This window comes from Mucilaginibacter lappiensis (genome assembly GCF_050433765.1).
Lineage (GTDB): Bacteria > Bacteroidota > Bacteroidia > Sphingobacteriales > Sphingobacteriaceae > Mucilaginibacter > Mucilaginibacter lappiensis_A.
On record NZ_JBNPWP010000003.1, the window covers coordinates 1 to 57,671 of the forward strand.

48 protein-coding genes (1 of these 48 running past the window's edge) are annotated in these 57,671 nt (G+C 42.2%); 34 read left to right on the plus strand and 14 right to left on the minus strand.

What is annotated here, in order from left to right; all coding sequences use genetic code 11:
* From M2273_RS10335 to M2273_RS10350, 4 genes are all read right to left on the minus strand, one after another.
* A partial coding sequence (locus tag M2273_RS10335; RefSeq protein ID WP_429396368.1) for a hypothetical protein occupies nucleotides 1-953 on the minus strand: 953 nt, incomplete at its 3' end.
* A 72-nt stretch (nucleotides 954-1,025) separates the two neighbouring features.
* Nucleotides 1,026-1,166 (minus strand): hypothetical protein, encoded by a 141-nt coding sequence (locus M2273_RS10340; RefSeq protein WP_429396371.1) that lies wholly within the window; start codon nucleotides 1,164-1,166, stop codon nucleotides 1,026-1,028.
* A gap of 43 nt (nucleotides 1,167-1,209) precedes the next feature.
* Complete coding sequence (locus tag M2273_RS10345) at nucleotides 1,210-1,353, minus strand: hypothetical protein (protein ID WP_429396373.1); 144 nt, start codon at nucleotides 1,351-1,353, stop codon at nucleotides 1,210-1,212.
* A 62-nt stretch (nucleotides 1,354-1,415) separates the two neighbouring features.
* On the minus strand, nucleotides 1,416-1,562 hold the full coding sequence (locus M2273_RS10350) for a hypothetical protein (protein ID WP_429396376.1): 147 nt from the start codon (nucleotides 1,560-1,562) through the stop codon (nucleotides 1,416-1,418).
* Between the two features lie 545 nt (nucleotides 1,563-2,107).
* Between M2273_RS10350 and M2273_RS10355 the strand changes: the two genes are divergently transcribed.
* A complete protein-coding gene (locus M2273_RS10355) occupies nucleotides 2,108-3,547 on the plus strand; it encodes a tetratricopeptide repeat protein (protein ID WP_429396379.1) in 1,440 nt (479 codons plus the stop codon).
* An 18-nt stretch (nucleotides 3,548-3,565) separates the two neighbouring features.
* Here M2273_RS10355 and M2273_RS10360 read toward each other — a convergent pair whose 3' ends face one another.
* The 3 genes from M2273_RS10360 to M2273_RS10370 all read right to left on the minus strand — a co-directional run bounded on the left by M2273_RS10360 (nucleotide 3,566) and on the right by M2273_RS10370 (nucleotide 6,918).
* Nucleotides 3,566-3,868, minus strand: a complete 303-nt coding sequence (locus tag M2273_RS10360; RefSeq protein WP_429396382.1) for a hypothetical protein — start codon at nucleotides 3,866-3,868, stop codon at nucleotides 3,566-3,568.
* Nucleotides 3,869-4,101: 233 nt separating this feature from the next.
* On the minus strand, nucleotides 4,102-4,467 hold the full coding sequence (locus M2273_RS10365; protein ID WP_429396385.1) for a helix-turn-helix domain-containing protein: 366 nt from the start codon (nucleotides 4,465-4,467) through the stop codon (nucleotides 4,102-4,104).
* Nucleotides 4,468-4,626: 159 nt separating this feature from the next.
* Nucleotides 4,627-6,918 (minus strand): ATP-dependent helicase, encoded by a 2,292-nt coding sequence (locus M2273_RS10370; RefSeq protein WP_429396388.1) that lies wholly within the window; start codon nucleotides 6,916-6,918, stop codon nucleotides 4,627-4,629.
* Between the two features lie 292 nt (nucleotides 6,919-7,210).
* On the opposite strand from M2273_RS10370, the gene M2273_RS10375 reads away from it, so the two are divergent.
* Both M2273_RS10375 and M2273_RS10380 read left to right on the plus strand, forming a co-directional pair.
* On the plus strand, nucleotides 7,211-8,215 hold the full coding sequence (locus tag M2273_RS10375) for a DUF2975 domain-containing protein (RefSeq protein WP_429396390.1): 1,005 nt from the start codon (nucleotides 7,211-7,213) through the stop codon (nucleotides 8,213-8,215).
* Between the two features lie 3 nt (nucleotides 8,216-8,218).
* Nucleotides 8,219-8,422, plus strand: coding sequence for a helix-turn-helix domain-containing protein (locus tag M2273_RS10380; RefSeq protein WP_321561494.1), 204 nt, complete (start codon nucleotides 8,219-8,221; stop codon nucleotides 8,420-8,422).
* Between the two features lie 209 nt (nucleotides 8,423-8,631).
* On the opposite strand, the gene fabV is transcribed toward M2273_RS10380, so the two are convergent.
* The 3 genes from fabV to M2273_RS10395 all read right to left on the minus strand — a co-directional run bounded on the left by fabV (nucleotide 8,632) and on the right by M2273_RS10395 (nucleotide 13,450).
* On the minus strand, nucleotides 8,632-9,825 hold the full coding sequence (fabV, locus tag M2273_RS10385; RefSeq protein ID WP_429396393.1) for an enoyl-ACP reductase FabV: 1,194 nt from the start codon (nucleotides 9,823-9,825) through the stop codon (nucleotides 8,632-8,634).
* 82 nt (nucleotides 9,826-9,907) lie between these two features.
* On the minus strand, nucleotides 9,908-11,326 hold the full coding sequence (locus M2273_RS10390; protein WP_429396396.1) for a nucleoside hydrolase-like domain-containing protein: 1,419 nt from the start codon (nucleotides 11,324-11,326) through the stop codon (nucleotides 9,908-9,910).
* Nucleotides 11,327-11,608: 282 nt separating this feature from the next.
* Nucleotides 11,609-13,450, minus strand: coding sequence for a right-handed parallel beta-helix repeat-containing protein (locus M2273_RS10395; RefSeq protein ID WP_429396399.1), 1,842 nt, complete (start codon nucleotides 13,448-13,450; stop codon nucleotides 11,609-11,611).
* 449 nt (nucleotides 13,451-13,899) lie between these two features.
* Here M2273_RS10395 and M2273_RS10400 point away from each other — a divergent pair, with 449 nt between their 5' ends.
* Nucleotides 13,900-14,421 carry an REP-associated tyrosine transposase gene (locus M2273_RS10400; RefSeq protein WP_429396402.1) on the plus strand — a complete coding sequence of 174 codons (522 nt, stop codon included), beginning with the start codon at nucleotides 13,900-13,902 and terminating at the stop codon, nucleotides 14,419-14,421.
* Between the two features lie 254 nt (nucleotides 14,422-14,675).
* Here the strand turns inward: M2273_RS10400 and M2273_RS10405 are convergent, their stop codons facing one another.
* Nucleotides 14,676-16,640, minus strand: coding sequence for a M1 family metallopeptidase (locus tag M2273_RS10405; protein ID WP_429396405.1), 1,965 nt, complete (start codon nucleotides 16,638-16,640; stop codon nucleotides 14,676-14,678).
* Between the two features lie 469 nt (nucleotides 16,641-17,109).
* On the opposite strand from M2273_RS10405, the gene M2273_RS10410 reads away from it, so the two are divergent.
* Nucleotides 17,110-19,128 carry a thioredoxin domain-containing protein gene (locus M2273_RS10410; protein WP_429396408.1) on the plus strand — a complete coding sequence of 673 codons (2,019 nt, stop codon included), beginning with the start codon at nucleotides 17,110-17,112 and terminating at the stop codon, nucleotides 19,126-19,128.
* Nucleotides 19,129-19,152: 24 nt separating this feature from the next.
* Nucleotides 19,153-19,650 (plus strand): FKBP-type peptidyl-prolyl cis-trans isomerase, encoded by a 498-nt coding sequence (locus M2273_RS10415; protein ID WP_429396411.1) that lies wholly within the window; start codon nucleotides 19,153-19,155, stop codon nucleotides 19,648-19,650.
* A gap of 543 nt (nucleotides 19,651-20,193) precedes the next feature.
* Here the strand turns inward: M2273_RS10415 and M2273_RS10420 are convergent.
* The 3 genes from M2273_RS10420 to M2273_RS10430 form a co-directional block, all read right to left on the minus strand.
* The gene (locus M2273_RS10420; protein WP_429396413.1) at nucleotides 20,194-20,421 is read right to left on the minus strand and encodes a hypothetical protein; all 228 of its coding nucleotides are present in this window, start codon (nucleotides 20,419-20,421) and stop codon (nucleotides 20,194-20,196) included.
* Between the two features lie 133 nt (nucleotides 20,422-20,554).
* Nucleotides 20,555-21,244, minus strand: coding sequence for a hypothetical protein (locus tag M2273_RS10425; protein ID WP_429396416.1), 690 nt, complete (start codon nucleotides 21,242-21,244; stop codon nucleotides 20,555-20,557).
* A gap of 65 nt (nucleotides 21,245-21,309) precedes the next feature.
* Nucleotides 21,310-24,111, minus strand: a complete 2,802-nt coding sequence (locus M2273_RS10430) for a TonB-dependent receptor (protein ID WP_429396419.1) — start codon at nucleotides 24,109-24,111, stop codon at nucleotides 21,310-21,312.
* Between the two features lie 127 nt (nucleotides 24,112-24,238).
* Here M2273_RS10430 and M2273_RS10435 point away from each other — a divergent pair, with 127 nt between their 5' ends.
* The 28 genes from M2273_RS10435 to M2273_RS10570 all read left to right on the plus strand — a co-directional run.
* Nucleotides 24,239-24,808, plus strand: coding sequence for an acyl-CoA thioesterase (locus M2273_RS10435; protein WP_429396422.1), 570 nt, complete (start codon nucleotides 24,239-24,241; stop codon nucleotides 24,806-24,808).
* A 551-nt stretch (nucleotides 24,809-25,359) separates the two neighbouring features.
* On the plus strand, nucleotides 25,360-26,439 hold the full coding sequence (locus M2273_RS10440; protein WP_429396425.1) for a fatty acid desaturase: 1,080 nt from the start codon (nucleotides 25,360-25,362) through the stop codon (nucleotides 26,437-26,439).
* A gap of 190 nt (nucleotides 26,440-26,629) precedes the next feature.
* Nucleotides 26,630-28,165, plus strand: coding sequence for a TolB family protein (locus M2273_RS10445; protein WP_429396428.1), 1,536 nt, complete (start codon nucleotides 26,630-26,632; stop codon nucleotides 28,163-28,165).
* Between the two features lie 170 nt (nucleotides 28,166-28,335).
* Nucleotides 28,336-29,250, plus strand: a complete 915-nt coding sequence (locus M2273_RS10450) for a sugar phosphate isomerase/epimerase family protein (protein ID WP_429396431.1) — start codon at nucleotides 28,336-28,338, stop codon at nucleotides 29,248-29,250.
* A 179-nt stretch (nucleotides 29,251-29,429) separates the two neighbouring features.
* On the plus strand, nucleotides 29,430-29,984 hold the full coding sequence (locus tag M2273_RS10455) for a gluconate 2-dehydrogenase subunit 3 family protein (protein ID WP_429396434.1): 555 nt from the start codon (nucleotides 29,430-29,432) through the stop codon (nucleotides 29,982-29,984).
* Nucleotides 29,985-29,989: 5 nt separating this feature from the next.
* Nucleotides 29,990-31,705, plus strand: coding sequence for a GMC oxidoreductase (locus tag M2273_RS10460; RefSeq protein ID WP_429396436.1), 1,716 nt, complete (start codon nucleotides 29,990-29,992; stop codon nucleotides 31,703-31,705).
* A gap of 162 nt (nucleotides 31,706-31,867) precedes the next feature.
* Nucleotides 31,868-33,547 carry a GMC oxidoreductase gene (locus M2273_RS10465; RefSeq protein ID WP_429396439.1) on the plus strand — a complete coding sequence of 560 codons (1,680 nt, stop codon included), beginning with the start codon at nucleotides 31,868-31,870 and terminating at the stop codon, nucleotides 33,545-33,547.
* 28 nt (nucleotides 33,548-33,575) lie between these two features.
* Nucleotides 33,576-35,006: a Gfo/Idh/MocA family protein gene (locus M2273_RS10470; protein WP_429396442.1), complete on the plus strand. Its 1,431-nt coding sequence runs from the start codon at nucleotides 33,576-33,578 to the stop codon at nucleotides 35,004-35,006.
* A gap of 136 nt (nucleotides 35,007-35,142) precedes the next feature.
* Complete coding sequence (locus tag M2273_RS10475; protein WP_429396444.1) at nucleotides 35,143-35,709, plus strand: gluconate 2-dehydrogenase subunit 3 family protein; 567 nt, start codon at nucleotides 35,143-35,145, stop codon at nucleotides 35,707-35,709.
* 125 nt (nucleotides 35,710-35,834) lie between these two features.
* Entirely contained in the window at nucleotides 35,835-36,986 is a 1,152-nt protein-coding gene (locus tag M2273_RS10480) for a Gfo/Idh/MocA family protein (protein ID WP_429396447.1), read from the plus strand.
* 6 nt (nucleotides 36,987-36,992) lie between these two features.
* Entirely contained in the window at nucleotides 36,993-38,045 is a 1,053-nt protein-coding gene (locus M2273_RS10485) for a sugar phosphate isomerase/epimerase family protein (protein ID WP_429396450.1), read from the plus strand.
* Between the two features lie 184 nt (nucleotides 38,046-38,229).
* Nucleotides 38,230-39,537 carry an MFS transporter gene (locus M2273_RS10490; protein ID WP_429396453.1) on the plus strand — a complete coding sequence of 436 codons (1,308 nt, stop codon included), beginning with the start codon at nucleotides 38,230-38,232 and terminating at the stop codon, nucleotides 39,535-39,537.
* Nucleotides 39,538-39,680: 143 nt separating this feature from the next.
* Nucleotides 39,681-40,118 carry a c-type cytochrome gene (locus M2273_RS10495; protein ID WP_429396456.1) on the plus strand — a complete coding sequence of 146 codons (438 nt, stop codon included), beginning with the start codon at nucleotides 39,681-39,683 and terminating at the stop codon, nucleotides 40,116-40,118.
* 29 nt (nucleotides 40,119-40,147) lie between these two features.
* A complete protein-coding gene (locus M2273_RS10500) occupies nucleotides 40,148-41,398 on the plus strand; it encodes a nucleoside permease (RefSeq protein ID WP_429396458.1) in 1,251 nt (416 codons plus the stop codon).
* A gap of 3 nt (nucleotides 41,399-41,401) precedes the next feature.
* On the plus strand, nucleotides 41,402-42,295 hold the full coding sequence (locus tag M2273_RS10505) for a hydroxypyruvate isomerase family protein (protein WP_429396460.1): 894 nt from the start codon (nucleotides 41,402-41,404) through the stop codon (nucleotides 42,293-42,295).
* Between the two features lie 49 nt (nucleotides 42,296-42,344).
* Nucleotides 42,345-43,220, plus strand: coding sequence for a sugar phosphate isomerase/epimerase family protein (locus M2273_RS10510; RefSeq protein ID WP_429396463.1), 876 nt, complete (start codon nucleotides 42,345-42,347; stop codon nucleotides 43,218-43,220).
* 18 nt (nucleotides 43,221-43,238) lie between these two features.
* A complete protein-coding gene (locus tag M2273_RS10515) occupies nucleotides 43,239-44,012 on the plus strand; it encodes a 3-keto-disaccharide hydrolase (RefSeq protein WP_429396466.1) in 774 nt (257 codons plus the stop codon).
* A 173-nt stretch (nucleotides 44,013-44,185) separates the two neighbouring features.
* Nucleotides 44,186-44,980 carry an NIPSNAP family protein gene (locus M2273_RS10520; RefSeq protein WP_429396469.1) on the plus strand — a complete coding sequence of 265 codons (795 nt, stop codon included), beginning with the start codon at nucleotides 44,186-44,188 and terminating at the stop codon, nucleotides 44,978-44,980.
* Nucleotides 44,981-45,134: 154 nt separating this feature from the next.
* Nucleotides 45,135-45,494, plus strand: a complete 360-nt coding sequence (locus M2273_RS10525) for a response regulator transcription factor (protein ID WP_429396472.1) — start codon at nucleotides 45,135-45,137, stop codon at nucleotides 45,492-45,494.
* Between the two features lie 420 nt (nucleotides 45,495-45,914).
* Entirely contained in the window at nucleotides 45,915-47,159 is a 1,245-nt protein-coding gene (locus M2273_RS10530; RefSeq protein WP_429396475.1) for an efflux RND transporter periplasmic adaptor subunit, read from the plus strand.
* Nucleotides 47,160-47,267: 108 nt separating this feature from the next.
* Nucleotides 47,268-48,725, plus strand: coding sequence for a TolC family protein (locus M2273_RS10535; protein WP_429396478.1), 1,458 nt, complete (start codon nucleotides 47,268-47,270; stop codon nucleotides 48,723-48,725).
* A gap of 40 nt (nucleotides 48,726-48,765) precedes the next feature.
* On the plus strand, nucleotides 48,766-49,431 hold the full coding sequence (locus M2273_RS10540) for an ABC transporter ATP-binding protein (RefSeq protein WP_429396481.1): 666 nt from the start codon (nucleotides 48,766-48,768) through the stop codon (nucleotides 49,429-49,431).
* A gap of 22 nt (nucleotides 49,432-49,453) precedes the next feature.
* The gene (locus M2273_RS10545; protein WP_429396483.1) at nucleotides 49,454-50,686 is read left to right on the plus strand and encodes an ABC transporter permease; all 1,233 of its coding nucleotides are present in this window, start codon (nucleotides 49,454-49,456) and stop codon (nucleotides 50,684-50,686) included.
* A 30-nt stretch (nucleotides 50,687-50,716) separates the two neighbouring features.
* Entirely contained in the window at nucleotides 50,717-51,898 is a 1,182-nt protein-coding gene (locus tag M2273_RS10550; RefSeq protein WP_429396486.1) for an ABC transporter permease, read from the plus strand.
* A gap of 21 nt (nucleotides 51,899-51,919) precedes the next feature.
* Nucleotides 51,920-53,293: a sigma-54-dependent transcriptional regulator gene (locus tag M2273_RS10555; RefSeq protein WP_429396489.1), complete on the plus strand. Its 1,374-nt coding sequence runs from the start codon at nucleotides 51,920-51,922 to the stop codon at nucleotides 53,291-53,293.
* Nucleotides 53,277-54,578: a sensor histidine kinase gene (locus tag M2273_RS10560; RefSeq protein WP_429396492.1), complete on the plus strand. Its 1,302-nt coding sequence runs from the start codon at nucleotides 53,277-53,279 to the stop codon at nucleotides 54,576-54,578. The genes M2273_RS10555 and M2273_RS10560 overlap by 17 nt, the downstream gene beginning before the upstream one ends.
* Nucleotides 54,579-55,144: 566 nt before the next feature.
* Nucleotides 55,145-56,815: a hypothetical protein gene (locus M2273_RS10565; protein WP_429396495.1), complete on the plus strand. Its 1,671-nt coding sequence runs from the start codon at nucleotides 55,145-55,147 to the stop codon at nucleotides 56,813-56,815.
* Nucleotides 56,816-57,081: 266 nt separating this feature from the next.
* Nucleotides 57,082-57,671, plus strand: partial view of a hypothetical protein gene (locus M2273_RS10570; RefSeq protein WP_429396498.1) — the start only. It continues 721 nt past the right edge of the window; the window shows 590 of its 1,311 coding nt (coding positions 1-590); the start codon lies at nucleotides 57,082-57,084; its stop codon lies off the right edge, out of view.

Here is a 57,671-nt window from a genome sequence, read left to right on the forward strand (position 1 = left end):
GAACCTAAGTCTCTTTTTGGGCCAGAAGCAAAATCAGCAGAACCTAAATCTCTTTTTGGGCCAGAAGCAAAATCAGCAGAACCTAAATCTCTTTTAGGACCAGAAGCAAAATCAGCAGAACCTAAATCTCTTTTTGGACCAGAAGCAAAGTCAGCAGAACCTAAGTCTCTTTTAGGACCAGAAGCAAAATCGGCAGAACCTAAATCTCTTTTTGGACCAGACGCGAAATCAGCAGAACCTAAATCTCTTTTTGGGCCAGAAGCAAAATCAGCAGAACCTAAATCTCTTTTTGGACCAGAAGCAAAGTCAGCAGAACCTAAATCTCTTTTTGGGCCAGATGCAAAGTCAGCAGAACCTAAATCTCTTTTTGGACCAGAAGCAAAATCAGCAGAACCTAAATCTCTTTTTGGACCAGAAGCAAAGTCAGCAGAACCTAAGTCTCTTTTAGGACCAGACGCGAAATCAGCAGAACCTAAATCTCTTTTAGGACCAGAAGCAAAATCAGCAGAACCTAAGTCTCTTTTTGGACCAGAAGCAAAGTCAGCAGAACCTAAATCTCTTTTTGGACCAGAAGCAAAATCAGCAGAACCTAAGTCTCTTTTAAGACCAGAAGCAAAATCAGCAGAACCTAAATCTCTTTTTGGACCAGACGCGAAATCAGCAGAACCTAAATCTCTTTTGGGACCAGACGCGAAGTCAGCAGAACCTAAATCTCTTTTAGGACCAGAAGCAAAATCAGCAGAACCTAAGTCTCTTTTAGGGCCAGAAGCAAAATCAGCAGAGCCTAAATCTCTTTTTGGGCCAGACACAGCATCAGCAGAACCTAAGTCTCTTTTTGGACCAGAATTAACTGTTGTTTTACCACCTTCTGGAGTTGTTGCATTTGAAATGTTAACTACTGAAGTTAAGAAGGTGCTTAAAGCTAAAGCTGCAATGATTGTTGATCTTTTCATGATAATTTAAAGTTTTTGTGGGGGGAATGAATATTTTTATTTGTTTATGAATGTTTCTGTTTGTTTGCCGGTTTAGTCGGCGCTGCCTAAATCTCTTTTGGGACCAAATGTCATCGGATAAATGGTGGCCATTTCTGGTTTTACATTTTCTTTTTTGCAGGATACAAATCCAGTACTCAGACCGGCAATTGCTATGATGATAATTTTTTTCATGTTCCCTTTTTGGTTTAAGCGTTTTTTAAATCATGATTTAAGATCAGTCGGCACTGCCCAGATCTCTTTTAAATCCGTTTACGAATGAATGTACATCGGCAAATTCAGCGCGTACGTTTGCTTTTTTACATGATGAAACGATGCCGGTGAAAAGGATAGCTAAGGTGATGATGATCAATTTTTTCATGATTTTATATTTTTAATGCCTGTTCAGATTTTATTAAATGTTTTGAGCAAAATTTAAAAAGATCAATCGGCGCTGCCTAAATCTCTTTTAAACCCAGTGGCTATTTTATTAAAGCTCAACTGTTGAGGTTCTGCTGTACTCTTTTTTGATGACGATGATAAAACTCCTGTACTTACTACAAGCAACGTCAATAAAATGGTTCTTTTCATGATGATTAATATTTATATTATTATTATATTCGATTAACTATTGTTCAATAATATTGTAACTAATATTCAATTAGTTTTTAATTGCCAATTTTTAATACCACTGAACCTGATTTTTACACTTTTCTGTACAAAAGTTAATTTATGTGTGCCAAAAGTGTATACTAAATTGTTCGGATTTATGATGACATTATCTCCGGATAATCAGTACTTTTAAACCCAATATTCATGTTCGTTAATATAAAAAATCAACTAAGTTTTAATTATTTGATAGTATAATAGTTTACATATGGTTCAAATAAGTATTTTATGCTACTAAATCGTAGTATAAAGGGCTATTTTTATGTCTTTTAAGTATTATTTTTTTCAAAATAATATCCAATCAAACCACTGTATATCAATTAATTAATGACACAAATATAAATATTTTTTTTATTATTTCTAATAAAAAAAATAAAATAGTTTTAAACAACCTTTTTATCGCTATTATTAGATATATTTCAGTATAATTTATAACTTTCACGATAATTGACCGTAAAAGTGCTCTAATGAGAAAAACCTATACATTTTTATTGTTCTTTCTTGTAACTCTTACCGTATATGCAAAGGATATTAATGAGGTGGCGGCGAAGGATACAAACGAGGTAATAAATTTAAATAGCCAGGCTTATTCAAATAGGTTGACCGATCCTAAACAAACAGTTGAGGACGCGACCAAGGCATTGGCATTGGCTACCAAACTCAGTTATTTAGATGGTATTGCAGAATCTTATCGTATTATAGGCATTGGAAAATATTACCTTGACCAGCCCGAAAAAGCTATTGATAATTACCTTAACTCCCTTGCTTATTTTACTAAAACCAGTAATCTAAAAGGCGAAGCTAAAGTTTATAACAACATTGGGGTTTTATTTAGGGACCATGATTATGACCGCTCACTGGTTTATTTAAACAAATCACTGGTTATAGCAAAAAAAATTGGTGATAATAAACTGATAGCTGCTTCATACCTGAACATCGGTAATACTTATAATCGCAAAAACAACCTGTTTCAGGCCCTTAATTATTATGATAAAAGCTATAAGCTATTTAGCAAGTTGCAGGATTCTGTTAATCTTATTCAATGCTTGTTAAACAGGGGCGTTATATATTATAAATTAAAGGATTATGATAAAGCGCTGGGTTTATTGCTTGAAGCTAATAAAGGAGCAAAATCAAGGGATCTGAATGAATCGGTAGCCAGTATCGATCTTACACTGGCTTCGTTGTACATGGCTAAGCGTAACTTTGATGATGCCGAAAAAATGGTACAAGAGGGCACTGCTTACACCCAGCTTGTTAAAGATCCCAAGCTTGAATATGATTACAAATACACTACGTATGAACTTGAACTAAACAGGAAGAACTTTGAAAGCGCCCTTGCATCTTTAAGAGAAATATATAAGCTTGACAGCGCCACGTACAAAACTAACGTATCTGTACAGATGAACCTGGTAGAAGCTAAACGTAACCAGGAGGAGCAGCTTAAAGAGAATGAGCGTATTGCTGAGCGGCAGGCTTATGACCGCTCCCGGTTTTGGGCTGTATGTACCGTAGCGGGCTTGTTGCTTGTTGTTATTGGCTTATTGGTGGGCAATGTAAAGCGTAAGGCAAAAACCAATGCCCAGCTTACCATGCTAAATGGAGAGGTTTTAAGGCAAAAGGATAACCTTGACCGCATTAACCATCACCTGGAAGAAATAATAGATGAACGTACAAAAGACCTCCAGATCAAAAATAAAAAGCTCTCAGAACATTCATCATACCTGTCGCACCAGATCAGGGGGCCTATTGCCACGCTGCGTGGTTTAATAAATCTTGAAAAAGAAGGTTTGGTTGATCAGCAGGAATGTATTGATATGATGGATAAATGCGTTTCAGAGATTGACGAAAAAATAATTGAAATGAGCGATATGCTGCACAACCCATCACGGGGCAGCAATTCCTGACTTATTTCTTTATAAATATTAGTTGAGGTTAAACGCTACGGGCCATGTAGAATGGATCTGTGCCTCTATAAGCCCCAGGTAAATACAATACCAGGATATCATTTGCAAAATGAGCAGTTGGCGGTGCTTATTATAACCCTCCGTTTCAAAGGCGAGGGTTTCTTTGCCGGCAGTAACAAAAAATCTTACTTCGCCCTGCCTGGGTTTAAACCTTGATTGTAAAAGGTCAAATGCCTTAACCTTAAGCTTGCTCTTAGGGTCATGGATGGTACCATCTTTCAAAGCCTGGTTTTTTGAAATTGATATAAGATAATTTGACATATACATTTTATTATAAAATGCGTATGCCACAATTTTTACTCCAAATTTTAAATTATAGGGGATAAAAAATACAAATGGGTATGCTTATCTTATATTGTGTATAAAAATTTACTGTAGTTAAATATAATTAACCAATATTTAACCTGGAGAAATGGATTAATCAGTATTGTGTAGCAATAATTGTATTATAAAATGTGAACTGTAAGGTTTACAGCACACATTTTATTTAAAAACTATAATGCTAACAGGCTTTTATTACGCAGTTCTTCGTAAAGTAGTATCACCTTGCGTTGTAAATTTGCAATTTCTGATTCACGGTCAACCAGTTTCTTTTGAGCAATGCTTAAGTTTGAGGGTGTAATGTCAATGTCTTCAGCATCGATAGACAGTATTTGCGCTACGTTTATTTCAAAAATATTAGCAATTTGTTCCAGACGTGATAAATTTATATCGGTTACACCTGTTTCAATTTTCGAGAAAGCAGGAATCGAAATGCCCAAACGGTTTGCTACATCTTCCTGGCTCCATCCGTGTTGGTGACGTAAAGTTCTGATATTCTTTCCAACAGATTTGTTGGTTTTCTTTTTAGTATCGCTCATGTTAATATTTCCTCATAATTAAGTCATGAAACATATCCAAACGGTATGCCATCATTTAATTCCTGTTAAAAAGCACCATAATGAGGCGCTTTTTAGCGGGATATTTAAAAAAGTGGGGAAATATTTACACGAAATTGAGACGAAAGTGTGGATTAACCCTTAGTTGATATTGTTGATGATAAACAGTTTCGCGAATTTTAACAGGAGTTGTTTTTGGCCTATCTCCTTAAAAAATATGGTAGCTTTAATATCGGGCTTGTTACCTTCAAGGGTTAAAACTTTGCCAAAACCAAACCGCTCATGTTCAACTTCCATTCCAACCTGCAGGTTGGATGTATCTGATGGTTTAAAATTTGGCGATGGCACGTGTGCCTTAGCCAGTATGGATGTTGTTTTTACAGGAGCAGATGTGGCCGGTTTGGGTTTTGAAAATGTATCGGCCTGTTTACCGCTCCAGGCTTTGCGGTCATCATCAAAAAATGGATTGTTGCTGGTTGATGTTTTGGCGCTGTAATCAAGCTCCAGGTACTTGGCATCTATCTCATCTAAAAAACGACTTGGCTCGCAGCTAATGAGCGTACCGAATTTAAACCGCGAAGTGGCATAGCTTATGGTGAGCTTAGTTTCGGCACGGGTAACGGCTACATAAAATAAACGGCGTTCTTCTTCCAGGTCGCTGCGGGAGTTGAGCGACATTTGCGAAGGGAACAGGTTCTCTTCCAGACCCACTACATGCACCTGCGGAAATTCAAGTCCTTTGGAAGAGTGTATGGTCATTAATGATACGGTATCGGCATCTTTGTCCTTATCCTTATCATCATTGGTAAGCAGGGCGACGTCCTGCATAAAAATGTCCAGCCCCTTTTCTTCAATATCTTCCCTTTCCGAAAATTCTTTGATACCGTTCAGGAGCTCCTGTATGTTTTCGTAGCGGTTCAAACCCTCTACAGATTTATCTTCATAAAGATCCTTCAGCAAGCCTGAGTGCTGGGCAATATATAATGCCGACTCATAGGCCGATTTTGTTTTGGAAAGCACCTGGAAACTTTGGATCATGGTAGCAAAGGTGCTTACCGCGCCCGAGATCTTTCCTTCTAAATATTTGGCCGGCTCAACGATCACCTCCCACGGGGTTATCCCGTTTTGGTCGGCACTTACAATGATCTTATCAACCGAGGTATCGCCAATGCCCCTTTTTGGGTAATTGATAACACGTTTCAGCGCTTCCTCGTCATTAGGGTTAAAAGTGAGCCTGAAATAAGCTATCAGGTCTTTAATTTCCTTACGCTGATAGAAGGACAGGCCGCCATATATTTTATAAGGGATACCCAATTTACGCAGGGCCTCCTCCATAGAGCGCGACTGCGCGTTGGTGCGGTACAGGATGGCAAAATCATGCCATTTACGGCCTTTAAGGCTTCTGTCCTGCATAATAGCTTCGGCTACCATTTTGCCTTCTTCGTTATCGCTGAAGGCACGCATTACTTTTATTTTATCGCCGGTTTCCTTTTCGCTAAAAACATTCTTTTTAAGCTGCTCTTTATTATTGCTGATGATGCTGTTGGCAACGTTTACAATGTTTTGGGTGGAGCGGTAGTTTTGCTCCAGCTTAAACACTTTCAGATCCGGGTAATCCTTTTCAAAGTTGAGGATGTTCTGGATATTGGCCCCGCGAAAGGCGTATATACTTTGCGCGTCGTCACCCACCACACACAGGTTTTCGTTAACGGCAGCCAGTTTTTTTACAATAAGGTATTGCGAAAAGTTGGTATCCTGGTACTCATCAACCATCAGGTATTTAAACTTGTGCTGGTATTTATTCAGTACCTCGGGATGCAGTTTCAGCAGCTCATTAGTTTTATACAGCAAATCGTCAAAATCCATAGCGCCGGCCCGGTAACAACGGGTGGCGTACATTTCATAGATCTTACCCAGCTGGCCCCGTCCGCTCGACATATCATCGGCCTGGATCTGTTCATTTTTATTATATTCCTGCCACGATATCAGGTTGTTTTTGGATGCCGATATGCGGTTGAGCACAAAATTTACATTGTACAGCTTATCGTCAAGGTTCATTTCTTTTAAAATGGCCCTTAATACGCTTTTGCTATCATCGGTATCGTAAATGGTAAAGTTGTTGGGGTAGCCTATTTTATCGGCCTCCACACGTAGCAGCTTGGCAAAAACCGAGTGGAAGGTACCCATCCATATATTCTTGGCTTCGCTGCCAACCACATGGGTTATACGCTCACGCATTTCGCGGGCGGCCTTATTGGTAAAGGTTAACACCAGTATGTTAAAGGAGTCGACCCCTTTACGTATCAAATGTGCCACCCTGTAAGTTATAACCCTTGTTTTGCCCGATCCGGCACCGGCAATGATCATTACCGGTCCTTCGGTTTGTTCTACCGCTGCCCTTTGTTCGGGGTTTAAACCCTGTAAATAATCCAAAATGTTTTCCTCTTTTCTTGAAACAGCGAAATTAAGGTTTTGAGCCGAAAGGGGAAAGTAAGATTGGCAATGGAATGGATAAAAATATTAACAATGGGTGGGAAAGGTGGATAAATAACATTGGAGGAGCTTTATGCTAAAGTTTTGTTCTACGGAGGGAATAGTTTAAAAACCAAGTTGGGATACATTTATTCACAATACAAGCTAACAATAATTATTTATCGTAAATCAATAAAATATATTTGTATTTCAATAAAATTTTATATTATTGTGTTATAAAATCGATAATTAAATGAAAATCAGGATCAGTACCAATATGTTGGTTAATGGCTTAATTATTGGCGTTGTGATTTTTTATAGCGCTATAATAATAGCAAGCATTTACTTCACCAGCAGTAATACCATATTCCATACCAACGATGTGCCCGGTGATACCTATACCTGGAGCAATCATTTACCAGCGATTGATCCGGAGGTTCCAGACTCTCTGCCCTATTTTAAGTATCTCAAATTAAAAGAAAAGATTAACCGCACACGCCAGTTACGAAACGGCGAGTTTTATGATCTGGTAGGATTGCAGATGGATGGGTTGATCTGTATGGGTGGAGGCAGGCTTTGCGATACCTGTACTATAAATCATGACATGCTTTGCGATACCTGTACTAAGCTGGATATTCCCGGTATAAAGCAATATTATATTAAACTGACCGGCTGGAAACTGAAAAGATCAACGTTTGTACAGTATAGCTCAGATTCTGTAAAATTTTATGTGGAGCATAAACAGTCATACGTACGGAAGGCCATTGTTGATAAGGTATCGTTCAAAAAGAACGGTACTAAAGATTACCTGGTGCATGAGGCCGATGTCCCTGTTAAATTCAGATATGACAGCCAAGAAAACTGTATCATGATACCCATAAGTAAAACGGTAAGAGATATTCTAAATCCGGTTATGCTGGTTATTGGGATACTAATTACATTATACTATTTTTATCTGATAGCCGCGTTTTTGAATTTTATTATTGATGTGTCGAAAGGACTCTCGTTTACCAAAAAAAATATACACCGGTTGCGGCTTATAGCACTGAGTTTACTCGGTTTTCCGATACTGGCGTTTTTATTGAATATGCTGATGCCTGTTATATTCCATAGTTATTTTACGGAGGATGTGGTATTCAATATCCAGAGCTTGAGCAACGATTGGAAAATGATGGGTATAGGAATTGTATTTTTGCTGCTGTTTAAAGCTTTCAGACAGGGCAAAATATTGAAAGACGAACAGGATTTAACCGTATAAACCATGCCTATAATTGTAAACCTGGATGTGATGATGGCAAAGCGCAAAATGTCATTAACAGAGCTTAGTGAAAAAGTAGGCATCACTATGGCTAATTTGTCGATACTTAAAACCGGCAAAGCCAAAGCTGTAAGACTGGAAACCCTTGAAGCTATATGCCGCATATTGAACTGTCAGCCCGGTGATATTCTGGAGTTTGTGGAGTAAATTTAATTTTTACTTCGGCGTGCCTTTTTAATATATTGTTACCTATAAAAAAGAAACTCACGAAGTTTTTAAAAACTTCGTGAGTTTCTTTTATTCTATCAGGTCATGCCGAACTTGTTTCGGCACCCCACAAGATGGTTAGTATGGTGGTTAGCCGTTCCGTGAGATCCTGAAACAAGTTCAGGATGACTGTTTCCTTTAAGGTATTATCAGCTTACCAATCCCGGTATAGCTACCATTTCATCAACATCATCCTGATAATTTACTCCGGCAACTTCAAAACCAAACAGGTTCATGAAATCGGCTCGGTAACCTTTCAGGTCGCCGAGTGCGGGGAGGGTTTCGGTGGTTGCTTTTAGCCACAGGTCGGCTACTTTGGCTTGTACATCTTCGCGCATCTCCAGGTCGTCAACACGTACACGGCCTGCCGCGTCGGTAGGGATAGTGCCGCCGGTATACAGGCGTTGCTCAAATAAACGCTGTATTTGTTCAATACAACCTTCATGTATGCCTTCGGCCTTCATGATCTTATAAAGCAGGGAAATATACAGCGGGATAACCGGTATGGCCGAACTTGCCTGGGTTACCAACGCTTTATTTACCGAAACCAGCGCTTTGCCGTTAATATCTTTTAAGCGGTCGTTAATCAGTTTTGCAGTCGCTTCCAAATGATCCTTTGCCCTGCCTATAGTGCCTTTACGGTAAACCTTTTCGGTAACCGCCGGACCGATGTAAGAGTAAGCAACAGTTACCGCACCGTCGGCAAGCACACCGGCTGCCTTCAGGTCGTCTATCCAAAATTGCCAGTCTTCGCCGCCCATTACAGCTACGGTATTGGCTATTTCTTCCTCATTGGCGGGGTTAATGGAAATTTCAGATACCACGCCGGTATGAAAATCAACCGTTTTATTGGTAAACACTTCGCCGATAGGTTTAAGTACCGAGTTGTGGGTTATGCCAGTTTTAGGGTTTGTTCTGCGTGGCGAGGCCAGGCTATAGATCACCAGGTCAACCTGGCCAAGGTCGGCCTTGATCAGGTCGATAGTTTTTTGTTTGACTTCGTCAGAAAATGCATCGCCATTAATGCTTTTGGCATATAGGCCGGCTGAGTGTGCCTGTTTTTCAAATGCCGCGGTATTATACCATCCGGCAGATGCGGGTTTGCCCGGAGCCGGTGGTTTTTCAAAGTAAACACCAACAGTTGCGGCACCAGATCCAAATGCGCTGGTGATCCTGGAAGCCAGCCCGAAACCGGTTGAAGCCCCAATGATCAGGGCTTTTTTGGTGCCGCTGGGATTATTTTTTGATTTAACGTAATTGATTTGGTTTATTACATTTTGCTCGCAGCCTTTAGGATGTGTTGTTAAACAAATAAAGCCGCGTATTTTAGGTTCGATGATCATAAAAGGGTAATAGATTTAAACAATGGGCATATATAAGAATTCTTTTCTGAAAATGGTTCAAAAAGTTTTGCGTGGTAAATCATTAGGGCAATACGGTTACTATAACACGTTTGTACCGGGTTAACGCAGGCGTGCCTTTATCAGTAACCTTTAAAATAAAATGGATGGTTTGCGTCGCGGTTACTAAGGGCGCTGTAACAGGCAAATCATACAGGTTTGATGAATAAGGCTTAAAACTTACCAGACCTTTATAAGTGCCCGCCTCGGGGTATTGAAACCATAAGTAACTTAACGAATCGCCATCAGGGTCATAAGTACCTTTAGCATTTAAATGAAATAGCTGGCCCGATTTTACGGTAAAATGATCGGCATGTGCCAATGCCGGTACCGGGGGATGATTAGTAGCCGCGTAGCTTTTGGTTGTCCAGGCTATGCGTGCCGCGAAATCATTTTGAAATTCCTGCCGCCAGCGCCAAACAGTAGCCTGTATACTTTTATAACCTTTTTTATCGGTGGCCGAATAAACTGAATCTTCGGCATTTGCCCAAAGCGGACGAGTTTCCTGTTCGGTAACCGGCCAGTTTGGTCGCGCGAAAGGATCGGGCGCTTTTGACAATGGCGGCGTATAAAATTCATACCGGCCACCCCAGCCGCCATAGTTTGGATGCTCAGGATCATTCAATCCGTTCGAAATCAACCCTAAAAAGGAGGGGGTATCGCCTTCCATACCATAAGCAACATCCGGGTAGGCGGCGCCCAGCGGGCCATGTCCCTGCTGTATATTTTTTGCCAGCCATTCATTACTTACTACCTGCGTATCTGAACCAGGAGATGAAAAAGACATGCCCAACCAGGTAGCCTGGCCATAAGTATAACCGGGACTACAAATAAAAAACAGATCGGGAAAGGTTTTACGGGTCCAGGGACCCGAGTCGTCCTGGTCAGATATGGTATAAACCCGTATCTTTTTATACAAGGCCCGGGCCTCACCGGCAGTTTTTGTTTGTTTAATTTTCCAGAGCGCTTGTGCCAAACAATTGGTGCCACCCCAGGCGCAGATCCAAACCGGGCGCTGATCGTTTTTTTCTAAAGTTTTAATGATCCATTCTGATCCTTCCGAATCATGATTTTTACCAACGCCCTCCATGCCGTAAACCGGCAGGCCCTTTTTTACCTTTTGGTTTAAATATTCATAAGATGGATAGCCTGGCTCGTGCTTTAATAAATTAGGCTGAACTTTTTTATAAATGTTTAAAATTTCGTGGATGGTTTCGGGCGCTACCCTGGTTTTTTGATGGATGGAGGTGGTGGCAATCAGGCCTTCAATATCCCATTGATTACTATAGGTCAAAAACCTGATCATAGATTGCGAATCATCAGGGTCGGCCTCAATATCAGTTAATATCAGCACCCGTAATTTATGATTTACCTGTGATGATGCAGTTACGGGTAATATTAGCGCAAGCATTATAACCGAAATAAATTGCCTTAATGATGTCATAAAGATTTAGTTTAAAGTTTGTTATAATATTAAGCATTAACTATGCTTAACGCAAAAAATAACGATGAGGGTTTTCTCATTTATTCCCTCCCCACGGGAGGGGTGTGGCGGATTGTGCAGTGGCAGGGAGGGGTTTCTACGTATGATTAAACCTGTAATGTTCAATAAACCCCTACCTTCCCCTTCCCCAAGGAAGGAATCGCACTAAGCCCGAACTTTCTTTTTATTTCTTCCGAACACCTATGGCTTGGAGCCGGGCGACTACAGGCTTTTGACTAAGAACTACTGACTTACTTTATTACCCGTTACCTCAATCCCGGTGCAATCCTTCAACTCCATCATGTCCTTAATGTCAGCAGTTATCGCTCCTTTAATGGTATTGTTCTGAAATTTGATGTTTGAAGTGCTTTTTGCCGAAAGCACATGCTGGCCCCGCAATATAAACTCATTACCGGTTATAGCTATATTTTGATGGACAGGTCCCTTTGACGCTGTATTCTCCGGACAGAAAATAATAGCCGGATCGCCGCATTGTATGAAATGGTTATTGCGGATGGTAAGGTTTTTCACTATGCCCGATTCATACCAGCTTGCCGCGTCATCAGCAACAGATATGGCGCTCATGTGCGGACGCAGAAAAGTATTATTTTCGATGACCACCTTGCGGCGGGTAGTTACCAGTACTCCGCGGGTAGGAATTTTGGCAATGGTGTCATGGTGGATCCAGACCTCGGGTGTCCAGGTGGTGTTTTCTATCACATCATGAGCATCTATATGTGCGGGCAGTGGTTGTTTAAGTGTTAACAGAAAATCTTTATCATTTAACTTTTGGGTGCTTAATACCACATTACTGCCGTATTGGAGCAGGCTTTCTGAATGAATAAACGCTATACTATCGCCGGGTGTAAAAGCGTCAAAGCCGTAGGTTTGATTGTGCATGAACCGTACCATGACCTGGTTTGGTTTAGGCGATTCGATGATCCTTAAATAAGTACCATGAACATTAACCGCATCGTCGTTAGCACCCGATAAATAGGAATTGCTGATTTCAATTTTTCCCCGGCAACCCGAAAAGTGCAGGATATCGGCCCAGGCGGCGCAGGTTCGCCCTGATTGCGGATCGGGTTTAACGCTGATATGGTCCATGCTGATGTTCTGACAAAACTGACTCACCACGCCCATACCATGCATAAAATAAATATAGATGTTTTTAAGGCTGATGTTTTTGCTCCGCTGCGTAAAGATCCCGGCGCAATCGCGTGTTACATCACGGTTTTGATAGATCAATCCGGTTTTAAAGCCCGGATTTTTTGCAAAATAAGCCCGCACCATATTGTTGCCGGTCTTCGCGTATTTAGTACTTTCCACAGCGATATCGGTCCGTTGTAGATCGCCGGTTTGTGGATCAAGCACCTGCCACAGGGCAATAGACTGGTAGCGCCAGCTTTCGCCCTCCCAGGTAAGCAGGCTATCTTTAATGCTGTATTTTGAATCGGGATTGATCTTCAGATCGGCGAAGTTTGTGCCCGTGCTGATAACTTGTAATTCGGATACGGTAGGGCGGTAATAGTCATAACTTATACCACTTATGCTGATGTTTTCGCTGTGGTCAACACAGGTTTCGATCATTTTGCCGCGCAGCATTATTTTAGCGCCAGGTGCTTTTACATCAACAAATTTGCAGTTGTTTAAATACAAGGCAATGGCCTTTGGCGCATAAGGCGTATCGTTGGTATTGGAGATATGGAATTGCTTTTTGAAAGCGTTCTCCGGGTAAAAATTGTAGGTGCCCGGAGCAAAATGGATACTTATGTGTGCTGCGCTGCTGCCCTTTGCTATGAGCATTAACGATTCATTAAAATCACCCGGCGCAACTATTTCTACTTTATCACCTGCTGAAAGGATCAGTGCGTTAACCGGTTTAAATGTTTTCCAGGGTTTTTTATTGGTGCCGGTATTTAAATCATTCCCTGTTTGCGGGTTTATATAATACACCGTTTTGCCCGGCGAGCGATGGCGGTTGGCGGATAGGGGATATGATTTTTGCCGGGTTTGTGCGATGGCACTGATGCCCCCCGTTAATAAAAGAGCAGGCACTAAAAGGAACAAAAGGTACTTCTTCATAAAGAGAAGAAAAGTATAAAAAAATAGCGATGAGGCAAAATGCAGATAGCTATTTAAAAAATTCGCAAGTTCAAGCGTCCTTCGCTTGAACTCGTATTAAGGTAAGCGTCCACGCTTACTATATTGTATAATTTAGATTAAAGTGAGCGTGGACGCTCACTTAATTTTGCATTCAAGCGGAGGACGCTTGAATGGGCGGTGGCAAAATGCTCAGTGATATAAAAAGATTGCCAGTTCAAGCGTCCTTCGCTTGAACTCGTATTAAGGTAAGCGTCCACGCTTACGATATTGTATTATTTAGGCTAAAGTGAGCGTGGACGCTCACCTAATCTGGCATTCAAGCGGAGGACGCTTGAATGGGCGGTTTTTTTATAAATTCTCATCACATATGCCTATTCAAGCGTCCACGCTTACTTTGCCGGTTAATAAATAATCCGCATATTTAGTTCATGTCGCGAAATGCCTCAACTGACGAATTATATTTTATTACCCTTACTGTAACGGATTGGGTTGACATATTTACAAGGCGATTGTATAATGATTTTATTATTGAAAACCTTGCCTATTGTCAACGGCACAAAAAGCTAAATATCTACGCTTATGTGATTATGACAAACCATATTCATCTTATTGCTAATGTTGATGAGGGTTCTCTTGGCGATGTATTGCGTGATTTTAAAACCTACACTTCAAAAGAATTGGTGAAAATGATAAGCAACAATGTGTCGGAAAGCAAAAGAGAATGGATGTTAAAGCTTTTTGAAAAGTCGGGTAAGCAAAATCCGTTAAATGTTAATCATCAGTTTTGGCAAAATGGTAATTACCCGGTATTGCTTTACTCAGCCAACGTTATCCAACAAAAGATAGATTATATTCATGAAAATCCGGTCAGGGCTGGTTTTGTAGGTTCGGCTCATGAATTTTGGTATAGTAGTGCTAATCCTGAAAGTCCTTTAAAGGTGATATATTAATAGACACCTATTTCTGAATAAAATGCCAGTTCACGCGTCCCCTTTCGCCAGTTCACGCGTCCTTCGCTTGAACTTATATTAAAGTAAGCGTCCACGCTTACGACATTACATAACTTAGGTGAAAGTGAGCGTGGAGGCTCACTTTGCTTAACATTCAAGTGGAGGATGCTGAATGGGCTTAAAGCGTTAAAAAAAATAGCGATGAGGCAAAATGCCTCATCGCTATTTTTTAATTTTCACAAACGAACTAATAACTATTCGCCCCTGTAAACATTGTTTTTTAGGTTAATATCAGGTAGTTCATGTCCCGGATCAATTGTCATGGTTTTAATGGCTGATGTGGATGGGTACTTAAATGTCCACACACCACCGCGCTGCCAGATGTTTACCGGCAGGTGCAGGGTTTCTGTTTTGCCGTTAGCCTGTGTGATTTTCAGGTCGACAGGCATGGCTATTTTTTCGTTATTGGTTAGGGTGATCATGACACCATTGGCCTTATTATCACCAATATAATTAACAGAAGTTATGGCCTGGTCAATTTTCCAGGTGGTAAAGAACCATGGTTTCCAGAACCAGTTCAGGTCTTCGCCCGCGGCGTCGTTCATCGCCCTGAAAAGATCATAAGGCAGCGGGTGTTTAAATGCCCAGTGTTTGATGTACTCACGGAAAGCGTAATCAAAACGATCAGGGCCAAGTACCACGTTGCGCAGCATATCCAAACCTAAAGCGGTTTTATTATAGTACTGGCCATAGTCATTTAAACCAATGGCTTCGGGGGCGGTCATCAATGGGTCTTTGCTGTTCCTGAAACTGTATAAAATGTTTTGAGCCTGTTTGGTGGTGTCGTTATATTCACCGTTATTAAATTGCTGGGTGGCATATTCATTAATAAAGGTGTTAAAACCTTCATCCATCCACATGTACTTGCGTTCGTTTGATCCTACGATCATCGGGAACCAATTGTGGCCAATTTCATGGGTAACATCGCCCCAAAGTTGTCCTTTTTTTAAGTTGCTCAGGCAAAATATGGTGCCGGGATATTCCATACCCAAAGCCACGCCCGATACGTTAACGGCCGAGTTCCATGGGTATTCAAAATACGCTTTGGAGTAGATCTCCATGCTGTTTTTCAGGTATTCGGTTGAGCGGCCCCAGGCATCATTACCCGCACTTTCAACCGGGTAGGCCGACATGGCAATACCTTTACGCCCCGATGGGAAATTAACTTGCGCGGCATCCCATATAAACGCGTTCGACGCACCCCAGGCAATATCACGGCTGTTTTCCATTTTAAAATGCCAGGTTAAGGTGCCTTTAAACGGACGGGTAGATGCTTTGCCAACCTCATTGGCTTTAATGATCATTTCGGTTTTATCGCTGGCTTTAGCTTGAGCCAGCCTGCTGATCTGTGTGGGGCTAAGCACCTCCTCAGGGTTTTGCAGATCGCCGGAACCTACTACGATCATATTTGCAGGGGCGGTTATGTAATAATCAAAATCGCCGTATTCGCAATAAAACTCGCCCAGGCCCATGTAAGGCAGAGTGTTCCAGCCCTCAACATCATCGTACACACACATCCGGGGGTACCACTGGGCTATTTCATAAACGTAACCTTGTTTAAACTTTTTACGGCCCATACGGTCGGCGCCGTAAAAGGGGATGGCAAAATCATAATTGATCTTTACCTGTATCTTTTCGCCTTTGCCATCAAGCGGCGCTTTTAAACGCAGCTGCATACGGGCATCAGTTATTACCGGGATTGTGGTATAGGTTTCGCCTTTATAAGTAACCGTTACCGAACCAATATGGTAACCACCGCGACTAAATCCACGCACATCAAAACGGTCGCCCGATACTGGGGTTGTAGCGGCGCCGCGTGAGTCGGGCTTAAAGAGGTTCTGATCAAGTTGCAGCCACAAATAATCTAATTTATCAGGACTGTTATTAGTATAGGTAATGGTAACTTCACCATTTATAGTAGTATCGCGGCCTTCATTCAGGGTAGCTTTTATCTGGTAGTCGGCACGGTTTTGCCAGTAATTAGGGGATGGCTGTCCGCCAGCCGAGCGGGTATTTTCGCCGGTAACAGGCCAGGTGATTGGGCCAAATACATCCTGGTGATTATACTTCAGTGTATCGGCAGTTTGAGCTGCCGCAGGTATTGCACAGGCTGTGAAGCCCAGTGCGCACAAAAAATCGATCAGTTTAAAATAGCGCATTTAAATTTTTGATAATAAAGGCGCAAAGAAAAGGAAATAATTTGTGAGTTTGGTAATTTGAATGCTTAACCGATTGCGTATAAGCGAATTTTATGTGGTGAGTAATGGTAATGTTACGATTAGACCACTCTGTCATCACTGCGCCCGACATCCTTCTCTTCGCCTTCGGCGGAAAGAGGGGATTAAAAAACTTTTCATTTTAACTGTCGTCCTGAGGAACGAAGGATCTATTCAATAAGATGCATGTCGAACAATAGATGTTTCACTATGTTCAGCATGACAAACTTATTTTTTACCACCTTCTTTCCGCCGAAGGCGAAGAGAGGGTCAACGAGCGCAGCGACGTTGGGGGTGAGTCTATTCTTTGCCCTGCAAAATAACACTCCCCGGTAAAAACTTTTCAAACTTAAAGCGGTATACTTTATAGGTGTAATTATATCTGCACCTTTGCAATCAAACAGCATATACTATGAACCGTTTGGCCAATTCAACATCACCTTATTTATTACAACACGCAAACAACCCGGTTAACTGGTACCCCTGGGGTAAAGAGGCGCTGGACAAAGCCAAAACCGAAAATAAACTGATATTGGTGAGCATCGGTTACTCGGCCTGCCATTGGTGCCATGTAATGGAACACGAAAGTTTTGAGGACGAAAGTGTGGCCGCCGTGATGAACGAATATTTTGTTTGTATTAAGGTAGACAGGGAAGAACGCCCGGATGTTGACCAGATCTACATGAGCGCTATACAGCTCATGAGTGGCCGTGGTGGCTGGCCGCTTAACTGTATTTGCCTGCCCGATCAGCGGCCTATATATGGTGGTACCTATTTCCGCAAAAACGACTGGACCTCCCTGTTGTTTAACCTGGCCGATTTTTACAAACAAAAACCTGAAGAGGCCGAAGATTATGCCGTACGCCTTACCGAGGGTATCCAGAAATATGAATCGGTAGAGTTTATTAGCGAACAGCCTGAATATACCAAAGATGATCTGCAGTTGATAGCTGATAACTGGAAGCGATATTTTGATAAATACGAAGGCGGTACCGGCAGCGCGCCAAAATTCCCGCAGCCCAATAACTGGCAGTTGTTAATGCGCTATGCCCATTTAATGCAGGATGATGATGTTGCCAAACAGGTAAAACTAACGCTTCATAAAATGGCTTATGGCGGTATTTATGATCATGTGGGCAGTGGTTTTGCCCGTTATTCAGTTGATGGTCGCTGGCATGTGCCGCATTTTGAAAAGATGCTGTATGATAATGCCCAGCTTATCAGTTTGTATGCAGAGGCCAATACCTGGCAGCCCGACGCGCTTTATGAGCAAGTGGTTGATGAAATTATTAAATTTTCTACAAGAGAACTGGCCTCGCCCGGACTTGGCTTTTACTCGGCGCTTGATGCCGATAGCGAAGGGGTGGAGGGTAAGTTCTATATTTTTACCAAAGCAGAGATCGAAGAAATATTAGGAGATGATGCTGCAGATCTGTTCAGTATTTACTACCATATTACTGAGGATGGCAACTGGGAAGAGGAGCATTCCAATGTTTTATTCCGCCGGGAAACGGATGAGCAACTGGCCAAAAAGTTGGGCTTGGGAGTTGATGACCTATTAACGCAAATAAAGGCATCGCGTAAAAAAGTATTTGAAGCCCGCAGGCACCGCATAAGGCCCGGCCTGGATAATAAGATCCTGGCATCATGGAACGGTTTGATGTTGAAAGGGCTGTGCGATGCTTATCGCGCCTTCAATAAACCGGAGTATCTTGAACTGGCACTTAAAAATGCCGGCTTTATTTTAGATAATCTGTTAGGTCAAAATGGCAGGCTATCAAGGGTTTATAATAGCAATAAGTCAGGCAGTGATGTGCCGGTGGCTTTTTTGGATGATTACGCCAATGTTATTGATGCGCTGATAGCCTTGTATGAGGTGACCTTTGATGAAGCATGGCTGCAGCAGGCTAAAAAACTTACCGATACCGCTATCACACATTATTATGATGAAACAAGCGGCATATTTTTTTACACCGCCGATGATGATGAGCAACTGATAGCCCGCAAATCTGAAATTATGGATGGGGTAACACCGGCCAGTAATTCGGTCATGGCACGTAACCTTAAAAAGTTAGGCTTGCTTTTTGATAATGAAAATTATGCAGCGGTTTCGGCGCAGCTGTTACGTAACATTATGCCGCAGCTGGCTAAATATGGTACAGCCTATTCAAACTGGACCATGTTATTGCTGGAGGAGGTGTTTGGAACTTATGAAATTGCCATAGCAGGTAACGATGCCGAAACCATGCGAAAGGAAATTGAAAATAATTACATCCCCAATAAAATAATATTGGGTGGTAAAAAAGGAAGTTTACCTTTGTTGCAGGATAAGTTTGGTAAATCAACACAAATTTTTGTTTGTAAAGATAAAACCTGCGGATTACCTGCTAATAACACGGCCGAAGCTTTAAAACAAGTGGCAGAAGCCTGATTGCTTATTTAAAAATACTTTACAATGAAAATTGAACCACAGCACGTAGTGTCATTAACTTACGATTTGTATGTTGACCAGGATGGTACCGAAACTTTAACAGAAAGTGCCACACAAGAACAACCCTTAACCTTTTTATTTGGAGCCGGACAAATGCTGCCCAAATTTGAAGAAAACCTGAGCTCGCTATCAACCGGCGATACTTATGAATTTCGTCTTTCAGCAGGTGATGCTTATGGCGAATATGATGAAGAAGCCGTAGCCAACCTCCCTAAGGAAATGTTCCAGGGTACCGAAATTCCTGAAATTGGCAGCATTTTGCCTTTACAGGATAACAATGGCAACCGTTTTCAGGCACAGGTAGTATCAGTTGCAGAAGATGCTGTAATTGTTGACCTTAACCACCCGATGGCCGGTCAGGAACTGCATTTTAAAGGCAGCATCCTTAATGTACGCCCAGCTACCCCCGAAGAATTATCACACGGCCATGCACATGGTGCAGATGGTCACCACGCTCACTAAGCATAGTGTTGGCTATATAATATGGAAATCCCGTCATGAAAATGACGGGATTTTTTGTTATCCTGAGTAGTAGCGAAATATCAAAAAAACGCGTCATTACGAGAAGGCCTCACTCAACCCTCTACAAGGGAGAGGGCTTTAAAATGCTTTTTAAAATCTCCCCCAAAGGGGGAGACTTAGAGGGGGCTTCTCGTAATGACGCGTTTGTTAATCGTTATGTGGTAGAAAAGTACTCTGTTAGCACATGACAGCCTTTTTTATTTAGATTTTAAGCCTTCAGGATCTCTTTTGGTGTGAAAAATAGAGGCAATAAATGCGGTGTTTAAATGCTCATCATACCAATAAACAATAACGTAGGGGAATTTCCTTATAGATACAAAGCGTAGTTAGGTATCGTACCTTTTTGAAAAGAGCCTGGGATCGAGTTCTATTGATTGTAAGGTGCTTTTAACCTCTTTTCTTAAATTAGTCGAAAGCCCTTTTTGTTGTTTTTCGTACCCATCACAAGCATCAATAAGTTCGAGTTCGGCCCGTTTTAAAAGTTTAATTGTAGGCACGGTTCAAATCATCTTCTATATCCGTCCAATTGCGGGCTGTTGTTTTTCCATCTAAAAAATCCTGCCTGGTTTGTAGCAGGTTCTTTATTTCAGTTTCGGAAAACGCATATTCTTTATCTGTATCAATACTGTAAGTTAAGCCAAATCTGTTAAGTATCTCCTGTAGAACAGGCAGATCCTTTTCGTTTTGTATATTTACTGTAAGCGTGGTCATAAACAAATTTACTAAAGATAAAATTCAAAATACCATGAATTTGGAATTTTATCAGTGCATCAGCTATTATGTAACTTTGCGTGCGCGATGTATATATTGGAGGTTGCTTCGTGCCGCAATCGGGTTTATCCCCCTAAAAAAAGTTTATCCCGCCGTCATTATTTATCTGGCACTTGATCATGATGCGGCAACCGATTGGTTCGCCGTTAACGGTGGCAGGAATAAATACCTTGTCTTCATCATTGGGCATATCGGTGCTCATATTAAATACCTTTTCGTAATTGGCGCCACTGTATATATGTACTTTAAAATCGGCCAGTCTACCGCCGGGGCTTACCAGCAGTTCAACAACAGCTACAGATAAATAGCGGTTAATGTCCATCAGGTAGGCGGGAAGCTTAAACAGTTTCAAATAGGGGATGTACCCAAAATACCGGCCGCCTGCTTTAACCGGCTTGGTGGTACGGTCGGAATCAGTTAAAACCTTATCTACAAAATACCGCAGGTTTGAGGTGGTATCCTCAACAGCCTCAAACAGCAACTTTTTATTGGTATAGTCATAGTTTTGAAGCTGACGGCCCTGCAGATCAAAAAAATGCCAGATGCCTGTTTTTTTATCATTATTAAACTGTCCGCTGGCTACAGCTATGTTTTTTGAAGATACAGCCTGGTATAAACCCTGCCGTGTGCTTTTATCGCTCTTTAATACCGAGATCTTTTCCATTACCGAATCTGTTAGCCGGTGTTTGCGTATTATGGTTTCCTGCGCAAAGCCTGTGTTTATATAAAAAAGGGCGACAAATAATAAGGTAATACTTTTCAACGCAATTCAATTTGGGTAAATATAAAACAGGATTTATTGAATAGCAATAACAGTGCATTTTAAAATTAGCCTCTTCCGCCGCCTCTTCTTCCACCGCCGCCTCCGCCGCCATTCCTTCTTCCGCCGCCGCCACCTGAAGGGCGACTGCCTGCAAATTTTTGCAATCGTAAGGTAAATGTAAGCATAAAGTACCTGCCCAGTCGGTTGGTGCGGGTATCAATGATCTGGTTGCCTACCGCGGTACGGGTTACACCTTTGTTTTCATCAAACAAATCAAACGCCTGGAAACGAAACGAGGCGATATGCTTTTTCAGGAACTGATATTCCAGGTAAGTGCTTAACAGGGTGGGGTTGGCCTTTACTGTGCTGCTAAAGCCGTGGTTTATAGTTTGTGTTAAATTATAGCCCAGTACCCAGCTGTAAAAAAAATAATTGCGTCCGTCTAATCCCAGGGTCCAGGTGCTGGCATCGGTGTTTAATGACGATGGCAGGCTGTACTTTGTGGTATTAACGCTATAATTGGCGCTTAATTCGCTGTCCATAATACTGTCAATATCAACCCTTAGCTTAAGGCCCTGGTTTAATACCCAGTTTTTGCCCGTATTGCGCTGATCTTCAATATATGATACATTATTGCTGTAACCTGCACCACCGTTTAATGTTACAGTGAATTTACGGTTGGCAAAAGGTTTTGAAAAAGAATAATTACCGTTGATGTTGTAAAGACCGTTGGTGTTCAGGTAATGGGTTTCCTGTATGGTACTATCGCGTTGGCTGCTACTGCTGCCGGTTGAAGCTATATAAACCGGACTGGCATTGGTTACTATGGCATCCTGGGTTTCTGAGAATGACAGGTTGGTAAACAACGAATTGCCGGTGGCAATATCAAACTGATTATAACGCAGGTTCAAATTATTGGTGAACGAGGGCTTAAGATCAGGGTTACCATAAATCCTGTTTTGTGGGTTGGAGTAATCGGGCTGTACCTGCAGTTGTGTAAATGACGGCTGGCTGTTTGAACCGCTATAATTAACCGTGAAAGAATGATTACGTGAAAAGTTGTAGATAAACCTTGCTGTGGGTATATAATTAAAGGTGTTGGTATGAAAACGCTGGCTGTGCGACTCGCCATTAAGTGTGGATTGCAGTACGGCCATACCCAGCGTGTAATTGTATTTTGCCGCTATACCTCTCAAATTAACTCCAAAGCGGTTGGTGATAAACTGGTTATTATAAATAGTGCTCAATGAATCAACGTAAGTTTGATTACCTGTAGCCGGGTCAATGCGGTAATTGTAGCGGTTGTTATCGGTATTGGAATAATTATAACCATAGTTTGTTTCGAGGTAGGTTGTTTTGCCAATAGGCTCGATATAGGATAACCGGACGTTTGCCTTTTGCGAACTATTATCGGAGTTTACCTGCTGAAAAAGCGGGGTTACAACGGTATCTTGCTTAGTGGTGTATTCATCATGAAGACCCTGGTCGCTTTGTGAAAAATTGAGGCCAGCGTTCACACTAAAATTGCGACCCCTTTTATGAAACTTATGGTTATACAATACCGTGAAGCCGCCGCTTTTTGATGTAGCATCAGTTATAGCCAGCTCATTACCGGTAACCAAGGTGTTTTTACGGGTGTTGCTAAAAATATCGGTGCTTACATCATTTGATATGCCGTACGAAAAATTGGGGTTTATTTTCAGGTAATTAGAAGTATCAATCTTGTACTCCATATTAAAATCAAACCGGTGATTGATGCCGTGATTTTTATCGTCGCTATTATCGGTGTTGATTAAGGTGCCCGATTGAAAAAGATTTTGCTCTACCGTGGTGCTGTTTTGGTCCTTGTCTTTATCGGCAAAGCTGTAGCTGCCATAAACGGTCATCTTTTTACTCCAGTCGTCGCGGTAATTAGTACCGATGGAACGGTTGGTGGTAATACCATTGGCTGTGCTGATCTGCGAGCTTCCGCCACCTCCTCCGCCACCACCACGACCGGCTCTGCCGCCCCCGCCGCCACTGCCTCCCAGGTTAAATGAGTTGGTATTGGTGTTATTTAAAGTACCGATGAGGGCTATCTGCCGGGCATCCATAAACGTATTTGCCGATAATCGCGCCTGATAACGGTCGTCATTACCAGCGCCAACGCTTCCCTGGCCAAAATTGCCACGGCTTTTGCCTTTTTGTATGGTGATGTTGAGTATTTTATCCGGGTCGCCGGTTTTTATGCCGGTTAAATTAGCCTGATCGCCATAATCATCAATTACTTGTATATTCTCCACAATATCGGCCGGCAGGTTTTGGGTAGCGGTTTGTACATCGCCAGTAAAGTAATCCTTGCCGTTAACCCGTACTTTGGTTACCGCCTTACCATGAGCCGTAACATTACCATCCTTATCAACGCTTACACCGGGCAGTTTTTTAAGCAGGTCCTCCACCGGCGATCCTTCCCGTACTTTATAGGCGCTTGCCTTGTATTCTACCGTATCTTCTTTGATGTTGATGGGGTTTGCTTCCGCAACTATTTTAACAGTCTTTAAAAAGTTGGTTTGTACTTTTATCTTAATTGGGCCAAGCATTATAGGTTTGGTATCATTATCCATTACAAAACGGCGTACCAGTTCCTGATAGCCAATACCACTTATTGTTATTTTAAAGTTTTTTGATGTAACAGCGGGGAAATTGAAAGTGCCGTTGGTGCTTGTAGCAACGGAGATGCTATCCTTATCAGAAGTTAATTTTACAGTAGCACCAGGTACTGTACCTACAGTATCTATGACCGAGCCACTAACCTGGCGGGATTGCTGTGCAAAGGCCTGCGTTATAAAAAAGGAGAAAATAAAAGTAAGTAGTAATGGTCTGGTCATAGTTCAGGTTTAATTTAGGCTATTGACCGCAAAGGTTTAATTAAGTTTAATGGATTAATTGTATGTAATACAATTGTTGCAATAATTGCCTTTTGATGCTTAAACTTGTAACCATAACATATAGCACATGACAGCCTTAACTGATCAAGCCGATTACAAAACGGTAAGTTTTTCTGAAACCACCATTACCGAACTGATGATACCTTCGTACTCCAATTTCGGGGGGAAGATACATGGGGGTATTTTATTATCACTTATGGATAAAGTAGCCTATGTATGCGCTGCCAAACATGCCGGTTATTACTGTGTAACCGCTTCCATTGATACGGTTGATTTTTTGCACCCTGTAGAAGTGGGCGAGCTGGTATCGCTGATGGCATCGGTTAATTATGTGGGTAAAACATCATTGGTAGTAGGTATCAGGGTGATATCAGAAAACATCAAGAATAACTCGGTAATGCACACCAATACGAGTTACTTTACCATGGTAGCCAAGGATGATAATAACAAACCGGCAAAGGTACCCGGCCTTATACTCGAGAACCGCGAACAGGTAAGGCGGTTTATTGAGGCCCGCCGTCGCAAGGAAATTAAACAAAGCTATATGAAAGAAGTGGAGCAAATACAGATGCCCGATAACTATGAACATTGCATTGCCCTGCTTATGGGCGAACGCTGTTTAGTAGCAGGGGAGTAGAACCGAAAGCCGAAAGCCGAAAGCCGAAAGCCGAAAGCCGAAAGCCGAAAGCCGAAAGCCGAAAGCCGAAAGCCGAAAGCCGAAAGCCGAAAGCCGAAAGACATTATGTTAAGCTGACGAAATCGTGGTAATCATTTAATCTGAAAAATCCTGGTTCAGACAAAAGAGGTTCAGACAAAAAAAACCGGTTCAAACAATAAACACCTGATTTAAAATAATAAACAGCGGTTTCTGACAATATTCTGACGAAATAAAAACAAAATTGAAATAAACTTGATGTTTTGGAGTTTATTATAATAAGTATTGAGCTTTCAGCCTTAATCACAATCCGCAAATAATTAAAGGGATCTGATAATTTTTGATCAACTGCACTCTCACCACTTAACTAATACCCACTTACAACTCAAAAGGACTATTCCTAAAAGGGTTTAAGTTTTAGTAGGGATTAGCCACAATCATATTTATATTTACAAAATGACAATTAAGTGATATTTATCACTAAATTGTGACCAATTAACTATTCCCTTTTTAAACTAATATCCCAAAACTTAATGGCTTTTTTAAACTCAGTGCTGGAACCACCTTCGTACGGCTGGACGGATGAAAATGGTAACCTTGCAAAACCAACCAATGGTAAAATTGTAAAAGAATTTTTTTCAAGACTGAACGTATTTAAGGATAAAAAAAATTGGTTGTCGTTTTTAAGCTGGTTTTTAGTATTGGCATTGGTACCGTTTTTAGCACTCTTTATATTTAAATATTTCACCATTACAGGTTTAATAGTTGCCTTTGTGTACAGCATGATCATTATGGGTACGCATGGCACTATATGGCACCACAGGTATTGCACCCATGGCGCTTACACCTTCAGTAACAAATTCTGGAGATTTTTTACTCAGAATCTTACCCTTAAAATTATTCCTGAAGAGATCTATGCCATATCGCACCACGTGCACCATGCGCTATCTGATCAGCCCGGCGATCCATACAATGCCCAGGGTGGTTTTATGTATTGCTTTTTGGCCGATGTGAACCACCAGCCGGTTGCCCGTAATTTGAGCGAGGCTGATTATAAACGCTGTATTAATTTAATGAAGCATGTTGGCGTAATGCCTAATACTTATGTCCAATATCAAAAATGGGGAACCATTGCTAACCCTTACCGCACCATTGCCGGTATTATACTTAACTGGGGCTTTTGGTTCGCCGCATTTTATTTATTAGGTGGCATGGGCCTGGCTTGTGCTGTTTTTGGCTCGGCTGGTATATGGGCTGTTGGCGTGCGTACCTTTAATTATGAAGGTCATGGCAAAGGTCAGGATAAACGTCGTGATGGCATCGACCATAACCGCGAGGATATGTCAATTAATCAGCTATGGCCTGGTTACGTTGCCGGCGAATGGCATAATAACCATCACCTGTTCCCTAAAAGCGCCCGCTCAGGTTTTAAAGCTCACCAGCTTGACCTGGCCTGGTGCTATATTAAATTCATGAGCATGATAGGTGCAGTAAGCTCATACCGCGACTCTAAAAAACAATTTCTGCTGGAGTATTGCACTGTAAAACCAGTAGCAGTAGCACCCGTTGCAGAATATCCAACCAAAGCTAAAACATTGCTTGTAGTTGAATAAGAATTAGTTCCTATAAAATTAAAAAAGGAGTGATCGTTTAACGTATCACTCCTTTTTTGTTAAACCAATATCGTGGGGTAAATTGGGCTGTGTAAAATATGTGTTATGGTTAAAATAGTACTACTTTATTTACCAATGGAATTTATAACTTAGTAAGGCCAATTATAGTGTAACATAAACACCAAAACTAATGCGTATTAAAATATTTTGTTTGTTTTTTTGCCTCCCATGCGTAATTCTCCTTAACCAAAAAGCAAAAGCACAAACTGCAGGGCTGGGTATATTTGATGATCAAACCGATGTAGGCATAGTAAAACATAAGGGCAGCGCCCGGTACGACGCTAAACTTCAACAATACCAATTAGAAGGATCCGGCACTAATATTTGGGCTACGAGCGATGCTTTTCATTTTGTATGGAAACGCATGAAAGGCGATTTTATATTGCGCACCAATGCCGCTTTTATAGGCAAAGGGGTTGAGGATCATCGTAAAATAGGGTTGATGGTACGTACCTCGCTCGATTCAAATTCAAAACACATTAACGCGGTTGTACATGGTGATGGTTTAACATCATTACAATATCGCAAAACAGTAAGCGGCATCACCGAAGAGAAAAAATCAAGCATTACCGGGGCCGGTGTTATACAGTTGGAAAGAAAAGGAAATACTTACACCATGTCGGTAGCCCGCAAAGGCGATCTTTTTGTAAACGAGGAAGTGAGCGACCTTGACCTGGGCGATGAAGTTTATGTAGGTATATTCATATGCTCGCACAATGCCGATGTAACTGAAAAAGCCACCTTTAATAATGTACGCATTGTTGTACCCGCGCCTGCGACACTGGTTCCGTACAGGGAGTACCTGGGGAGCAGTATCGAGTTATTGGACCTGGCTACACAAAACAGTACGGTTGTTTACCAGTCGCCAAAATCATTACAGGCACCCAACTGGATGAATGATGGCAAATCACTTATTTATAACAGCGAAGGTTCGCTGTATAAATTCAACCTTAAAACCAATGAGCCAACTGTATTAAATACAGGCCCGGCAAAAAACAACAATAATGATCACGTACTATCCTTTGATGGTAAAATGCTGGCTATTAGCAGTGGTGATGGCGGACCATCAATAGGCTATACCGTATCATCGGCAGGTGGCGAAGCCAAGCGGATCACACAAACAGGTCATGGCGCAAGTTATATGCATGGCTGGTCGCCCGATGGTAAGTATATTGTATTTTGCGGCGAACGTAATAAGGAGTTTGATGTGTACCGAATTCCATCAGGCGGCGGTCCCGAAGAAAGGCTAACCACCAGTCCCGGTCTTGATGATGGCCCGGAGTATACACCCGATGGTAAATACATCTATTTTAACTCGGTACGCAGCGGATTAATGCAGGTTTGGCGCATGAAAGCCGATGGCAGCGAACAAACCCAGATCACTAATGACGATTACAATAACTGGTTCCCGCATATATCGCCCGATGGTAAATGGATCGAGTATATTACCTTCCTTAAAAACGAAGTTGAACCCGGCGATCATCCGTTTTATAAACATGTATTTCTGAGGGTGATGCCAATCGGTGGTGGCCCTTCAAAAGTGGTTGCCTACTTATACGGCGGGCAGGGTACTATCAACACGCCATCATGGTCGCCTGATAGTAAGCACATTGCTTTTATTAGTAATTCAAAATTATTGTTTCCTGTATTTCCAATGAGCAAGTAGAGAGAATCAAGAACTTAGGATCAGGAGACAAGAATTAAAACAGGATGATAAATACAGACAGATGATATAAAATTATAGCAAGATAATTCGTTTTAATACTAATTACTTTTATCTTGACTCCTGATTCTTATCTCCTTACGCTAAATTATATAACCTTAAAACAAAATACCATGCAAACCTCACGCAGATCATTTTTAAAAACCGGTGCCCTGGCTATAGCAGGCGCTGCTTTGTTGCCTGATAACTTATTAGCCGGAGAAAAGCGCCTGCAACGTGTTGGTGTACAGCTTTACAGTGTACGCGACGCCATGAAGGCCGATCCGAAGGGAACGCTTAAAAAATTAGCTGACGCAGGTTACAACCATGTAGAACATGCCAATTACATCGACCGTAAATTTTATGGATATACCGCCAGGGAATTTAAAAAGGTACTGATTGATCTTGAACTGAAAATGCCAAGCGGCCATACTGTAATGACTGCCCAACATTGGGATACAGCCAAAAACGATTTTACCGATGCCTGGAAATACACTATTGAGGATGCAGCTACGGTTGGCCAAAAATATGTAATAAGCCCCTGGTTAGATGAAAGCCTTAGAAAAGATACCGAAGGATTAAAGCGTTTTATGGAGCAGTTTAATAAATGTGGTGAGCTATGTCAAAAATCAGCCATGAAATTTGGGTATCATAACCACAACTTCGAGATCAGTACCAAGGTAGGGGATATTACGCTATATGATTTTATTATCCAGAACACTGATCCTAAATTGGTTACCCAGCAAATGGATATCGGCAATATGTTTAGCACGGGCGGCGTAGCGCTTGATTTTATCAATAAATATCCGGGCCGCTTTGAGTCATTACACGTAAAGGACGAAATTAAGGTGGCTATGAAAAGCGATGGCGACGATACCGAAAGTACCATATTGGGCGCAGGGGTATTGCCGGTAAAAGAGATCGTGCGTGCAGCCAGCAGAAAAGGCGGTACAGTGCTATTTATTATTGAGCAGGAAGCCTATCAGGGTAAAGACCCGATTGATTGTGTAAAAATTGATTTACAAATCATGAAAAAATGGGGTTATTAATATTATTCCCGTAACTTTCGATATACAATTAATTTCTGTTAGCTCTTTTAGTAATAGTTAAAATTACTAAGTTTGAAAATCGTTTTATAAACCAAAGCATACTTATAAATAATAAACCTGTACGCGTTTTTACAGTACAGGTTATTTAATAAAGGGATTGCTAAAACCATTTACCATATATGCACAGGCGCATTGCTATAAGAAATCTGGCTTTAATTATTGGAGGTGCTGCTTTATTGCCATCCTGTACGCATGATAGTGGTAAAGCAACCGTCAAACTTAAAAATGTTGATATTAATGCCGACCAGGAAAAGCTGATTGGTGATATGGCCGAAACCATTATCCCCAAAACAAATACACCCGGCGCCAGGGATCTGCAACTGCATTTGTTTGTTTTAAAAATGGTTGACGATTGTTACACCAAAAAAGATCAGCAGGATTTTATGACCGGCATGGGTCAGTTTACGGAGCTTATTCAAAAACATTATAGCACTTCATTTGGCCAGTGTGATGTAAAGCAGCGTGAGCAGGCGCTTTTAAGTATTGAACAGGATAAGGATCCTAAAAGCACAACCTATCCGGCGGAATTAAAAACCTTTTATGGCATAGTTAAAGGCCAAACGGTAAACGGTTACACTACCTCCAAATATTTTATGACCAAACAGGTGGTTTATGAGTTGGTACCAGGCAGGTACAATGCATTTTATCCGGTTAAGAAAAAGCAAGCAGTATAAATAGTATGGCTAATTTAAATATTGATAGCATTAAGGATCGCACCTTTGATGCTATCGTAATTGGTTCGGGAATGAGTGGTGGCTGGGCTGCTAAAGAATTTACAGGAAAAGGGCTTAAAACCCTGATGCTGGAACGTGGGCGCGATGTAAAACACATTAAGGATTATCCTACAACCAACATGTACCCCTGGGAATTTGAGCACCGGGGCGAATTGCCTATGGCTGTTCAGGAAGCCAACCCCATTGTAAACCGCTGTTATGCTTTTCATGAAGATGCCGCTCATTTTTTTGTAAAAGATAAAGAACACCCTTATGTACAGGATAAACCGTTTGACTGGATCCGCGGCTACCAGGTAGGGGGTAAATCATTATTATGGGCCAGGCAAACACAACGCTGGAGCGATTTTGATTTTGAAGGTCCTGCCCGCGATGGTTTTGCTGTTGATTGGCCTATCCGCTATAAAGATATTGCACCCTGGTACAGTTATGTTGAAAAATTTGCAGGCATATCAGGTAATAAAGACGGTCTGGCCGAACTGCCCGACGGAGAGTTTTTACCGGCCTTCCCATTAAACAGTGTGGAAGATTATTTTAGCAAACACGTTAAAAGTAAATATAGTAACCGCCATGTGATCAGCGCGCGGTGCGCGCATTTGTCAAAACCCAACCAGATCCATTTAGATCAGGGCAGGGCACAATGCCAGGAGCGTATCCTTTGCCAGCGAGGTTGCCCTTTTGGCGGGTATTTTAGCGCTAATTCATCAACCATACCCTGGGCGTTAAGATCAGGCAATTTAACATTAAGGCCATTTTCGGTAGTACAGTCCATTATATATGATGAAAACCTGGGCAAGGCTACCGGTGTGCGCATTGTTGATACCAATACCAAAGAAACCATTGACTATTTTGCACGTGTAATTTTTGTAAACGCGGCAGCGTTAAATACCAACCTGGTATTGTTAAATTCTACATCGCACCGTTTCCCTAACGGATTGGGGAACGATAGCGGCGTATTAGGTAAATATGTGGCCTTCCACAATTATTCGGCGCACATCAGCGCGGAGTATGATGGCTTTAAGGAGTGGACGACTGACGGGCGTAACCCGGCAGGCGGGGGATATATCCCCCGGTTCAGAAATGTGCGTAAACAGGAAACCGATTTTTTACGTGGTTACGCGTCTGGCTTTAGTGCGCACAGGCGCAGGGAACGTAATTGGGATGGCGTAGGCAGCAGCCTTAAAGAGAACCTGGTTAGTGATGAACTGGGGCCATGGTCTGTAGGGTCGCACATGATGGGCGAAACCATACCTAAAGAAGCCAGCTATGTAGCGCTTGATGCCCGGCAAAAAGATGACTGGGGTGTGCCTTTGTTAAAAATCTCGATGGATTATGATGATAACGACGCGAAGATGAAAAAGGATTATGTAGATCAGTTAACCGAAATGTTTACCAGCGCGGGTTTTACTAACATAAAAGCAAGCACTGATCAAAGGGCGCCCGGTTTGGATATTCATGAAATGGGAGGCGCACGTATGGGTAATGATCCTAAAACATCAATACTTAATAAATGGAACCAGCTTCATGCGGTTAATAATGTGTACGTAACTGACGGGGCCTGCATGACATCAACCTCATGCCAAAACCCATCGTTAACCTATATGGCTTTAACAGCACGCGCGGTTGACCATGCAGTTAATGAAATGAATAAAAGGAATATATAAGCCCCCAGCCCCCTAAAGGGGAGTAGGAGGGATGGGTTCCCCCTTTAGGGCTTAAAAACCTTGGTGTAAAAAAAACACAATGAAAATATTTGTAAAATAATTTTTATTCATACATTTAACGGAATAACCAAGTACTAAACAAATTCATTTAACCGAATAAATATGTCTGCAAACACTTATGACGCTATAGTCATTGGCTCAGGAATTTCAGGCGGGTGGGCTGCCAAAGAACTTACAGAAAAGGGTTTAAAAACCATTATGCTGGAGCGTGGTCGTAATATCGAACACATTAAAGATTATGTGAACGCTAATAAAGGACCCTGGGAGTTTCCGCACAGAGGCGGCCGTACCCAGAAAATGATCGAGGACTATCCGGTATTAAAGCGGGATTACCCACTGAACGAAGTTAACCTTGATTATTGGGCAAGCGATAAGGATAGCCCGTATACCGAAGTAAAAAGATTTGACTGGTTCAGAGGCTATCATGTTGGCGGCCGCTCATTAATGTGGGGCAGGCAATCATACCGTTGGGCCGATGTTGATTTTGAAGCCAACTTAAAAGATGGTATCGCGGTTGACTGGCCTATCCGCTATAAAGATATAGCTCCCTGGTATAGCTATGCCGAAAAATTTGCCGGGATATCAGGTAACAAAGATGGTTTGGCCATTTTGCCTGATGGTGATTTTATGCCGCCAATGGAGTTAAACGTGGTTGAAAAAGATGTAGCCAAAAGATTAAAAGATCATTATAAAGAGGCAAGGGATATGATCATTGGCCGTACAGCCAATATTACCTTACCGCATAATAACCGTACCAACTGTCAATATCGTAATAAATGCTGGCTGGGCTGCCCGTTTGGTGCTTATTTCAGCACGCAATCGGCTACTTTGCCGGCTGCTATGGCTACAGGTAACTTAACCGTTCGCCCATGGTCAATAGTAACCAAGATATTGTACGATAAGGATACCAAAAAAGCCAAAGGTGTTGAGGTTTTGGATGCCGAAACCAACCAAACCTATGAGTACTTTGCAAAAATTGTATTTGTTAACGCCTCTACCATTAATTCAGCTTGGATCCTGATGAACTCGGCTACTGATGTTTGGGATGGTGGCTTAGGTAGCAGCAGTGGCGAGCTTGGCCACAACCTGATGGATCACCATTTGGGTGTTGGTGCATCGGGCAGATTCGAAGGCTATGAAGATAAATACTACTTCGGACGCCGTGCAAACGGGTTTTACATTCCCCGTTTTGCTAACCTTGGCGGCGATAAACGCGATTTTATACGTGGTTTTGGCTATCAGGGTGCTGCAAGCCGCGAAGGGTGGAGTAGGGATATTGCTGAATTGAGTATTGGTAGCGCCTATAAAGACGCGCTTACCGAGCCGGGTTTATGGTCTGTTGGGATGGGCGGCTTTGGCGAAACACTGCCTTATCATGATAATAAAGTTACCATTGATAAAACCAAGAAGGATAAATGGGGTCTTCCTGTTGTTGCCATTGATGCCGAACTGAAAGACAACGAAATAAAGATGCGAATTGCCATGGAAAGCGAAGGAAAAGCAATGCTGGAGGCCGCTGGTGTTAAGGATGTACAAACGCATAGCAGTAACCCTTTTCTTGGCCGTGGAATTCACGAAATGGGAACCGCGCGTATGGGTCATGATCCAAAAACATCTGTTCTTAATAAGTGGAACCAGGTTTGGGATGCCAAAAACGTATTTGTTACCGATGGCTCCTTCATGACATCAGCTGCATGCCAAAACCCGTCACTTACTTATATGGCTATGACCGCAAGGGCAGCAAACTATGCTGTTGAAGCATTAAAAAAGAACGAGATCTAATTAATCAGATATCCAAATACCAAAACCAATGACTGAAGAACAGGACAAAAGTACACCCAATCCGTCAAGGCGGGAATTTCTAAAAAAAGGTACAATAGCTGCGGCCAGCTTTATGATCGTTCCGCGTTTTGTGCTGGGCGGTAAAGGCTTCATTGCGCCAAGCGATAAGTTACTTATTGCCAGTGTTGGCGCGGGCGGTAAAGGCCAGAGCGACATTGCCAACTTTTACAAAAGCGGTAAGGCAGAGATTGCCTTCCTATGCGACGTGGACGACAGAAGATCTGCCAAATCACGTGCTGCTTTCCCTAAAGCCAAGTACTATAAAGACTGGCGCGAAATGTTTGATAAGGAACATAAAAACTTTGATGCCGTATCCATTTCAACTCCAGATCATAACCACGCCATTATCACTTACAGTGCCATGCAATTGAATAAGCACGTTTACGTGCAAAAGCCAATGACGCATGATATTTGGGAAGCCCGTTTATTAACCGAAGCGGCTAAAAAATATAAAGTAGTTACGCAAATGGGTAACCAGGGTTCATCAAATGATGGTACCCGCCTGATGTCTGAATGGTATGATGCCGATCTGATTGGTGATGTACATACCGTTTACTGCTGGACTAACCGCCCGGTATGGCCTCAAGGTATTGCATGGCCGGCTCCTGCCCAGGAAATTCCAAAAGAACTGGATTGGAATCTGTGGTTAGGTACTGCTCCTAAAAAAGATTATGTAGATAAACTGGTGCCGTTTAACTGGCGCGGATGGTGGGATTACGGAACCGGCGCCCTGGGCGATATGGGCTGCCACCTTGTTGAAGCTCCTTTCCGTGTACTGGGTTTACAATATGTTAAAGATGTACAGGCCAGCGTAGGCAGTGTTTATGTTGACGAGTTTAAAAAAGGCAGCTTCCCTGAAAGCTGTCCTCCATCAAGCCACATCACTTTAACTTTCCCAAAAACTGATAAAACCAAAGGTGATGTAACCATGCACTGGATGGATGGCGGTATTGAACCTGAAAGACCAAATGAATTGCTGGCAAGTGAAAAATTTGGCGGCGAAGAAGGTAATGGTACGCTTTTTATTGGTACGAAAGGTAAAATGTATGCCAGTACTTATTCTGATGCTGCAACGCTGTTGCCTAAATCACTTACTCAAAGTGCTAAAGCACCTGAGAAATGGAAAAGGGTACCGGGTGGTGCAAATGGCCACTATGCGCAATGGGTTGAAGGCTGTATAGCCGGATACGGTAAAACCGAACTAAGCTCGTCATTTGATAAGGCTGGTCCGCTTACCGAAGCATTGTTAATGGCAAACCTTGCTGTACGCGGTCATGACCTTAAAGGCGGCGATGTGAAACTGTTATGGGATAACAAAGCAATGAAGGTTACCAACTTTGATGCGGTTAACCAATACATCCAAAGGGATTATCCTGATGGATTTAAACTAAAAGCGTAAGCGTTAAATAGGGTTGAATTATTGAGTTATTGAATTGTTGATTTTTAAAAGATCAGCATGTAATGACTCAATAGTTGTTAAATCAATAATTCGATAATTCATTAACTCGATAATTAAATAACTCAATAACTAAATCATGAATAGAAGAGAAGCTATTGGCCGGGTTGGTTTAATACTTGGAGGTACCGTAATAGGAGCCGAGTTTTTTATCTCCGGATGTAAATCAACTTCAAAAAAAGTAAACGAACTGTTTGATCAGGATAACGTTGCTTTATTTAACGAAGTTGGCGAAACCATTTTGCCTGCTACTTCAACACCTGGTGCTAAAGCGGCGGATGTTGGCAGTTTTATGGCTCTGATGGTTCAGGATTGCTATAAACCTTCAGATCAGAAAATATTTGTAAAAGGTATTTCTGACCTTGACGATGCCAGCAAGAAAAAATTTGGTAAAAAGTTTATGGAGGCCGATGCTACGCAACGCACCGAATTGCTTAGCGAGCTGGATAAAGAGCAAAAGGCTTATACCAAAACCAAGAAACCGGAAGATCCTAACCATTATTTCAGGATGATGAAGGAACTAACCCTGTTAGGCTTCTTTACATCAGAAGTTGGTGCAACTAAAGCCCTGCGCTATATAGCTGTACCTGGCCGTTATGACGGCAACGTACCTTACAAAAAAGGCGACAAAGCCTGGGCAACCTAAAGAATTAGGTTTTAGTATCAAGTATCAAGTAATTAGTATCAAGATGAGAACAAGGCTTGATATTTGATACTAAACTCAAGATCTTGCTACTTGATACTAATTACTTGATACTTTTATAAACTAAAATGAAACTAAGATTAGGAATGATCGGCGGCGGTCAGGGCGCGTTTATTGGCGCTGTACATCGTATCGCCGCCCGTATAGATGGCGAATATGAACTGGTTTGCGGTGCATTCAGTAGTAATGCCGAAAAATCACAAGCCAGCGGTTTATTGTTGGATATCCCTGCTAATCGTGTATATAACTCATATACCGAGCTCATTGAAAAAGAAAAACAACTGCCCGAGAACGAGCGTGTTCAGGTGATCAGTATCGTTACACCAAACCATGTACACTTTGATCCGGCAAAAATGGCGCTGGAGAACGGCTTCCATGTTGTTTTAGATAAACCCATGACTTTCTCATTAGCCGAAGCTAAGGAGCTGGATAAAGTAGTAAAAGCAACGGGCAAACTATTTTGCCTTACCCATACCTACACCGGCTACCCTATGGTAAAAGAGGCTAAACAACTCATAAAATCAGGCAAGCTTGGCGTTATCCGCAAAGTGTATGTAGAGTATCCGCAGGGATGGCTCAGCAGCTTTTTAGAAGGAGGCGATAACAAACAAGCTTCATGGCGTACCGATCCGGGTAAAAGCGGCATCGCGGGCGCTATGGGCGATATTGGTACACACGCTTTTAATCTGGCCGAGTATGTGACCGGTTTGGAAGTAACCCAGATCTGTGCCGATATTTATGTAGTGGTAGAAGGCCGTAAACTTGATGACGATGGCGCCGCGCTGCTTAAATTCAATAACGGGGCAAGTGGCGTACTAACCGCTACACAAATTGCCGCCGGCGAAGAGAATAATGTTAAAATACGTGTTTATGGCGAAAAGGGCGGTTTGGAATGGCACCAGAGCGATGCTAACTCCTTAACCCTCATGTATACCGATAAACCAATGGAAGTATGGCGCACAGGTGGTGGTTACACCAGCTCATTCGCGCAGCATAATACCCGAACCCCTCCGGGGCATCCTGAAGGCTATCTGGAAGCATTTGCCAACCTGTACCGCAATTTTGCCTTAACGGTAAAGGCAGGTATTGAAGGTAAAACCGCTACCCCAGAGGAGTTGGATTATCCCGGAATAAAAGAAGGTGTCCGCGGCATGGCATTTATTGAAAATGTGATCGCATCGGGCAAATCAGATAAAAAGTGGACCGAATTTTCTATTTAAAAAATTATGACAACCATCAAAGGACCAGCCATATTTATAGCGCAGTTTATAGGCGATACAGCACCGTTTAACAGTTTGGAATCCATTTGTAAGTGGGCCGCTGGCTTGGGTTACAAAGGCGTTCAGCTGCCAACCAATGACGCACGTTTTATCGACCTGCAAAAAGCAGCCGAAAGCAAAACCTATGCCGACGAGATAAAAGGCATCGTAAATGCAGCAGGCCTGGAAATTACGGAGCTATCCACTCACCTGCAAGGGCAGCTGGTAGCCGTAAACCCGGTGTATGATTCGCTTTTTGACGCGTTTGCGCCCGAGGCTTATCGTAATAACCCTGCCGAAAGACAAAAATGGGCCGTGCAGCAGGTAAAATACGCGGCACAGGCTTCAAAGAATTTAGGGCTTAACGCCTCGGTTACCTTCAGCGGTGCTTTACTTTGGCCTATGATGTACCCTTGGCCACAGCGCCCTGCCGGTATTGTTGATACCGCCTTTGACGAACTGGCTAAACGCTGGACACCGATATTGGATGTATACGAAGAAAACGGAATCGACCTTTGTTATGAGATCCATCCGGGCGAAGACCTGCATGATGGTATCACTTATGAAATGTTCCTTGATAAGGTAAAAGGCCACAAACGGGCAAACCTGCTGTATGATCCATCGCACTTTATACTGCAATGCCTGGATTATTTAGAATATATCGACCTGTATCATGAGCGCATTAAAATGTTCCATGTAAAGGATGCTGAATTTAACCCTACCGGCAGGCAGGGTGTTTACGGCGGATACCAGAACTGGATTGATCGCGCCGGCCGTTTCCGCTCATTGGGCGATGGACAGGTTGATTTTAAAGGTATATTTAGTAAATTAACCCAATATGATTATAAAGGATGGGCCGTATTAGAATGGGAATGCGCGCTTAAACATCCCGAAGATGGTGCAAGAGAAGGCGCCACCTTTATTAAGGATCATATCATCAGGGTTACCGAACGCGCGTTTGACGATTTTGCTGCATCAGGCTCTGATGAAGCGTTTAACCGCAAAACACTGGGGATATAATCCGCAAAAAGTAAGTCATCCCGAATTTATTTCGGGATCCCACATGCAGGGTGAACAATATGCAATAGGTAACTCTGCATGTGGGATGCTGAAACAAGTTCAGCATGACAACCTCTACAGATTAATAAAAGCATTACATTTGATATAGCCAATTAACCAATTAATTTAACCTAAATATCTTTAAATGCAAACCATTAACCGTACGCAGCTTTTCAGGGCCAGTTGTTTATCCCTGTTAGTAACATCATTGTCATTTGGCATCCGTGCCGGTATATTGAACGATCAGGGTGTCAGATTTCACCTGAATGGCTCAGAACTGGGCACAATTGCTGCAACTGCTTTCTGGGGCTTTCCATTGGCTATTATAGTAGGAGGGTTTATTGTTGATATTATCGGCATGAAAAAATTGCTGGTATCAGCCTTTGTTTTCCATTTAATAGGTATCCTGCTCACAATTTTTGCAAACGGATATTGGACTTTGTTCCTGTCTACCTTAATGATCGGGATTGCCAACGGTACTGTTGAAGCATCCTGTAACCCTTTGGTAGCTTCCCTGTACACGGATAATAAAACCACCAAACTAAACCATTTTCACTTATGGTTCCCGGCGGGTATTGTTATCGGTACCCTGATCGTGTTCGGATTGGATACCGCGCTTGCACATGGCGTATCTCCTAAACCCTACTGGATCTCTCAACTGGAAGTAGCCATTATGCTTATCCCTACACTCATTTATGGGTTCCTGTTCTCTAAATTAAAGTTCCCGGTTACCGAAAGGGTATCGGCTGGTGTCAGCACAAGCGATATGTATAAGGCGCTTGGTAATCCTTTGTTTCTGTTCATGATCGTATGTATGTTCGGTACAGCTATTACAGAATTATTTACCAATCAGTGGACGGATGTATTGTTCAAAACCGTTACTAACAACGCTATCCTGATCCTTACTTTCGTGGCGTCTGTACAAGTGTTGGGCAGGGCGTTTGCCAGTCCTATTGTACACCGTTTGGCTCCGCAGGGCGTACTGCTTATTTCGGCAATTTTGTCGGCATTGGGTATTTACCTCATGATCCACCTGCATGGCGACGCCATTTATTTTGCAGCTGTTATTTTTGGATTAGGAGTTGCTTTTTTCTGGCCTTGTATGATAGGCTTTGTAGCAGAGAACCTGCCACGCACCGGAGCTGTTGGGTTGAACCTCATGGGCGGAGCGGGTATGTTTGGCGTGTCAATTTACATGATATTCATGGGCGGGCATTATGATGCTATCATGATTCAAAAACTTCCGGCAGGGGCTAATCTCGATGCTTACCGATCAGCAGGCGCGGGGACAGATATGGCCAAAGCTTTTGACGCGGCCAGATCAGCAGCCGGCCCCGAGGTACTAAATACTACCCTTATCATTCCGGTGGCATTGATAGTTGCTTTTGCCGGTTTGGTATTTTACATGAGGGGAAGAAAAAAAACAACATCATTAAAAACAGCTACCGTGTAAAAAGTACACCTACTTATTATAAAAAATTGTATTTTTCGCCCTCATTAATCACACAATTTAAAATCAAGGTATAAACCGCCAGGATTAATAAAGTAAAACAGTTATGATGCTGGCAGGTTATTATTAAAAAAAACAAATCACGTATGAAAAAGGCATTTTTTATTCTTTGTATCAGTGTAGCGATTACTGCTTGCGGCGGCAGTTCAAACTCAGGGGGCGCTGATAGCACTAAGGCATCAAATCAAACCGCGAAAGCAACAAGCTCTGATGCTGATACCAATGCTACAAAAACCGGTACTGAAGCTGCCGGCGGAGAAGCAGGATCATCAACCGGCGCAAGTTTAATGGCAGCTTCTGATTGCAATACTTGTCATAAGGTTGATACTAAGGTAATTGGCCCTGCATTTCAGGATATTGCTGCTAAATACCCGCCTACTGAGGCAAATATTGATACACTGGCCAATAAAATAATAAAAGGTGGTAAAGGTAACTGGGGTGATATTCCGATGGCAGCACATCCGGCGCTTGCTGTGAATGACGCAAAAGAGATCGTGAAGTATATTTTATCGTTAAAAAAATAACCTGAGTTTATCTACCTTATAAAATAATTATGACCACTGGAATCAGGGTAAAACTTTCTACAATGATGTTCCTGGAGTTTTTTATCTGGGGAGCATGGTTTGTTACAATGGGTACTTATTTAACGGTAACGTTAAAGGCAACAGGTACACAAAATGCAGGCGCTTATGCAACACAATCATTAGGGGCAATTATTGCACCTTTTGTAATAGGACTTATTGCTGATAAATACTTTTCGGCGCAAAAAATATTAGGTGTTCTGCACTTACTGGGAGCCGCATCGCTTTTTTATGCTACCACAATTGCCGATTTTGATAAGTTTTATCCGAATATATTGTTCTACATGATCATTTATATGCCAACCCTGGCATTGGTAAACTCGGTATCATTTAAACAAATGAAAGATCCGAGTAAGGAGTTTCCGCCTATCAGGGTATTTGGCACAGCAGGATGGATAGTTGCCGGTTTAATTATCGGTTGGCTTGGATGGGAAAAATCGGGCTCATTAGTGCTTACCTTTAAAATGGCAGCCGGAGCTTCATTGATATTAGGATTATTAAGTTTTACATTACCTGATACCCCACCTGTTAAAAAAGGTCAAAAAACTTCATTCGGAGATATTATAGGCCTTGATTCCATTGGTTTACTTAAAAACAGATCGTATTTAACTTTTTTTCTGGCATCAGTAGCTATATGCATCCCGCTTGCGTTTTATTATAATTTTACCAACCCTTTTTTAAATGAGGTAGGTATGACAGCCGCCGCGGGTAAACAATCCATGGGGCAAATGTCTGAGCTGTTATTCATGGCCGCTATGCCTTTGTTTTTTGTAAGGCTTGGTGTTAAAAAAATGCTTGCAGTAGGGATGTTAGCCTGGGTATTGCGCTATATATTCTTTGCTTATGGCGATGTAGGCGGCAATTACTGGATGCTTATAGCCGGTATTGTGATGCATGGTATATGTTATGATTTCTTCTTTGTAACAGGACAAATTTACACCGATAATTTAGCGGGAGAGCGTTTTAAAAGTGCTGCACAGGGTTTTATTACTTTGGCCACTTATGGTGTTGGGATGCTTATCGGTTCATATATTTCAGGTCCGATAGTGGATCATTGGAAAACTTCAGCCACAACGCATAACTGGCAAACCATCTGGCTTATACCAGCAGGAATAGCGGCTGTGGTATTGATATTTTTTCTGCTACTATTTAAGGACAAAACCAGCATGGCTACCAAGCCAGGTTTGGATATACAGGAACCTTCTGCACAAACGGAAATATAAAACATGGCATCAAATCAAAACCGTAGGTCGGCTATCAAAAATATGCTTGCCGGCACCGCCGCTATAACGGCATCAGGCGTGTTAACCTCATTTACACAACCCGAACAAGATAAAGAAATGGTAGCTGATACCCTCAAAGGCAATATTAACCACGCGGTATGCCGCTGGTGTTATAATGGTATGTCGGTTGAGCAGCTTTGCGCTGCGGCAAAAGATATCGGCATAAAAGGTATTGATCTGGTTGGCCCGGCCGACTGGCCAACGCTTCAAAAATACGGTCTGTTTTCGTCTATGTGCAATGGCGCCGAAATAAACCTGACCGATGGTTTCGGTGATAAGCAATTTCATGCCCAGCTGCAAAAAAACTATGCCGAAATGATCCCCAAAGTAGCGGCGGCAGGTTATAAGAACCTGATCTGCTTTAGCGGTAGTCGCCGGGGTAAGGATAATGAAACCGGCTGGAACAACTGTGTAGAAGGCCTGAAACCAATGGTTGCCCTTGCCGAAAAGCATAACGTAGTACTGGTTATGGAACTGCTGAACAGTAAAATTGACCATAAAGATTATCAGTGCGATAGGGTATCATGGGGTGCCGAGCTGTGTAAAAGATTGGGATCTGAAAACTTTAAGCTGCTGTATGATATTTATCACATGCAGATAGATGAGGGTGATGTGATCCGTAATATCCGTGAGTTTCACCAATACATAGCGCATTACCACACCGGTGGTGTACCGGGTCGTAATGAAATTGATGATACGCAGGAATTATACTATCCGGCTATTATGAAAGCTATTGTAGGAGTAGGTCATAAAGGCTATGTGGCGCAGGAGTTTATACCCAAGCAGCCCGATAAAATAGCTTCGTTGCGTAAGGCGGTACATATTTGTGACGTTTAAACCTTATTCAAAAGATCTGCTCTAACAAAAACATTAACCAAATAAACACATGACAACCAGAAGAACATTTTTAGCACAGGCCGGACTAATTACAGCAGGTGTAATGATGAAACCTAATTTTCTATCGGCCAAGGGCAATAACGTTGTAGGGCTGCAATTATATAGCTTGCGCGATCAGTTACCAAAGGATGTAAAAGGTGTAATTGCTCAGGTAGCAAAAGCCGGTTATAAAGAGGTGGAAACCTTTGGTTTTAATAAACAAACAGGATATTGGGGTTTGCCGGGTAAAGATTTTAGTCAGTTATTAAAGGATAATGGTCTTACCACGCCGAGCGGTCACTATGGGCTTGACCAGTATTTTGGTGAAGGTAAAACTGATGACCTGAAAGCTTATATTGAAGTGGCTAACACCATCGGACAAACCTATATCATTATACCTTCATTAAACCATAATTTTATAAAAACGGTTGATGATTGCAAAGCAGTAGCCGAAAAGATGAACAAGATAGCCGAGATCTGCAAAGCATCGGGCTTAAAATTGGGCTACCACAACCATAACTTTGAGTGGAAACCTGTTGGCGACACTACTTTTTATGATGTGGTACTTAACAACACTGATCCTAAGCTGGTGAACATGGAAATGGATATTTACTGGGTTGTACGCGCTGGACAGGATCCAGTTGCAATTTTTGAAAAACATCCAGGCCGTTTCACTTTTGTACATGTTAAAGACAGAGACAAAACCAATGCCGAACTGAACACCGAAATTGGTAACGGCGATATTGATTTTAAAACCATATTGGGTAAAGCCAAGCTTGGCGGTGTTAAACATTTTATTGTTGAACAGGAAAACTATACCAATATTGATCCTTATGTAAGTATCACCAAAAGTGCATCTTACCTGAAAAATACACTTCACGTTTAAACCAATTATAATACCAATATGAAATATCCAGTTATACTAACAGCGCTTTTAGCCGGAAGCTTTTTGATGGCTAATGCACAGGAAGGTGCTAAGCACGAAGACACAGAAATATACGAGCCTGTTCCAAAGGTGGTTGTTCCGGCTAAAGTATTAGGCGATGCTCCTTCAGATGCCATAGTTTTATTTGATGGTAAAAACCTGGACGAATGGGTATCAAACGAAGATAAAAGCCCGGCAAAATGGCCGTTTAAAGGCAATATACTTACTGTTGATAAACATACCGGCGGTATTGAAACTAAAAAATCATTTACTAATTACCAGCTGCATATTGAGTGGCGTGTTCCTGCAAACATTACCGGCGAAGGCCAGGCACGCGGTAACAGCGGTGTGTTTTTAGCATCATTAGGTAAAGGTGATCCGGGTTATGAGCTACAGGTTTTAGATGCATATAACAATAAAACTTACGTTAATGGTATGGCCGGCAGTATTTATAAACAAGCTATCCCATTGGCAAACCCTTGCCGCAAACCAGGCGAGTGGAATGTTTATGATGTTGTTTGGACAGCACCAGTATTTAACGAGGATGGTACGTTAAAATCAGCAGCAAGAGCTACCGTGTTCTTTAACGGCGTGCTGGTTGAAAATAACTTTGAACTGCTTGGTCCAACTCAATACGTTGGTAAGCCATCATACGAAGGCAAAAAACACGGCGCCACACCTATAAAACTACAGGCACACGGCGATAAAAGCGAACCGCTTAGTTTCCGTAATATTTGGGTACGCGAGTTGTAATCCATTTATTCCTAATATTTAAAAGCCTGTAAGCTATAGCTTACAGGCTTTTTTGTTGATTGCGGCATAACCCATAAATTAGGATACTGTGCTACAAAAATGTGACAAAGACATTTAATAAACCAGCTGAAATTAGCACATTTGAAATTATATTTACACACTTAAACCTATTTATGAAATCACATTACAAAACCATTCTTAACCTTTTTTCTTTCGTTATATTAATTATTGGGTGCACGTTGGCTTCGCCGGCCAGTGCAGCCAAAAGATATTATTATCAAATTAAAATATACCATTACAAAACCCAGGCACAGGAAGGCCGTATAGAGCGTTACCTGGAGCAGGCATATGTGCAGGCATTACATAGGGCAGGTATTAAAAAGGTTGGTGTTTTTAAGCCCATAAAACAGGATACTGCCGATATGCGCATCTACGTTTTTACCCCATTCACGTCGCTGAATAAACTAACAGATATCGACAAAAAATTACAGGCCGATACTAAATATTTAACCGATGGTGAGGATTATATCAATGCTGATTTTAAGGATGCTCCTTATACCCGTATTGAAACACTGATATTGCAGGCATTTCCGGGTATGCCAGCCCCGGCTGTGCCCAATTTAACCGGTAATAAAGCCGATAGGGTATATGAGTTGCGCAGCTATGAGAGCGCTACCGAAAAATATAACTTTAACAAGGTGCGCATGTTTAATGATGGCGATGAAGTAGGCCTGTTTAAACGATTGGGTTTTAACGCCGTATTTTATTCAGAAGTAATAGCCGGCGCGCACATGCCTAATTTGATGTACATGACCACTTTTAATAATAAACAGGACAGGGATGCGCATTGGGATGCTTTTGGTAAAGATGCCTACTGGAAAACCTTATCGACAAAAGCCGAATACCAAAATAATGTCTCGCATGTGGACATCATTTTCCTGTATCCGGCTGCTTATTCTGATTTTTGATACACGCTCATTTATAGCTTTATATATAGATACGGAAGGTTTCATGTGCCATTTTTAACTGCTCTTACGCTAAGCTTCGCGAATGCCAATAATTGCACAAACTGTTAATTAGCCTATTAAAGGCTTGATTTTTGTGGTGTTTGAGCACGAAGAAATGAAAAAGATCATGATTGCGGACGATGATCCGGGGATTGTAGATGCGGTAGAGATCATGCTTGATTTTGAAGGTTACGAGGTGTCGTCGACTGTAAATGGGGCGACGCTTTTAGATATGCAAACAGAATTTCCCGATCTGTTATTATTAGATATCTGGATGTCGGGCTTTGACGGGCGGGATATTTGTCGTGAATTAAAACAGAGGAAAAACACCAGGGGCATTCCCATCATTATGATATCAGCCAGTCGGGATATCGAACGATCGGCCTATGAAGCCGGAGCTGATGATTTTTTAGCAAAGCCTTTTGAAATTGACGACCTGTTAGGTAAGATAAGAAAGCTCTTGAAGGATAATTAGTTAGTGACTATCCTCTCATAGACTCACCCTGGCTTTGCTTCGCTCGCCATCCTTCTCTTCGCCTGCGGCGGAAAGAGGGCGTTGCAAATATCTTTATACTTTTTGTCATCCTGAGGAACGAAGGACCTATTAGCAAGCTTTGCATGTCGGTAATTAGATGCTTCACTGCGTTCAGCATGACAAGTTTATTTTTTTTCCTCTTTCCGCCGCAGGCGAAGAGAGGGTGATCCAGCGAAGCGCAGATCGGGTGAGTCAACCCCTACAGCCAACCCTCACGCCCATACCATTCCCACCTGTTCATTATCATAAAAAGTGTCCGAAATCGATCACTTTTTAAAAATAAAAAATTCATAAATAATTGATAGTAAGCTACTTGGTATTGGTATAACTCTTGCAAAACCATATCCAAAAAGTACAACAATGGATAAGGAAATAACGCTTGAAGTTATATCGCAAAAAAGAAGAAAAACGGCATTGGTTGCCCTGATCAGCATAGCTGGTTTAGTGCTGGCTATATGGGTATTGCGGGGGTATATCAAGTCGTCATTAAAAAAATCAGAGATCACTACTGCTATTGTTGAAACGGGTAATATAGAAAATACCATCAACGCCACCGGCGAAGTATTGCCTGAGTTTGAGGAGATCATTACCAGCCCCATCAATGCATCTATAAAAAACGCGCTGATGGATGCCGGTAATAAAGTGAACGCCGGGCAATCCATTATCACCCTTGATAAATCGGCCTCTCAAACCGAATATGAAAAGCTAAAATTTCAGCTCGAATCAAAACGTAACGAGATCAGCAAATTAAGGCTTGATCTGGGCAAAAGCTTTTATGATATCCAATCGAACAATGATATCAAACAGCTGCACATCAGCAACCTGGCCGATGCAGTTGAAAATGCCAAACGTCTGTTTAAAGCAGGTGGCGGCACCCGCGAAAATATTGAGCAGGCAGAGCTTAACTTAAAAGTGGCCCAGTTGGAGAAAAAACAACTGGAAAACGAAATAAAGAACAAGCAGCAAACGATGCAGATAGAGATCAAAGAAGCCGAAATTGCCGCGGCCATACAGGAAAATGATCTTAACGAGCTGCAGCGCAAACTGCAGCTGGCCAACGTGATTGCCACCCGCAAAGGCGTAATTACTTATGTAAACAAAAACATAGGCGCTAATATACATGAGGGCGAAACGCTGGCCCGCATTGCCGACCTCGGGAGTTTTAAAGTGCAGGGTAGTATATCTGATAATTCACTTGACGAACTGCATACCGGTATCCCCGTTATTGTCCGCATTAATGATAACCAGTTGCGTGGTCATGTGACTAATGTATCGCCATCTATCCAAAATAGTATCATCTCTTTTGATATACAGCTTGATGACCGGTCCAGCAAGTTGCTTCGGCCCAATATGAAAGTTGATGTTTTCCTGGTGACCGCAACGCATAATAAAGTGATGCGGGTTGCCAACGGCCCGGCATTCAAAGGCTCAAATTTACAGGACATTTTTGTGGTAAATAAAGGTAAGGCCGAACGCCGGACGGTTCACGTAGGCCTAACCAATTTTGATTATGTAGAGATACAGGACGGCGTAAAACCCGGCGATGTGGTGATCACCTCGGATATGAGCGAATATAAAAACTCAACAGAAATAACTATTAACTGACATAAGCCACTCAGCTCCCCGTGGGAAGGGAGTTCTTCATAACATTAATCCTCCTGCCGGTTGGTGGGAGGGTTTGAGTGGGTATCAGAAAATATATAATTAAAAGAAATGAAATTTTTATACATTATATTGTTATTAACCATGAGTTCGGTGGCATTTTGCCATGGCGCTAACGATACCCTGCGCCTTACCCTGCAACAGGTGGTTGAGCTTGCCAAGGCAAACTCCATAGCGGCTAAACAGGCCGCTACCGTGCGCGAAACAAAATACTGGGAGTACCGTACTTACAAATCAAACTATCAGCCTCAACTGGCTGTAAGCGGGTTTTTACCTAATTATCAAAAAACTTTTTCGCAGGTATTTCAGCCGGATGGCACCATATTGTTTCAACCTATTCATAACGATAACTCGTCACTTCAGCTTGATTTTAGTCAAAGCATTACCGCAACTGGCGGTACTATATTTGGTACAACCCAGTTGCAGCGTTTTAATGATTTTGACAGGCATAACGTATTATACAACGGTATTCCGTATGGTATTGCGTACGCACAGCCGCTGTTTCAGTTTAATAAGTTAAAATGGGATAAAAAGATTGAGCCCTTGAAATATAATGAGAGCAAACAGACTTATATTGAAGACCTGGAAAACATTGCGGTAACGGTTGAGGGTTATTTTTTTGATCTGTTGCTGGCACAGGTTAACTTGCACATTGCCGAAACCAACTTAACCAATACCGAAAAAATAATGGGCATAGCCAACACAAAATTTGAGTTAGGAAAAGTATCAAAAAACGACATATTGCAATTAAGATTAGAGCTTATTAACGCTAAAAAGGCAGTGGGTACCGCAAAACGCGATATAGAAATTGCCACCCTTACCCTACGCAGTTATATAGGGCAGGAGAGTGATAGTAAAATTGTACTGATGGTACCCGAAAATATCAGCCAAATGAGCGTTACCCCGGATAAGGTTTTGGCCGAGGCCTTTGCTAACCGTTCGGCTGCTATTGGTTTCCTGAGGCGCATGGCCGAGGCCAAACGCGATGTAGCCAAAGCTAAGGGCGAAACAGGTTTAACTGCCACACTTAATGCCAATCTGGGTTTTTCAAATACGGCCACCAATATTCCGGGAGTGTATAAAAATCCGCAGAACCAGCAAGTGTTGCAGGTGCAATTATCAGTACCCATACTGGATTGGGGCAGGTCAAAATCGCGCACCAAAACAGCAATGGCCAATCAGCAGCTTACTGAATACACTGTAGAGCAGGATAAGCAAAATTTTCAGCAGCAGATAGTAACGCAGGTATCGCTGTTTAATGTAATGAAGGAGCAACTGGTGTATACTGCCGAAGCTGATAGCATCGCTTCAGAAAAATACCAGATAGCCCGCGAACGCTATGTACTGGGCGACCTGAGTATTACCGACCTGGGCATCGCCTTTCGCGAAAATGACCAGGCCAAGCGCGATTACATAACATCGCTCCGCGATTTCTGGGGAGCATATTACCAGTTACGCTACTTGTCGTTATATGACTTTGAAAATAACCATAAAATTACCTATCAATAAATCACAAATTCAATAACTCAATAATTCACTAATTAAAGATATGATCCGTTTACAAAACATCGAAAAAGTGTACCGCACAGACACTATTGAAACATTGGCACTCAACAGCATCAACCTTGACGTAGCCAAAGGCGAATTTTTATCCATCATGGGCCCTTCGGGCTGTGGTAAAAGCACCTTGCTTAACATTATCGGCCTGCTCGATGCACCGTCAAAAGGCGAGATCAAAATAAGCGATCAAAAAACCGATCATTTATCTGATAAGCAACTGGCACAGTTCAGGAATAAAAAGCTGGGCTTTATTTTTCAAAGCTACCACCTGATAAATGACCTGCAGGTGCTTGATAATGTGGAGCTGCCACTGCTATACCGCAATACCACCGCCAAAGAACGCAAAATGCTGGCCAGCGAGGCTCTGGAAAAGGTAGGGCTTTCAAACCGGGTAAAACACTTCCCTACCCAACTATCAGGCGGACAACGGCAGCGTGTAGCCATAGCCCGGGCTATTGTGGGCCACCCGGAAATTATCCTGGCCGACGAGCCTACCGGTAACCTGGATAGCGCTATGGGCAACGAGATCATGGAGATCCTGATTAACCTTAACCGTAACGAAGGCACTACCATTGTAATGGTAACGCACGATGAAAACATGGCCCACAAAACACATAGGTTGATGCGCTTATTTGACGGCTCGCAGGTTTTGTAATTAACAGTTTAACATTAAGATCATGCTCAAAAATTATTTTAAAATAGCCATAGCGGTGCTGCGCAGGCGCAAGTTCTTTACGTTCATCAGCTTGTTTGGTATCAGCTTTACACTTACAATTTTGCTGGTGTTAACTTCTTTTTTGGATAAGATAGCCGGAGATAGCTACCCCGACCATAAACGTGACCGTTCTTTATACGTTTCGCGCATGTCTGAGTGGTATAAAAACAATGGTATGAATTCGGGGCCATTATCTTTTTACTTTTTTGATCATTATGCGCGCAGTCTAAAAACCCCTGTTAAAATTGGTATAACCAACGGCGCCAGTAGCACTAATACTTATGTAAATAATAAAAAGATAAGCTTAAGCTACAAATACACCAATGCCGATTACTGGGATATTATGGAATATGATTTTGTGGAGGGTAAGGCCTTCACAAAACAGCAAATTGATAAAGGCGACATGGTGACGGTCATATCTGAAGATATAAAGAAACAATATTTTGGCGATGCACCATCGGTAGTGGGCAAGTATTTTGAAGCAGATAATGTGAAATACCGGGTAATTGGCGTAGTGAAAAATGTACCGGTAACCAGCTACATGACTTTTAGCGATATATACCTGCCTTATACCGTAGCCAAAACAGATTTTGCAAAAGATAAAAGCTACCACGGTCGGTTTTATGGCATATTGCTGGCAAACTCCAGGTCAGACGTACCCCGCATGCAAGCTGAATTTCAAAGTATGATACAAAGGCTGCCCATGGAGAGAAAAGAATTTATCAAAATAGTGTGTCATGCCCGTTCTTATATTGCGAGCTACGTTGATACCGGCAACGATAACAAATCAGGGGTGGTAATGGTGCTTACCGCTATTAGCATATTTGTATTGCTGGTAATGCTTTTGCCCACACTTAATTTGGTTAATATCAACATTACCCGTATTATGGAGCGCTCATCAGAAATTGGTGTACGCAAGGCATTCGGTGCATCTTCAAACACATTGATTTATCAGTTTATTGTCGAAAATATTATACTAACATTACTGGGTGGCGCTATAGGCGTGGTATTATCTTTTATAGCTATAGGAGCTCTTAACAGTGCGCACCTGATACCCAACCTGGTTTTATCAATTAATTTCACCGTACTGTTTATTGGTTTACTTATTTGTTTTTTATTCGGTTTATTATCAGGAGTTTACCCGGCATGGCGTATGTCAAAACTCAATGTGGTAACTGCTTTAAAAGCTCAGTAGGTAATTTAAAAATCATTTAATCAAAATATTATGTTCAAGCATTTATTTAAGCTGATCTGGAATAAAAAGAAACAAAACTTTTTATTGATGATAGAAATGCTATTCTCATTTCTGGTATTGTTCGCTGTTTTTTCTATGCTGGTGTATTATTACACCAATTATAAAAAGCCAATGGGCTTTGATTATAAAAACGCGTGGCTGGTATCGTACAACAATACCTATAAAACACAAAATACCGACTCACTGAACCTGTACTACCAAACCCTGCAAAAAATGATGAAAGCTATGCCCGTAGTTAAAGAGGTGAGTTTCTGCAGCGATAACGTACCGCTCTCGTCCTATACCAATGGCGGAGATGTTATGTACGGTAAATTAACAACAGGTACTAATAGATACACGGTTGATGATAATTACAAGAATGCTTTAAACGTCAGTTTGCTTGAGGGCAGCTGGTTAAATAAAAATGACGCCATTGGCAAATATCCTTCGGTAGTTATCAATGGTAGTTTAAAGGAACAACTTTTTGGCAATGGTACTGCTGTTGGTAAGGTCATTACTGACGGTGATGGCAAATCAAAAATGAAGATAATTGGCGTTATACAGGATTTAAAGGTTAAAGGTGATTATTCACCATCTGGTAACGCGTTATACTTTCGTGTTGATACCGGATCTTTTCGTTGGTTAGGCAATATAATTATAAAGGTTATACCTACAGCCAATGCCGCTTCTGAGGCCCGTTTATATAAAACTCTGGCCAACTACATGAAAGATTCAAATATATCCATTGAGCATTTTACTAACAAACGCACAGAGATTAATTATTTTAACCTGGTGCCTATGATCATCATGTCAATAGTGGGCTGTTTCCTGGTTATTAATGTTGCGCTTGGCTTATTTGGAGTGCTTTGGTATAACATCAATAAAAGGCGTGGTGAAATTGGGCTGCGCAGGGCGGTAGGAGCTACCGGCAATTCGGTTTCATCACAGCTCATCGCAGAGTCACTTATATTGGCCACCTTGTCGTTGATTATAGGGATATTTTTTGCCGTACAGTTCCCCTTACTTAACGTATTTAATTTACAGGCAGGTATTTATATTACCGCTATGCTGTTGGCTATCCTGTTTATTTACCTGCTCGTATTCTTGTGCTCATTATATCCGGGCAAGCAGGCGGCGGCAATTTATCCGGCGGTGGCGTTACATGAAGAATAATTACGATATTAACCTGCTATTATGATATTGGTTATTGATGACGATCTGGCTGTAAGAACCTCGCTGATGCTGTTGCTAAAGGGTGAGGGTTATGAGGTGCTGTGTACAGAAAACCCCGGCGATGCTTTAAAGATAGTCAGGAAAAATACACCGGAACTTATTATTCTTGATCTTAACTTCTCCATAGATACCTCAGGGCGGGAGGGTATGGATCTGCTCGAAAAAATAAAACAGCACACCGTTGCTATCCCGGTCATATTAATAACCGGCTGGGGCAGCATTGAACTGGCCGTAAAAGGGATGAAGATGGGGGCCAATGATTTTATCAATAAGCCCTGGAGCAATGAGTACCTGATCCAGTCGGTTAAAACCCTGCTTGACCTGCAGGACAAGAAAACCGAGCACCGTACCCGTAAACAACTGGATAAAACCTACAATTTTCAGCACATTATAGGCGAAGACCCTAAAATGCTGAACATCCTGGAAACCATAGGCCGGGTGGCCCCAACTGATGCATCCATCCTGATCATGGGCGAAAGCGGCACGGGTAAAGAATTGATAGCCGAGGCCATTCACCAGAATAGTTTAAGGCGCAACAAGCCGTTTACAAAGGTGAACCTGGGTGGTATATCCACATCATTATTTGAAAGTGAGATGTTTGGCCATATCCGCGGCGCGTTTACCGATGCCCGGTTTGACAGGATTGGTCGCTTTGAAATGTCAAACAAGGGAACTATTTTTTTAGATGAAATAGGCGATCTGGATGCCAGCAGCCAGGTAAAACTGCTGCGTGTATTGCAGGACCGTACCTACGAGGTGCTGGGCAGCAGCCGTACCAAAACGGTTGATGTGCGGGTGGTTTGCGCCACCAACAAAAACCTGAACGATATGGTGAACAAAGGTACCTTCAGGGAAGATCTGCTTTACCGCATCAACCTGATCACGGTTTACCTGCCAGCCCTGCGCGAGCGGCCAAAGGATATTCCCTTGCTGGTTAATTTTTTTATTGATAATTTAAAGGAAATATATAATCGTCCCAAATTATCAGTAGCCGGGAGTGCCATAAAATGGCTGCAGCAATTGCCACTGCCCGGTAATATCAGGCAGCTGAAAAATTTGGTGGAGCGGTCCATACTGGTGAGTAAAAATGACGAACTGAGTATTGATGATTTCAGGTCGCAACTGGAACTATCGCCGGTTAAAAAAGGGAATATGCAATTGCCCGGCGTTGGTACTTTAACACTGGAAGAAGTAGAGGTGGAGATGATAAAACGCGCCATGGATCATCATAAAAATAAAATAAGCAGGGCCGCGGCGTCACTGGGGCTTACCCGTAGCGCTCTGTACCGCCGCTTAGATAAATACCAGATACCGTACGATGAAACTGAGGACTAAATACATCTTGTTCGTTGTTATACTGCACCTGATAACGCTGGTACTTACTTACTTTATTTTCGAGCAAAACAAGGTGTTCTTCATCGTTTCGGAGGTGTTTATTATCATTTCCATCGTAATAGCATGGCAGCTTTACCGCCAGCTGATACAGCCTTTAAAACTACTGATGCAAGGTGTTGATGCCATTAAGGATAAGGATTTTAACGTTAAGTTTTTATCAACCGGCAAACATGAAATTGATGAGCTGATTAATGTTTATAACCAGATGATGGATGAATTAAGAACAGAACGCACCCGGCAGGAGCAGCAGCATTTTTTTCTGGAGAAGCTGATCCATACTTCGCCAACTGGCATTATCATTCTTGATTTTGACGATCGTGTACAACAAGTAAACCCCAAAGCCCTTCAGCTACTAAACATTACCGAAGAACAAGTGCATGGTTACTCCATTCACGAATTGGAGCATCCTTTGTTTAAGCAGATCGGGGAGTTAAAATCGGGCGAAACCGCAGTGGTAAAGCTGGATGGGGTAAATTCATTTAAGCTGCAAAAATCGCATTTTGTTGACAGAGGTTTCTCCCGCCATTTTGTGATGATCGAGGACCTGACGGCCGAGATCCTGGCTGCCGAGAAAAAGGTTTATGGCAAGGTGATCCGGATGATGGCGCATGAGGTAAATAATACCATTGGTCCGGTTAACTCCATCATGCAATCGGCCATGAAAACAGACCAGCTTTGGGAAAGCCATGATTTTGATTCGTTAAAGGATGCCTTGCAGGTGGCTATGGACCGTAACCAAAACCTTAACCTGTTTATGCGCAATTTTGCCGATCTGGTTAAACTGCCCAAAGCCAATAAACAACCCATAATACTGCAAAAGCTGATAAATTCGGTAGCTAAATTAATGGCTGTTAAGGCACAGGAAAATGGCGTGGCATTTGAATTTAACCTGCCTAATGATGCTATAAATATAATGGCCGATGAGCAACAACTGGAGCAGGCGTTGATAAACATTGTAAAAAATGCCATTGAGGCTATTGAGGGCACCGGCGTAATGAAATTCACAGCTATGCCTGCCGAGCGGAAACTGGTGATCACAGATAGCGGCAAGGGTTTAAATGCCGAACAACATGCCAATTTGTTTTCGCCATTTTTTAGTACAAAAAAGGACGGGCAGGGGATAGGCCTCACCCTGGTGCGGGAAATATTGTTAAATCATGGCTTTGAATTCAGTCTTAAAACTGTTGCCGAAGGGCAAACAGAGTTTACAATACATTATAATTAAATTATTTCATTTAGGTTCCCCTCTTGAGAGGGGGGGGATTGTGAGTTGGCAGGGGTGTGTTATTCAAGCAGCATAACATCTCTTTCAAGGGGGAAACTGCACGGGTTTGTTAGGCTAAAGCCAGTTATCAATTTCTTAAACCATCCCATAAATGGAACGGCAATGAATTTTTGTAATTATTGTAGTGTTTATCATTGCCGTTGGCTTTAGCCAACGGGTAAAAATGAACAAGAGTGGCTTTAACCCAACCGCCTCTTTAAGCGTCCACGCTTAAATAATATTTTAAAAGAGTGTCCACGCTCACTTAACTGTTGTAAGCGTGGACGCTTACCCTCATGTAAATTCAAGCGTTGACGCTTGAATTGGCGGGGAAATTTGTCTGAACCTCGATTAAACGGATGCATTAGATTTAAGGGTTTACTTCAGTTTTCAACAAATCGCGGTAATCGTTCAATCCTAAAAATCGTGGTTCAGACAAAAAACAATTTCACCCCATCCTTCCAATTTTAAAAATCATTTCCAATAGCTGAAACCTTTTAGTAATGTTGTATAACCAATATCTAACTATGCAAAGGCGACATTTTATAAAACTTTCAGCTACTACTGCTGCTGCCGTGCTTTTCAGCAGGCTCACGTATGCAACATCAACCCAAATAACCGCGATTAATGCTCCAGACGAAGTTTGGGCGCAAACCGGCGATGAATGGTTTAAACTTACGGGAACTAACGGATCGTTATTTACCTATAAAGATATTATCGTCACTTTAAAAAACAGTAGTAATGCAAAGGGTGTATTTGTTGCTTCGCCCACACTGCAGTTAAACGCTGTGCGCTTAAAGTGGAAGCATAACCTGTTGCCAAACACCAAATTTTTGGGCGACCACTGGGAGCGCTCCTACGGCGATCTGGAATGGAAAACTAAATCCACTAACGTTAAAAATCCCTGGTATGTAATCATACATGACGACAAGCAAACCGCCTGTTTCGGAGTTAAAACCGGGGCTAAAAGTATTTGCTGGTGGGGATTAAGTAGTGATAGTTTGGAACTTACTTTAGATACCCATTCGGGCGGCAACGGTGTGCTGCTGGGCGCTCGTGAGCTTCATGCTGCCGATATCATTACCGCTAATGGTAAACCCGGTGAATCCCCATTTCATACTACCCGCAGGTTTTGCGGTATGATGTGCCCTAAGCCACGCCTGCCAAAACAGCCTGTATATGGTATAAACGATTGGTATTTCGCCTATGGTAATAATTCTTTCGACCTGATCAAGAAAACCACCGCTATGATGGCCGAATTGGTTACTGACACGCATAATCGCCCGTTTTCGGTAATTGATGCGGGTTGGGCGCAGTACTCGCCATTACTACCTGGTGATGGCGGCTGGAACGACGATTTTTCGAAGCCCAATGATAAATTTAAGGACATGCACCTGCTGGCCAATGAGATCAAAAACTTAGGTATGCGTCCCGGTTTGTGGATGCGTCCGCTTTGTGCCCGCCATGATGAAAAAGCCAGTTTGCTGGCCCCTAAGATCCCCGGCAGGGATGATCCCCGCAATCCGGTACTTGACCCAACCATCCCCGAAAACATCGAACGCATTAAACACAACTTCGATGTTTATAAACAGTGGGGTTATGATATGGTGAAACATGATTTTAGCACTTATGATATTACCGGCCGCTGGGGTTTTGATATGAAGAACAGTATAACCGCTCCCGGCTGGAACTTTAACGACCGCAGTAAAACCACTGCCGAGATAATCGGTGATCTGTATAGCGCTATCAGGCAGGCCGCTGGAAATGATATGTACATTATTGGCTGCAATACCATGAGCCATCTGTCGGCCGGGGTGTTTGAACTTTGTCGTATTGGCGATGATACCAGTGGCAAGGAGTGGGCCCGCACCCGTAAAATGGGCGTTAATACACTGGCTTTCCGCTTGCCGCAGCATGACACCTTTTATGCAGCCGATGGCGATTGTGTAGGTTTAACCAAGGATGTGCCCTGGGATAAAAATAAACAATGGCTGCAATTACTGGCCGAAAGCGCCGCGCCGCTCTTCATATCGGCCCAGCCCGAAGCTTTGGGAACTGAACAACGGGCAGCTGTAAAACAGGCTTTCGCCAACGCCGCCAAAGTACAACCCATAGCCGAACCTTTAGACTGGATGACCAATATGCAGCCCACTAAATGGAAACTGAATAACAGGGTGGTTGATTTTAACTGGGGATAAACTATCTGAGTCGGGGTCCTGAATTTCAGACTTACGAAGTTTTTAAAACTTCGTAAGTCTTTCAAGAATAAGGTGTCATTGCGAGCGTAGCGCGGCAATCGCATAGGACATTAACGAACTTTTGCATGTGCAACCTATATGGTGAGATTGCCACGCTAAGCTCGCAATGACATAATTGTAAATTGTGATGCGATATCCATATTTTGTTTTATAAACAATGGAATCATTATCTTGTTCAACATTTACTTGATCAGGATAAATTAACCATGAAGAAACTACTGCTTTTTTTACCCATACTTTTTATGTTGTCATGCGGGCAAAATCCCGCACAGCAACAGGAAAATAAAAAACTGAACAGCCTGGCTATTGAATATGTAAGGCTGGGCCTAACCATCGGTCAGTATGATGCTGACTTTGTAGACGCCTATTATGGTCCGGATTCATTAAAGCCCAAACAGCAGGCCGCCAAGGAATTTCCGAAGGATAGCCTGCTGGCAAATGCCAATAGTTTAATGAACGAATTGAAAATAATTTCGACCTCATCAACCGTTGATACCAATAAAATGCGGGCCAGCTGGATGGCCGATCAGTTGGTAGCATTTAGCCGCCGCATCAGGATCTTCTCGGGCGAGGAGCGTCCATTTGATGAAGAATCAAGAGAACTTTTTGGCGTTGCAGCACCCATTTATACCGACGATTATTTTAAAACGCAGATCAATCTGCTGGATAGCATTCTGCCGGGTAAGGGCCGTGTGAATGATCGTTTTCAGAAACTGGCCAATAAATTCATCATCCCCAAAGATAAACTTGATCCGGTAATAAAGGCGGCCATAGCCGAGGCCCGTAAACGTACCCT

Coding starts and splice junctions, on each gene's coding strand:
- M2273_RS10475 (WP_429396444.1), top strand. CDS start 35,143: ATGAATAGAAGAGAAGCTATTGGCCGGGTTGGTTTAATACTTGGAGGT.
- M2273_RS10460 (WP_429396436.1), top strand. CDS start 29,990: ATGGCTAATTTAAATATTGATAGCATTAAGGATCGCACCTTTGATGCT.
- M2273_RS10405 (WP_429396405.1), bottom strand. CDS start 16,640: ATGCGCTATTTTAAACTGATCGATTTTTTGTGCGCACTGGGCTTCACA.
- M2273_RS10465 (WP_429396439.1), top strand. CDS start 31,868: ATGTCTGCAAACACTTATGACGCTATAGTCATTGGCTCAGGAATTTCA.
- M2273_RS10565 (WP_429396495.1), top strand. CDS start 55,145: ATGCAAAGGCGACATTTTATAAAACTTTCAGCTACTACTGCTGCTGCC.
- M2273_RS10360 (WP_429396382.1), bottom strand. CDS start 3,868: ATGTCAAATTATCTTATATCAATTTCAAAAAACCAGGCTTTGAAAGAT.
- M2273_RS10510 (WP_429396463.1), top strand. CDS start 42,345: ATGACAACCAGAAGAACATTTTTAGCACAGGCCGGACTAATTACAGCA.
- M2273_RS10520 (WP_429396469.1), top strand. CDS start 44,186: ATGAAATCACATTACAAAACCATTCTTAACCTTTTTTCTTTCGTTATA.
- M2273_RS10485 (WP_429396450.1), top strand. CDS start 36,993: ATGACAACCATCAAAGGACCAGCCATATTTATAGCGCAGTTTATAGGC.
- M2273_RS10490 (WP_429396453.1), top strand. CDS start 38,230: ATGCAAACCATTAACCGTACGCAGCTTTTCAGGGCCAGTTGTTTATCC.
- M2273_RS10480 (WP_429396447.1), top strand. CDS start 35,835: ATGAAACTAAGATTAGGAATGATCGGCGGCGGTCAGGGCGCGTTTATT.
- M2273_RS10395 (WP_429396399.1), bottom strand. CDS start 13,450: ATGAAGAAGTACCTTTTGTTCCTTTTAGTGCCTGCTCTTTTATTAACG.
- M2273_RS10435 (WP_429396422.1), top strand. CDS start 24,239: ATGACAGCCTTAACTGATCAAGCCGATTACAAAACGGTAAGTTTTTCT.
- M2273_RS10415 (WP_429396411.1), top strand. CDS start 19,153: ATGAAAATTGAACCACAGCACGTAGTGTCATTAACTTACGATTTGTAT.
- M2273_RS10400 (WP_429396402.1), top strand. CDS start 13,900: ATGTCGCGAAATGCCTCAACTGACGAATTATATTTTATTACCCTTACT.
- M2273_RS10530 (WP_429396475.1), top strand. CDS start 45,915: ATGGATAAGGAAATAACGCTTGAAGTTATATCGCAAAAAAGAAGAAAA.
- M2273_RS10555 (WP_429396489.1), top strand. CDS start 51,920: ATGATATTGGTTATTGATGACGATCTGGCTGTAAGAACCTCGCTGATG.
- M2273_RS10345 (WP_429396373.1), bottom strand. CDS start 1,353: ATGAAAAAATTGATCATCATCACCTTAGCTATCCTTTTCACCGGCATC.
- M2273_RS10350 (WP_429396376.1), bottom strand. CDS start 1,562: ATGAAAAGAACCATTTTATTGACGTTGCTTGTAGTAAGTACAGGAGTT.
- M2273_RS10550 (WP_429396486.1), top strand. CDS start 50,717: ATGTTCAAGCATTTATTTAAGCTGATCTGGAATAAAAAGAAACAAAAC.
- M2273_RS10380 (WP_321561494.1), top strand. CDS start 8,219: ATGCCTATAATTGTAAACCTGGATGTGATGATGGCAAAGCGCAAAATG.
- M2273_RS10420 (WP_429396413.1), bottom strand. CDS start 20,421: ATGACCACGCTTACAGTAAATATACAAAACGAAAAGGATCTGCCTGTT.
- M2273_RS10535 (WP_429396478.1), top strand. CDS start 47,268: ATGAAATTTTTATACATTATATTGTTATTAACCATGAGTTCGGTGGCA.
- M2273_RS10410 (WP_429396408.1), top strand. CDS start 17,110: ATGAACCGTTTGGCCAATTCAACATCACCTTATTTATTACAACACGCA.
- M2273_RS10365 (WP_429396385.1), bottom strand. CDS start 4,467: ATGAGCGATACTAAAAAGAAAACCAACAAATCTGTTGGAAAGAATATC.
- M2273_RS10375 (WP_429396390.1), top strand. CDS start 7,211: ATGAAAATCAGGATCAGTACCAATATGTTGGTTAATGGCTTAATTATT.
- M2273_RS10500 (WP_429396458.1), top strand. CDS start 40,148: ATGACCACTGGAATCAGGGTAAAACTTTCTACAATGATGTTCCTGGAG.
- M2273_RS10340 (WP_429396371.1), bottom strand. CDS start 1,166: ATGAAAAAAATTATCATCATAGCAATTGCCGGTCTGAGTACTGGATTT.
- M2273_RS10515 (WP_429396466.1), top strand. CDS start 43,239: ATGAAATATCCAGTTATACTAACAGCGCTTTTAGCCGGAAGCTTTTTG.
- M2273_RS10505 (WP_429396460.1), top strand. CDS start 41,402: ATGGCATCAAATCAAAACCGTAGGTCGGCTATCAAAAATATGCTTGCC.
- M2273_RS10540 (WP_429396481.1), top strand. CDS start 48,766: ATGATCCGTTTACAAAACATCGAAAAAGTGTACCGCACAGACACTATT.
- fabV (WP_429396393.1), bottom strand. CDS start 9,825: ATGATCATCGAACCTAAAATACGCGGCTTTATTTGTTTAACAACACAT.
- M2273_RS10430 (WP_429396419.1), bottom strand. CDS start 24,111: ATGACCAGACCATTACTACTTACTTTTATTTTCTCCTTTTTTATAACG.
- M2273_RS10470 (WP_429396442.1), top strand. CDS start 33,576: ATGACTGAAGAACAGGACAAAAGTACACCCAATCCGTCAAGGCGGGAA.
- M2273_RS10390 (WP_429396396.1), bottom strand. CDS start 11,326: ATGACATCATTAAGGCAATTTATTTCGGTTATAATGCTTGCGCTAATA.
- M2273_RS10455 (WP_429396434.1), top strand. CDS start 29,430: ATGCACAGGCGCATTGCTATAAGAAATCTGGCTTTAATTATTGGAGGT.
- M2273_RS10560 (WP_429396492.1), top strand. CDS start 53,277: ATGAAACTGAGGACTAAATACATCTTGTTCGTTGTTATACTGCACCTG.
- M2273_RS10545 (WP_429396483.1), top strand. CDS start 49,454: ATGCTCAAAAATTATTTTAAAATAGCCATAGCGGTGCTGCGCAGGCGC.
- M2273_RS10495 (WP_429396456.1), top strand. CDS start 39,681: ATGAAAAAGGCATTTTTTATTCTTTGTATCAGTGTAGCGATTACTGCT.
- M2273_RS10525 (WP_429396472.1), top strand. CDS start 45,135: ATGAAAAAGATCATGATTGCGGACGATGATCCGGGGATTGTAGATGCG.
- M2273_RS10445 (WP_429396428.1), top strand. CDS start 26,630: ATGCGTATTAAAATATTTTGTTTGTTTTTTTGCCTCCCATGCGTAATT.
- M2273_RS10450 (WP_429396431.1), top strand. CDS start 28,336: ATGCAAACCTCACGCAGATCATTTTTAAAAACCGGTGCCCTGGCTATA.
- M2273_RS10355 (WP_429396379.1), top strand. CDS start 2,108: ATGAGAAAAACCTATACATTTTTATTGTTCTTTCTTGTAACTCTTACC.
- M2273_RS10440 (WP_429396425.1), top strand. CDS start 25,360: ATGGCTTTTTTAAACTCAGTGCTGGAACCACCTTCGTACGGCTGGACG.